Genomic DNA, 54,376 nt, shown 5'->3' with positions numbered 1-54,376 from the left:
GACGGGCACGAGCAGCGCGAGGAACACGAGCGGCACGGCGAATTCGAGCCGCCAGGCGTCGGGGACGCCGGCGCCGAAGACGACTCCGACGACAGTGCCCGCCTGCCAGACGACCCAGAGGGTCGCGCCGACGCCGAGGTAGTAGAACGGCTTGCGAACGTCCTCGTCCTCGTCGGTGTAGCGCGCGATGGCGAGCGCGTACGCCTGGTCGGTGAGCAGGTACGCACAGCCCGCCCGGACCCGCGTCGAGAGGGCCCGGAAGTGGGGGGCGATGGACGCCGAGTACATCATCATCCGGAGGTTGATGACGACGGCCGTGAGCACGACTACCCCGAGCGCGGCGTCGCGGCCGAGCAGGTCCATCGCGGCGAGCTGGGACGCCCCGGCGAAGATGAAGACGGACATCCCGACGGTCTGGAGCGGCGTCAACCCGGACTCGACGCCCGCGACGCCGGCGACGAGCGCGAAGGGAACGATGCCGAGCAGCAGTGGGAGGGTGTCCCTGACGCCCGCGCTGAAGTCGGCGAGTCGCGTGTCCATACCGGCGAGGCGTCCCCGGACGTGAAACCGCCGTCGGTTCCGGCCCGCCCCAGGCCGGGACCAAAGGGGAGACCACCGCAGGACCTCCGTCGGTTCTCAGAACCGATACCCCGGACCGACCGTTCTTTACGGGTGTCCGCGTCCTCCGATCCGTGTCCTTCCCGCGGGAACTCCGGTCGGAGTGTCGGGTCGGGGACCTGCTGCTCGTCGCCGCGGTCCCCCTCGCCCTCCTCGCGGTGTACGCCCTTCCGGAGGCGACGAGGCGCTCGCTCGTGTTCGCCTACGAGGAGCCGACGCTCCTGACGGCCTACGCCTCCCACTCCGTCCACCTCGGCCCGGAACACCTGCTCGTGAACCTCGCGAGCTACCTGCTGCTCGTCCCGACCGCCTACGCGCTCGCGGTGCTCGGTGGACGGCGGACCCGGTTCCGGATCGGCTTCATCGCGGTGCTCGTCGCGGTCCCGTTCTCCCTCTCCTGGCTGAACCTCCTGTTCGTCCGCCCGCGGGTCGGCTTCGGCTTCTCGGGCGTCGCCATGGGCTGTCTCGGCCTGCTCGCGCTCGAACTGTTCAACTACGGACGGACCTCCCTCTCGCTACCGCTCTCGTGGGACGACGCCGCTATGCTGTTCTTCGTCGAACTCGCGCTCATCTCGCTCGCGGTGGCCCCCCGAACGGCGACGACGCTCGCCGTGGCGGGCGTCTCCGCCGTGATCGCCGTCGCTTACGGCTGGCATCTCCTTCGGACGATCGATCGGGACGCGGGCAGCGAGGTGGGCACCCGCCTCGGTCGACTCCGCGAACCCGGGTTCGCGGAACTCGCCGTTGTCGGGGTCGTGCTCGTCGTGGCGTTCCCGTTCGTCGCGTTCCCCCCCCGCCCCGACCGGGGACGGCGCGGTGGTGAACCTCTACACCCACCTGCTCGGCTTCTGTCTCGCGTTCGTGTCCGGCTACGTCCACCCGTCCGTGGAGCGGGGCGTCACGGCCGTCGTCGGGTGAGGTGATGGGTAGGAAGAAGAGGGGAGGAACGAGACGGGAACAGTGGTAGTCAGTCGGTCGTGATGACGACGGCTTCGCGGATTCCGAGCGCGTGCTCGAACTCCTCGCGTCGGTCGTGGACGGAGCCGAGTCGACGGAGGTGTTCCTCGTGTGCCCGCCGGAGCGCGTCCGCCTCGCGGTCCGTGGTTCCCAGTTCCGCGCCGAGGTCGGCCCAGTGGCCCTCGGGTACGAGAAACACGAGCGTCTCGTCGTCATCGTGGACGACCTCGTAGCGTCGCCGGTACGCCTCGCGCCGGTCGGCGAGGTGGCTCGCGGCCGCGACGAGCAGGTCACGCATTCGCCCCGGGCCGACGCTCGCCTTGGCGGTCGCGAGCACGACCGCGTTCCCGTCGATTGGGTGCTCGACCGGTTCGTCGTCGGTCGATCCTCCCCCGTCGTTCGACTCCTCCCGTTCGTCCGAAGCCCCTCCATGGTTGCTCATCTCACCCGCCGGCGCGCATCGCCTTCTGGTCGAACGCCGGCACGAGGTCCTCGAGCGCGGCCGCGTCGCCGGAGAAGCGCACCGTCACCTCGGTGAGGGTGAGGCTCCCTCCGGCCTTCACCTTCTCCGCGCTGAGTTCGGCCCGCCAGCCGTCGCCCGTCACCGTGGTGGCCTCCTCGTCCGGGCGGTCCGTCTCGCCGCCGAGGTTGCGGAGGTAGCGGACGGCGAGGCGGCGGGAGATCCCCCGATAGGACTCGACGCGCTCGGCGGAACCCGTGTTCGAACCGTCGCGATCCGCGGTCGGCTCGTCGGATCCCGCGTTCGTGCAGTCGGCGCCGCCGGCGACGGGCGGGAAGATGGCGAGCGTGTCGCCGTCGGAGAGCGTCGTGTCGATGCCCTCCATGTGGAGCACCTCGCGCCCGTCAAGCAGGACGTTGATCTGCGGGCGCAGGTCACCGTCCTCGATGAGTTCGCCGGCGAGCCCCTCGTACTCGGCCTCCAGCTCGGTGAGCACGTCACCCACGGTCGCCCCCTCGGGGACCTCGCGCTCGGCGAACTTCGAGCCGACGGCCTCCCGGAAGGTGGCGAAGAACTTCAGCGTGAGTTGCATTCGATTGTGGGTGGGTGCGGGCGGCTAAAAAGATGTACTGCGTCTATGTGTTGGATTCCGCTGTTTAGTCGGCACGGGTATCTTTCAGGTCGCGCCATCGAACGCCCTGGAAGCCCCCGCGGCTGTCGACTTGCGCGAAGCGGGCCCACAAACCGGGGTTCGTCCTAATCGTCGGCGGTCGCCTCCACGTCGGGGTCGGCCTCCGACTCCTCGCCGTGCAATTTCTCGCCCCGGAGCAACCGCGCCGCGATGCTGAACGTCTGCTCGCGCTCGCGGCGTGTCGGGAAGTGGGCGGCCATGTAGCGCGCGGCGGCGACGAGCACGTCGCGGGCCTCCGGGGACACCGCACCGGCACCGTCGTCGTATCGGTGGTCGAACTGCCGACACGCCGCCTCGTACGCCTGGAACGTGTGAAAGCCCGCGTCCTCGCGCAGCAACGCATGTCCCAGTTCGGCTTTCAGCTCCGTCGGGTCGCCGCCGCCGTCGAGGAAGTGCGCGGCGTGGGCGCCCGCGGCGTTCACCTCGCCCTGCTGCTCGAAGCAGAGCAACAGCTGTTCGAGCGCCTCCTCGGGGTCCGCGTCGGGTTCGACCGACGGCTCGGGCGCCGGCGGGGTGTTGAGGAACCGGTCGAGATAGACGTTCACGGCGGCGTCGAACACTCCCCGGTAGAGTTCCGTCGCGTCGGTCCGCTCCGCGGCGCGGTGGACCGCGTTCGCGAACGTGAACGTGTGGTGGACCGTGTTCCAGTCGTTGAACTCGTTGCCCGTCGAGAACTGCGCGACGCGCTTGCCCGCCGCGTGGGTCACGGCGCCGGCCAGTTCCTCGACGGTGGCCCCCTCGCGGATCGCCGATTCGAGCGCGTCGAAGACGACCTCCGGGTCCGCCGAGTGGAGGCGCTCGGTGAGGTCGTCGGGGGCGTCCCACGACTCCCCCTCCCCCTCCGCGACGAGGTCGTCGAGGCGGCCGAACGAGTCCTCGCACATCGCCGCGAGGTCCACCGGCTGGCGCCACGAGGAGCGCTCCTCTGCCCGGTTCGCGTTCGCCAGCCCGCGGACCAGGGAGGCGAGCACGTCGTCGGCGTGCTCGTGGTTCCAGCCGATCAGGTCGAGCGCCTCGGTCGCCTTGTTCAGGAAGTCGAAGGCGTGCCCGGTGTCGAGGTAGCGGTGGTCGGTCGCGGCCGAGACGAGCAGTTCCGTGAGCTGGGCCTCGTCACAGCCCTCGGCGACCGCAGTGCGGAGGACGCGCTCGGCGCCGTCGGCGTCGCGGACCTCGACGTTCTCGCGGAACCAGGACTTCAGCCGCGAGAACGGGACGTCACGGGCCTCGAACTCCTCCTGGTCGAACTTCGGGGGCTCGTTCGCGCAGTCGTTCGCCACCTCCGTGAGCCCGTGGAACAGCGCGCGCTTGCGGTCATCGTCGGCGAGGTCCGGGAGCCGGTTCGCCAGCGCGACGAGGATGGTGAGCCCCGGTCCCCACCCGCCCTCGCGGTAGCGCGTGCCGAACAACACGCCGGTCTCGACGCTCTCGGCCGGGTCGACGCCGGCGTCCTGGAGCGCGACGGCCGACTTGGCGAGCACGAGGCTCAGGTTCTGTTCGAGTCCGTCCTCCAGTCGTCCGCGCCAGTGGACCGCCGGCGGCTCAGATCGCGTCGGTTCGGGGTTCACGTACACCACCCCGTCCCGGATCTCGGTCGGGTAGGTGTCGACGTCGTCGGCCCACGGGTCGAACGTGTCGCCACAGGAGAGTTCGAACCGGGCGTGGTGCCAGTGGCACGTCAGCACGCCCTCGTCGACGCTCCCTTCGGTGAGCGGGAACCCCATGTGGGGACAGCGGTTGTTGACCGCGCGGACCTCGCCCTCGTGGTAGAACAGCGCGATGGGCGTGCCCTCGGCCTGCATCAGCGCCCGTCCGTCCTCCTTCAGTTCGTCGAGCGGTACGGCCTCGTGGAAGGCGTCTGCCATGGAGTACCATACGACAGGCCGACCCATGAACGTTCCCGGAAGGTCACTTCTGTAATTTTATAGAGGCGTTTGCGCCGCTGTTGCACCGGGGTTCCGACCGCGAGCGAGGAAGGCGTGGCGAAGCCACGCCGACCGTGGCTCGCGGCATTGTGGCATGAACGGGTTTTGTGGGGGTTCGACGAACGCGGGCGGCCTCCCGCCGCCCGCGTGAGGAGGACCCCCGCAAAAGAGGTTCTTAGTCAGCCACGACCGGCGAGCGCGACGAGTTCGCCAGCGCGATCACCTCGTCGAAGAAGTCGAGCGAGTCGTGCGGGCCGGGGTTCGCCTCGGGGTGGTACTGCCGGGTGACCACGTCGTACTCCTCGCTCGCGAGACCCTCGGCGGTGTCGTCGTTGACGTTCACCTGGGTGACCTCCAGCATGCCGGGGTCGGCGACCGAGTAGCCGTGGTTCTGTGTCGTCATCACGACCTTCCCTGAGTCGAGGTCCCGCACCGGCTGGTTCACGCCGCGGTGGCCGAACGGCATCTTCTCCGTGTCGCCGTCGAACGCGCGGGCGATGATCTGCTGGCCGAGACAGATGCCGGCCAGCGGCACCTCGCCCGTGAACTCCTCGACGAGCGCCTGCGTCTCGCCGAAGTTCGCCGGGTCGCCCGGCCCGTTCGAGACGAATAGCACGTCCGGGTCGAGGTCGGCCACGTCCGCCGGGTCGGCGTCGTACGGGAGGACGTGCACGTCGGCGCCGCGCTCCGCGAGCGAGGAGGCGATGGAGCCCTTCGCGCCGCAGTCCAGCAGCGCGACGTCGTACTCGCCGCCGCCCGTGACGGTGTAGGGCTCGGTCGTCGAGACCTGCGCGCCGATCTCCGTGTGCTCGCTCATCCCCTTGCACTCGGCGAGTTCCTCGCGGGCGTCCTCGGGGGTCGCGTCCGGGCCGGCCGCGATGCCGCACTTCATCGCGCCCTCCTCGCGGACGGACGTGACGAGTTCGCGGGTATCGAGGTGGTCCACCGCCGGGACGTCCTCCGCGTCGAGCCACTCGGCGACGTTGTCGGTCAGCTCGCGGGCGATTGCCGCACGCGGGTGGACGCGATCGGACTCGAATCGCTCGTCTCGGACGCCGTAGTTCCCGATCAGGGGGTAGGAGAACGTGAGGACCTGCTCCTCGTAGGAGGGGTCCGTCAGCGACTCCTCGTACCCCGTGTACGCGGTCGTGAACACCAGTTCACCACGTGTGCGGCCGGACGAACGGGCGCGTGCTTCGAACACACGTCCGTCCTCCAGCGCGACGTAGGCGTCCGCCATTACGAGATGCGTATGGATTCCGCCACAATAAGTGCGTCGTTCGAAGCTCAATTACGAATTTCGTAATCGGTAAGGTCCCGGAGCGTCACGCCCGTGTATGGACGACCTCGATCGCCGCATCCTGAACATCCTCCGACGGGACGCACGGACCCCCTACACCGAGATCGCCGACCGCGTGGGCACCAGCGAGGGGACCGTGCGCAACCGGGTCGACCGGATGAGCGCGGACGGCATCATCGAGCGGTTCACCGTCACCACGCGCACGGGGAACGTGAAGGCGATGGTCGAGATCAGCGTCGACATGAACGTCAACACCAGCGAGGTGTCCGAGACGCTCGCCGACTGGGAGGAGGTCGACTTCGTCTGGCAGGTGTCCGGCGAGGAGGACATCGTGCTCATCGTGGACTGCGTGGACACCCGCGCGGTGAACGAACTCATCACCCGCTCGCGCGAACTGCCGGAGGTCGAGGGGACGAAGACCCGACTGATCCTGGACGAACGGCTCGGCTGACGGGACCCGGACGTCGCGGCGCCCGACGCGCACGTCACTCCATAGCGTCGGTCCGGCGGGATCGGAGCCACCGCCGCCCCCGGTGGACTGCGTTGTACCCGTAATCGATGACCTGGTGGAACCTGCCCAGGTTCGAGACGGGCGAGACGCGGCCCGCGCGGATGGCGTCGGCCACGTCGGCCGGCGCGAGGCTGTCCGCCTCGACGGTCGTGTACGCCCGCCCGACCTCGATCGGGTAGTGGGCGTCGCTCCCGCCGACGACGGGGAGCCCCCGCCGGTCGGCCAGCTGCATCGTCCTGACGTCGTGTTCGGGGTTCTTCCCGTTCAGTTCCACCGCGTCGAAGTCGGCGTCCGAGTCGCGCGCGGTGCCCTTCCGGAACGGATGCGCGAGGATGGCCGCACAGCCGCGCTCGTGGGCGCGGTCGACGAGTTCCACGGGCGTCAGCTCCCCCGGGGTCGTCCGTCTGGGCGGGTCCGGTCCGACCACGACGACGTGCCCCCGGGTCGTCGACACCTCGATCCCCGGGACGGCGGGCAGGCCGACGTTCCCGGTGTACGCGTAGTCGTGGTTCGTCACGGCGAGCCCGTCGAGTCCCCGCGCCCGGGCGGCGAGCGCGTGGAGCCGAAGTCCGACCGGGTCGTATGGCGTCGGGCGTCCCGTGAAGCCGTGGAAGAAGCGACTGTGGTTGTGCAGGTCGACGGCGAACTCGGGCACGGGTGACACGTGGTGCCGACACGGCTTTGCAGTTGTGGGCGGCAAGGGGACGCATGGAGCGGCGTGTCCTCGTTCGGAATCCGGTGAGTGGAAACCAGAAGCGAAGCGTCCAGGCGGCCGGAATCGCCCGCGACCGTGGGTTCGAGATCCGTAACACGGAGGAGGAGGGGGACGATATCAGGCTCGCGCGCGAGGCGGCCGCCGACGGCGCCGAGGTCATCGTGGCCTGCGGGGGCGACGGCACGCTCAACGGCGTGGTCCGGGGTGTCGACCGGGCGGGACGGCTGGGGGAGGTCACTCTCGGGGTCGTCCCCGCCGGCACCGGGAACGGCTTCGCCGACAACGTCGGCATTCGCGACGTCCCGCACGCCTTCGACGTGCTCGAGGACGGCGAGGCCAGACGACTCGACGTCGGGATGGTCGACGATCCCCGTGACGGGGACGACGCCGTCGACGGGGGCGGGTCCACACCGACCGATGGGTCCGACGATGACGACCCCTTCGCGGACGGCCCCCGCCCGTTCCTGAACTCCTGCGTCTGCGGGCTGACGGCTGAGGCCAGCGCGGAGACCGAGCCGGAACTGAAGAAGCGCGTCGGCGCCCTCGCCTACGTCCTCACCACGCTCCAGCAGACGCGGGAGTTCGACGGCGTGGAACTCGACATCCGTGCCGGACCCCAGGGCGACCCGATCTGGTCGGGCGAGGCCGTCGTGCTGCTGGCGGGGAACGCCCGGCGGTTCCCCGGCCAGCAGGCGCACATGGAGGACGGGAAACTGGACGTCCTCGTCGTCGAACACGCGCCCGCGATCGACTACCTGGCGAACGGGGCGATCGAACGTCTCCTCGGGGGGGACACCCCGTATCTCACCCGCCTGACGGTCCCGTCGCTGGTCGTCGACGCGACCGAGTCCCGCCAGTTCTCCCTCGACGGCGAGATGGTCGAGCGCCGGCGCGTCGAGATCAGCACGCGCGAGCGGGCGATGACGTTCGCTGTCGGCGAGGAGTACGAACCGAACCCGACCTTCGAGGAGGAGGACTCCGAGGGCGTACTGGGACCCTGAGAACGGGACTGCGTGTAGCCTAGCCTCGGCCCGGCGACCTGGGCAGGATTACGACCCCAGATCGCCCGCCTCGAGGCCGGTCGTGCCGGACGAGTCCACCCGCACGTCCCAGTCGACGTCGCTCCCACGCGGGAGTTCGTCGAAGCTCGTCACCCGGTGGTCCGCGCGGACGCAGCGCCCGCGCCGGGTGTAGCCGTGGCGCTCGACGTGGATCGCGTCGAGGCCGGCGTTCCAGGCCGCGCCGACGTCGCTCGCGCCGTCGCCGAGCAGGACGCCGCGCTGGGTGGTCGGGTCGACGCCGAGCGCCGACATCGTCTGCTCGACGGGTGCCGGGTCGGGTTTCCAGCCCGTGTCCTCCGAGCAGGCGAGGAAGACGTCAAACCAGTCTGTCAGGTCGAGGTGCTCGACGACCGGCTGGGCGAGGAACTCGGCGCAGTGGGTGACGACGCCGACCGGGATCTCGCGCTCGTGGAGCGAGCCCAGCAGGCGTGCGGCGTCCTCGTGGAGGTACGTCGCCTCGGCACGGGTCCGGGGGTCCTCGACGGCGTGGAACGCGGGCCAGAACTCCGCAGGGTCGATTCCCCACTCGCGGAGTTTCACGTCGCGCGACCCTTCGAGGCCGTGCCAGAGCACCTCGGCCTGGCGGTCGGTGAACTCGAGGCCGAGGCTATCGCCGACCCGGTCGAACACCTCGCGGGTGTACGCCCAGTCGGCGTCGACCACGGTTCCGTCCAGGTCGAACAGCCAGAAGTCGTACGCGTCAGGGACCATCGGGGAGGGATGAGTAGGGCGTTCTCCACTAAGTACCTTGTCGTGACTTCATCAGGGATGCAGCTGGGCGGAACTCGCCGCGGTCTCCGGAGTTCGAGCGACTACGGCCCACCGGGCGTTCACCGAACGTGGATCGAGGAGCCGAAGTACTTGTGCAGCGCCTCGGTGACGGACTCCGCCCGAAACGCGGCCAGGTCCCGCCCCATCTCCTCCTTCAGCGCGTCCAGGTACGCCTCGTCGGTCTCGAACTCGCGGAACGTCGCGGACAGCACCTCCACGCCCCCGGAGAGCCGATCCTCGACGAGGTTCCGCGCGTGGTCCGCGTCGTTGGCCTCGCCCCGCCAGAGGGAATCGCGGAACAGCAGCCAGCCCTCCTCGCCGGGCGTCGGCGCCGGCACCCTGGCCGTGGTCTCGAACTCGTCGGGGTCGAGCCGGATGCTGCGCGGCGAGAGGGTGAACCGGACCCGGAACACGTACGCCGCCTCCATCAGCCGGCCCCCGCCGCGTCGCCTCCGGGCGCCCGTCGACGACGCGTCATCGCTCCCCCGCCATCAGTCCGCGAGTTCGTTGAACCGTTCCGCGAGGTCGACGTCCTGATCGGTGATGCCGCCCTCCTCGTGGGAGGTCAGGCGTACCTCGACCTCCTGCCAGCTGATGGTCAGCTCCGGGTGGTGGAACGCCTCCTCGGCCAGCCCGCCCGCGCCGGCGGCGAAGCCCACCCCCTCGAGGTAGGAGTCGAACTCGAAGGTGCGAACGATCTCGTCTCCCTCCCGCTCCCAGCCGGCGGGCAGCCGGTCCGATATCTCGTCGTCGTCGAGCAGGTCTGCCATGCGAGGAGGTGTCGGGCGCGACCGGGAAAAGCGCTTCCCGGCTCAGCGGTTGCTCGCCGCGCCGGCCAGGTCGTCCTTCGCTTCCGCGAGCGCCGCCAGCGTGTTGGTTCCCGCAGCGAGCACGGGGTACGGCGACGGGAGGCTTCCGTACAGGTATTCGTACCAGTACGGGCGCTCGGACTCCCGCTCGTGGACGGCCGTCTGCCGGTCCGCGAGCAGCGACTCCACCTCCCGTTCGTGCCACTCCGCGCGCTCGAAGTCCGCGATGAGGTCGGCGTAGGTCGACCGGTCGAGGTCCGACTCTCGGATCCCCTCCGCGGCCGACGCGGCGGGTTCGAGCGCCTCAGTCGCCGCCTCGAGCGTCGCCTCCTCGCGGTCGAGGGCGGCGAGGAGCTCGTCCCGTTCGCTCCGCGCGCGGTCGGCGCCGGTTGCGAGCGCCGAGTGTAGCTGCGGCGTGAGCGTCTCGCCGTTCGCGAGCGCGCTGGCGACGGTCTCGGAGAACTCCTCGGCCACGTTCTCCCCGAGCGTCTCGTCGTACTCCTCCTCGTAGTGGGCCGTCGACATCACCGTCTCGCGGTAGGCGCGCCGGGCGTCCGTCAGGGCCGTGTCGTCGGCGACCGAGCCGCCGGCCAGGGCCATCACCCCCCCTCCGCCGGGCGTCGGGTCGGGCGGGCGCGGCTCGGTCGAGTCGAGTTTCGCGACGCGCTGTCGGAACTGGTCGAAGGCGTCCCGCTCGGCGCGCGTCCGGGTTCGCTCCGTCTCGACGGCCTCGCGTGCGTCCATCAGCCTGTCGAGGACGACGCCCGAGAGCAGGAGGAAGACGGCAGTGAGACACAGCACCGCCACTGCCGCGGCGAGGTCGGGGTTCCCACACTGGGCGGCGAAACAGGCGGACTCCACGCTCTCCTCGACGGAGGAGGTGGAGAGCCTGCCGACGCCGCCACCCGCGTTGTTCATGCACAGACGTGCGACGGCATCACACATCACTGTTTTCCCCGCGCGGGAGAACAGGTCAAAAATCCGAGCGCAGACCGATCGTCGCCGACGGGTCGACGGGAGGATCCGGGGAGCTCAGTCGTCCGAGAGCCGTTCGCGGACGCGCTCCGGCGGGCCGCTCGCGTCCTCGCTCGGCTCCACTCCGACCGCGTCGAACTGGGGGTCGAACAGGCGCATCGCGGTGTGGATGGTGTCCCAGTCGTCCTCGAGCGCGGCCTCGCGGAGGCTCTTCGTGGGGGCGGCGAGGAGTTGACCGACGAGCGCGTCCGCGAGGGCCCTGACGGTGTCGCGCTGCTCGTCCGTGAGTTCTCCCTGGGCCTCGAGTTTCGTGAGCGCCCGTTCCAGTTCGCGCTCCTTCGTGCGCTCGGCACCCTCGTACATCGCCGAGATGGCCTCGTCGGCGCGCTTGCGCTTGAACGACGCGAGCAGCCGGTCGAGTTCGGCGTCGATCATCGCCTCAACCTCCTGGGCCTCGGCGCGGCGGTACGCGCGCGTCTCGGCAGTCACGGCCTCGAGGTCGTCGAGGTCGTGGACCGCCACGTCGTCGGTCGCCGCCGCGGGGTTGATGTCGCGCGGCTGGCCGAGGTCGATACACACCGTCTCCCCCGCTGCGGCCAGTTCCGCCGCGCCGAGGACCGGGCCGTCCGCGCCCGTGGCCGCGATGAGTACATCCGCCTCGCGGGCCGCCTCGGGGGCGTCGTCCAACCCCACGGCCTCGGCCGGCACGTCGAGTTCGGCCGCGACGTGGGTCGCGTGCGGGACGGTCCGGTTGGCGACGACGACCTTCTCGACGCCGCCGTCGGCGAGCGCGCGCGCCGCGAGCGTCCCCATCTCGCCGGCGCCGAGCACGGCCGCGGTGGCGCCCGCGAGGTCGGTCTCCCGCGCCGCGAGGTCGACCGCCGCCGAGCCGAGCGACAGCGAGCCCTCGTTGATCGCCGTCTCGGTGCGGGCGCGCTCGCCGACGTGGATCGCCTTCGTGAGCACGTCGTCGAGCATCGATCCGACGCCGCCCGCCCGGCGGGACTCGGCGACGGAACGCTTCAGCTGCCCGAGGATCTGGTCCTCGCCGAGCACGAGCGACTCCAGTCCGGCGGCGACGCGCATCAGGTGCCGGAGCGCCGCCTCGTGGTCGAGGTGGACGACCGCATCGTCGCGGATCTCCGGCGCGAAGTCCTCCAGGACGCGGCCGCCGGTCGACGCGTCGTTGGCGACGACGTACGCCTCCACCCGGTTGCAGGTCCGGATGGCGAACGCCTCCGAGACCCCGTCGCGGCCGAGCAGGTCCGAGACGACCTCGCGGACGGGGCCGCCGCCGACCGACTCGATCTCATCGATGTCGGCGTTCGAGTGGCTGACGCTGATACCGCGAATGACGCCGGCCTCAGTCATCGAGTACCTCCTGCATTACCCGTTCTGCCTCTTGAAGAGCGTTGGCGGTGCCATCTTGTAAACCCTTCCAAACCTTCGGCGACTCCACGACCGCCCGAATCGCCTCGTGGCGGTCCGCTTCCGGCACGTCCGTCGCCTTCAGTTCGGCCCGGAGTTCGGCCACCAGCTCCGCCATCGCCCCGGCGTCCGCCAGTTCGTCTTCGAGCCGCTCCCGGAGGTACCGCGAGAGCGCCGGTGCGGTGCCGCCGGTCGCGAGCGCGGCGACGACGGGATCCTCACGGACGGTCGCCGGCACCACGACGCTGCCCGCGTCCCGGCCGCCGGCCCGGTCCGCCCGGTTCACCAGCGAGCCCACCTCCCTGGCCGCGGATTCGGCGGCGTCGTTGACGGCCGGGTCGTCGGTCGCGGCGACGACGAGCGCCGGGCGGAGGTCCGCGACGAACTCGCCCGCGTCTCCGGGCGTCGGCGCCGCGCGCACCAGTTCCGCGTCGCCGAAGTCCGCGTCGGCGAACTCGGGGCTCACGACCACGGTCCGCGCCTCGCGTGCGAACCGGCGGGCCTTCCGGGCGCCGACCCGGCCGCCGCCGAAGACGAGGACGGTCTCGTCCGTGAAGTCGTGGAACAGGGGGATCATCGGTATCGCCTCGTCTGGAGACCAGCCGGTGTGGCGCGCGGCGGCCGCGCCTCGTGCGCGGCCGACGTCGCGCGAGGGATGAGTGAGAGAGGCGACCCGAGGGAGCCGACCGAGCGAATCGGCTGGGGAGGTCGTGGCCGGGTGGGACTTTCGAGCCGTTCCACTCGTTGGAGGCGGCGAACCTCACTGAACCGACGGTTCGCCGAACCCATCGAAATCACTCGCGTGTGTGGGCGTCCGCGCGCTCTTCCAGCCGGATTCCGGTCTTCTTCAGGATGCGCGTCGAGAACAGCGTGTCCCAGTCGTCCTCGTCCACGTCCCAGTGGTCGGTCATCGTCTCGCGTACCTGCTCGACCCGGCGCTCGCTCTCGGCCTCGTCCCTGCCGTGGGTCATCGCGAAGAAGTTGTACGGCCAGACGCCCTCGTGGCGCGGTCGGTGGTAGCAGTGGGTGACGAAGCCGAGCGAGGCGACCGCCTCGCCGACGTCCGCCAGCACGTCGTCGGGCACGTCCCAAACGGTCATGCCGTTCTCGGTGTAGCCGAGCGCGTAGTGGTTCGGGATGACGCCGACGCGGCGCACCTTCCCCTCCCGCTCGAACCGCTTGATCGTCCCGACGACCCACTCGGTCGGCTGGCCGAGTTCGGCGGCGACGTCGGCGTAGGGCGTCTCGGTGATCGGCAGGCCGCCCTGGATCTCCACGACGAGGTCGCGCTCGTCGGGAGTGATCGTTCGGCTGTCCGTGGGCGCCACGTCCGGCCCGAGGTCGGAGAGGTCGAGGTCGCCGTCCGAAACGGGGCCGTCGAGCAGGAACTTCGCGCCGACGTGGAACTCACGGATCTTGGGGAGGTTGTACGTCTCCTGGCCGGTGTCGGCCTCGATGTCGGCGAGCACCTCCTCCACCCGGGACTCCTCGGCCACGCTGAGCACGAACCACATGTTGAGATGCGGGTGCTTGCGCTCGTAGTTGTGTGCGACCTCGCGGTAGCCGTTCACGATCTCGGCGACCTCATCGAACCGCTCTGGGGGCGCGTGCATGGCGACGAGCGTCGCGGTGCCGCCGATCTCCTCGGCGTTCACGAGCGCGCCGAACCGGGAGAGGACGCCGCGCTCGTCGAGGTCCTGCACGGCCGCCAGCAGCTCCGGACCGGTCACGTCGACGCCGCGGTCCCGCAGCGCCGCGGCGGCGGGCTCCCACGGCCGTTCGACGACCGGGAAGCCGCCCTGGAAGGCGTTGACGACGGCGCGGTCGAGCGTCGAGAGGTCGGCGTCGGACTCGACCTGGTTCATGTCCACGATTCGGAACGGGCGGGGGATAAGCGTCGCGCTCCCGGTCGTCCACGCCAGGGAGTTGGGAACACGTCGGGCGTTGGCTCAGCGAACGACCGTCGCGCGGTGGCCGAGCTCCTCGACGTCGGCCGCGATGGCGTCGGTGTCGGCCGAGGCTTCGAAGTAGAACACGATGTCGAAGGTGCCCTCGCGGAGCAGTTGCTGGCACTCCCAGACGAACTCCTCGTCCTCCAGGGTGAGCCCCTGGAACTGGTTCGAGGAGAAGTCAGTGTCGTCGTTGCCGGCGTAGATGTACGTCTCGCCCTTCCCGGCGTGCTCCGCGATGACCTCGTTGAGGTCGACGGTGAGTTCGTGCATCTCGAGGTCGTCCTCGCTCCCCAGGTCGGTGTGGACGATGACGCCCTCGAGTTCAATGTCGCCGGGTTCGAGGAGCGCCTTCGTCCGCTCGTACAGGTCGTGATCGAGCGTCTCGGTCATTGTCCCGTTCTTCTGGGCGTTGAGGATTTACGGCTGGCGATTCCCCGATTCGGGGTTTCGTTCGGTATCCGGACCAGCCGTTGAGTTCACCCCGCTGGCAACGCTGACAGCTCGAAATCCCCTGACGGGTACGCCAAGAACGCGACGCTCTAGTGCTTGAGTTCCCGAGCTTCGCGTGCCAACGGCTCCTTCCAGTCCCTCCCCGTTGGACGGTCGGTCGTGCGTCGTGGTGGTCCCCACGCCTCCCCGGCGGGCGCGGCTCGCTCCCTCCGGTCGCTCGCGTGGCGCCCGCCGCATCCCCCTGACCGTCGGCCGGCGAATAGTGGGATGGACTACCCACGGCGTACATGTTCGGTAGTCGGACCGTGTAGCTCGGCCAGCTTCCGACTGGTGGGGGCGTTCCGAGTGGCCGTCGTACCTGACAGGGGGCCGATCAATCCGACGTCACCCTACGCCGAAAACAATTACCCATCGAACCAGCAGTAAGAACTGTCCGTGGGCGACGCTTTATGCGGGTCCGTCCCAACGAGACCTCATGAGCAACCAGCAACGCCGGAATCGCGACGCGGACGCAGCGGACGAAGAGCGGTTCGCGGGCGAGAAGTCCGAGGACCTCCCGAGCCACGACGTCACGGCCGGGGCCGAGCGCGCCCCGCACCGCGCGATGTTCCGCGCGATGGGCTACGACGACCGGGACCTCTCCTCGCCGATGATCGGCATCCCGAACCCCGCCGCCGACATCACGCCGTGCAACGTCCACCTCGACGACGTCGCGGAGTCCGCGCGCGAGGGCATCGAGAACGCCGGCGGGATGCCTATCGAGTTCGGCACCGTCACCATCTCGGACGCCATCTCGATGGGGACCGAGGGGATGAAGGCCAGCCTCATCTCGCGCGAGGTCATCGCCGACTCCGTCGAACTCGTCTCCTTCGGCGAGCGCATGGACGCCCTCGTGACGATCGCCGGCTGTGACAAGAACCTCCCCGGGATGATGATGGCCTCGATCCGTACCGACCTCCCCTCGGTCTTCCTCTACGGCGGCTCCATCATGCCCGGCGAACACGAGGGCCGGGACGTCACCGTCCAGAACGTCTTCGAGGGCGTCGGCACCTACGCGGAGGGCGAGATGAGCGCCGACGAACTCGACGACCTGGAGCGCCACGCCTGCCCCGGCGCGGGCTCCTGTGGCGGGATGTTCACCGCGAACACGATGGCCTCCATCTCCGAGGCCCTGGGACTGGCGCCGCTCGGTTCGGCCTCGCCGCCGGCCGAGTCGGACGAACGGCTCGACGTGGCCCGCCGCGCCGGCGAACTGGCGCTGGAGTGCGTCGAGGCCGACCGGCGGCCGTCCGACATCATCTCCCGCGAGTCGTTCGAGAACGCCATCGCCGTGCAGGTGGCGATGGGCGGCTCGACCAACGCCGTGCTCCACCTGCTCGCGCTGGCAGCCGAGGCGGACGTGGACCTCTCCATCGAGGAGTTTGACGAGATCTCCCGGCGCACCCCCAAGATCGCGAACCTCCAGCCCGGCGGCACGCGCGTCATGCTCGACCTCCACGAGGTCGGCGGCGTCCCGGTCGTCATGCGCCGCCTGCTCGCGGGCGGCTACCTCCACGGCGACGCGATGACCGTGACCGGCCGCACGATCGCCGAGGAACTGGCCCACCTCGAGGAGCGCGGGACGCTCCCCGACGACGACTCCATCGAGGCGGACTTCCTCTACACCGTCGACGAGCCGTACCAGGAGGAGGGCGCCATCAAGGTGCTCACGGGTAACCTCGCGCCCGACGGCGCGGTGCTGAAGGTCACGGGCGACGACGCGTTCCACCACGAGGGGCCGGCCCGCGTGTTCGAGGACGAGGAGTCCGCGATGGAGTACGTCCAGTCGGGCGACATCGAGTCGGGCGACGTGCTCGTCATCCGCAACGAGGGTCCGCGCGGCGGCCCGGGGATGCGCGAGATGCTCGGCGTGACGGCGGCGGTCGTCGGCGCGGGTCACGAGGACGACGTGGCGCTGCTCACCGACGGTCGCTTCTCCGGCGCGACGCGGGGGCCGATGGTCGGCCACGTCGCGCCCGAGGCGGCCGACGGCGGTCCGATCGCCCTGGTGGAGGACGGCGACGAGGTGACCGTGGACATCCCGAACCGGGAGCTCTCGGTGGACGTGGACGACGACGAACTCGAGCGCCGCGGGGACGCGTGGGAGCCCCGCGAGCCGGCCTATACGGGCGGCGTGCTGGCGAAGTACGCCCGTGACTTCGGCAGCGCGGCCAACGGCGCGGTGACGAACCCGAAGGCGAAGCTAGACTGATTCGGGAGGTCGTTGACCCGGTTCGTTCGGGGTTCTCCGGATACCTCGAACTCTTCCGCAATTGTCGGCGTCTGTGTCAGTTCGGTCGTAGCTTCGACCGCCTCGAAAGCCCCCGCGTCGCTGGACTCGGTGCGGCTGCCGCGCTCCTCGTCGCTCTCTGTGCTCGCTCCTGCGGTGCTTGTCGGTCCGCGCTTACGGAAGACTCGCTCCGCTCGACTTCCGAACTCTCGTTCGCTGCGCTCACGAGAGCTTCCCCGAGAGCCGCGGCCCCTTTGAGTCCCACCCGACCGTAACCGCACAGTCCCTCACCATCCCCAGCCTCCTGCGCTCCTTGACCTTTGGCCTGCGGTGCTCGTCCCTCGCGCGCGTCTGCTCGCTTCGCTCGCCGTCACGCGCGCCAGCCGGCTGACTCACCTTCGCGACGTCTCGGAAGTCCCGTGCAGCGTCTCGTGGATCCCCAGCACCAGCGCCGGCACCACCACCATGAAGATGTGCTCCTCCAGCGGAATCCCCAGGAGTTCGACGCCGGTTCGCATCGGGATGGCGAACACGCCCACCTCCAGCGTGTACCAGTCCCAGACGTACGCAATGGGGTAGAGAACCGCGACGGTCCGGGCCGCGCGCCACATCGCCTCCCTCCCCTGCCGGGCGAGCAGCGCGAGCGCGGCCGTGCCGAAGACGACCTCGGTCGCGAGGTAGGTGTACGGCCCGAGGACGGTGATGTCGGGGAGTCCCACGCCAGCGAGCGGGCGGAAGAAGGTCGCGACGAGGAGGCCGGCGAGGAAGAGGTACGCGCCCCGGATGAGGAGCATCGTCGCCGTCTCCGCGTCGGCGGGGTAGGCGGCCGCGACTACGGCGGCGTAGACGAGGCTCGCCGCGGGTGCGCTCGGCGGGACGATCCCCACGACGGCGAGCGGGACGACCGCGAAGAGGCCGGCCGCGAGGAGCGCGTACGCGAGCGTCCTGGCGCGCGAACGGCCGAGCACGACGGCGACGGTGCGCTTGTCGATGGAGGCGTCGTACTCGAAGTCCTGGGAGTCGTCGATCACCTTCACGCCGGCGAGGGTGAGCAGGAACACGCCGGCGAGCGCGAGCGGGCGGAGTGCGAGGGCGTCGGTCTGGGCGACGTAGCCGCCGAGGATACACAGCGCGATGCCGGTCGGGTAGCCCAGCGTGGTGGTCAGGGGGTTGGTGTCGAGCTGGGGGGCGTGGAAGTAGCCGATGAACCACGTCGGGAGCGTGACGAGCGCGACCAGCGGGCCGGCCGCGAGGAACAGCCAGGAGAGGCAGGCGAGGAAGCCGACGCCGGCGCCGACGAGTCCGAGCCGACAGCCGCGCTCGGTCATCGGGTGATCGTCGTCCTCGCCGCGGCCGTAGAAGTCGACGTAGCCGTCCTTCACGTGGGCGGTGTAGACGGCGAAGAACATCGCCCCGGCGTGGACGAGCGCGATGACGGGGTCGAAGCCGCCCGCGAGCGCAGCGCCGAATAGCGACGACGCGACCGGAGGGAGCATGAACACGGGATGGACCTGGGAGGCGAACGCGCGGACGGTCGCCGTCGGCCCGCTCCCGTGACGGGCGACTGCCATAGGGGGAAATTCGCGCGCATAGCGAATAAATCGGTTGCCCGTCGGGTGAAGGCATCCGCGCGACCGGGAACCGGTCGAGGTGCCCGGTTGTTATACTTCCCGAGGTCGATTCGTTAGACGTGACCATCTACGAAACCGAGGTGCCCGGCGTCGGTCACAAGTTCGAGCTCGAACTTGACGGCGACGAGCGGCTCATCGTGCTCATCCACCACGACGGCAAGCGCGAGGTGTATCTCCGGCCGGGCGAGAACGAGGACAGCGAGAAGCTGTTCGGCCTCACCGGGAAGCGGGCCCGACAGCTCGGTTCGATCCTGGAGGGCGCGTACTTCCAGCCGGTCGAGATGGACGACATCCAGGTGCCGCTCGGCGAGTCGATCATCGAGTGGGTCGAGATCGGCGCGGACTCGCCCGTCGTCGGCGACACGCTCCAAGAGGCGAGCATCAGGAACCGGACGGGCGTCTCGGTCGTCGCGATCCAGCGGGGCGAGGAGACGATCGCGAACCCGAGGCCGGACGTCACCATCGAGGCGGGGGACATGCTCGTCTCGCTCGGCACGCGGGAGGAGCAGCAGGCGTTCGAGGAGCTGCTGGGGGAGGAGGGGACTGCGGGGGGCGGCGGGGTGGAGGGCGGTGACGCGGGGGACGCCTAGCGCGAGATGGCGGGCGAGCTACTCCTCGAGATCGGCATCGCGCTGACGGGCATCGCGCTCGCGGGCGCGCTCGCCTACCGCGTCGGGCTCTCGGTCATCCCCGCGTACATCCTCGCCGGCATCCTCATCGGCCCGAACGAACCGACCTCGGTCGCGGGAATCCCGCTGACGCTCGTCGACTACGGCGAGTTCATCGACGTCGTCGCCGAACTGGGCATCGTCTTCCTCCTGTTCTTCCTCGGACTGGAGTTCAGCGTCGGCCAGTTGCTCGGCGACCGGACGCGCATCGCGAAGATCGGGAGCGTCGACTTCGTCGTGAACTTCGGGCTCGGACTCGGCCTCGGGTTCGCGTTCAGCTTCACGGTCGTCCAGACGCTGTTCATCGCCGGCATCGTCTACATCTCCTCCAGCGCGGTCGTCACGAAGTCGCTCATCGACAACGGCTGGGTCGCCAACGCCGAGAGCGGGCCCATCCTCGGGACGCTGGTGTTCGAGGACATCCTCATCGCCGTCTACCTGGCAGTGCTCTCGGCGGTCGCGTTCGGCGGCGGGTCGGTGACCGAGGCCGCCGCGTCGGTCGGCGCCGCGTTCGCGTTCCTCGGCGCCCTCGCGCTCGTCGCGTGGTACGGCACGGCTCACATCGAGCGCCTGTTCGACGCCACCTCGGACGAACTGTTCCTGCTCCGGATCCTCGGGGTGACGACGCTCGTCGCCGGGGCGGCGCTGACGGCGGGCCTGAGCGAGGCGGTCGCGGCGTTCTTCGTCGGCACGGCGTTCAGCGCGACGAGCCACACCGAGCGCATCGAGCACGTCGTCTCCCCGGCGCGGGACTTCTTCGCGGCGGTGTTCTTTTTCGCAATCGGGCTGACGACCGACATCACGCTGCTGGCGGGCGTGGCGTGGTTGCTGGTCGCCGCGCTCGTCGCGACGACGGTCGGGAAGGTCGTGAGCGGGACGCTCTCGGGGCGGGTGTACGGGCTGGACGCGACGCGGTCGTTGCGCGTGGGGATCGGGCTGGTTCCGCGCGGGGAGTTCTCGCTGGTCCTGGCGGCGTTGGCTGCGGGGTCGGGGAGTGGCGTGCTTCAAAACGTGATTCCGGCTTTTGCGGTCGGGTACGTGCTGGTGATGAGTATTCTCGGGACGGTGTTGATGCAGAACTCCGAGGTGATTACTGATCGGATCGGGAACTGGTAAATTCGGTCCGATTCTGTCGGGGACTTCACCAGTTCTTGGACGTTCAACGGTCCACAGTCACGTGAGGGAAACTCGCAAAGTACAGACGACGGAGGTCGGAGAGTGATTTTGCTCGACTGATTCGACGCTCGCCAGACCTGAGTACCGGAGGTGTTTTGTAGCGATGGAAGAGAGGATCGGGTAGACGGCACGGTCAGCAGCACCTTTCGGCTCACGTGGTTTCCACGTGTGGTCACCGCTGACTGGCCTACCCCGTCACTCTACTACTCCCGAGCGACTGCTATTGTCTAGTCAGAAAACGCCGAGCAGACGACGGCAGTTATCTCGGTCTACGTAGCAGTGATTACGAACACTGGAGGTCATAAGTGAAATTTCATGAGGCCTATTCGCTGGAACGTCCTCCAATTCTCGGACATTCAGTGGTACACAGCCAGGCGAGGCGCGATCGCTAAATGCAGGAGATAACGTATCGCCCAGTTCGGTGAATTTGGTCCGTGACCACCCCTGAACTGGAAATTCATGGTGTTCTCCTTAGAAGACTACTTCTGACAGAGTGATATCATCCAATACGATGACCCTCTCGTCCAGCATACTCGAACCGTACAGGGAGTGGGAACCTCGACTCGTCGTGGTACTCACGGCGCTCCTTCTCTTTCTGGACGGTATCGTTACGCTCTATCATACGTTCCTCGCTCGTAAACTCAGCCACTGGATTGAACTTTCAGTCGTAGAGAGGGTCGCGTTCATCCCGAGTACGTTTATCGTCGAACCGGTGCTGCTGTTCGTGGCTCTGTACTACGTAAGTCGCCGATTCGACCAACAGGTACCGTTGGTCAAACTCCTCCCGGGACTGGTTGTCGCCGTCGTCGTCGGTAGTCTTCTCGGAGACGTTGTTGGAGTACGGATCTGGGGGTAGCAACTCCGCTGTCCGTTGCATTGGGGAGTAACATGTTCACTCCGTATCTGCAGACTCTGGATCACTGGCGGGAGATCGTCGGGCCGCTCGTTCGCCATCTACTCACGGCAGTGGCCGCCCTCGGTCTTGCCCGCTCGTGAAAGGCGAGACGACCTCGAGGCTGAGTTCGACAACCCTGGTCTACAGTACGCGGATGGTCGAAACGCTACGTGGGCAGCTCTACGTAGCGGCTATTTTGCGCTCTCTGCTAGAGAGGAACGTCGAGGTGATAGACCGGTCCCTCTCGACGGTTGGGACCACGACGTCCGGGACTACACTCCTTCCCGGACATCCAGTTGCTCACGGTCAGTGGCGTACAATCGCTAACTACGGAGGAGTTACTTTTCACGGGATGGAGCCGGGAGAAGCCGCCGGAACACGGGGAGAAACGGTTTCAGCAGGAGAAGCGCGGTGAGGAGGAACACGAGAACCGTTCCGCCAGCGGAGACACCGAACTCCCGGGCGCCGAGTGCGACAACCGTCGCGAGTGTGATGTAGACCCAGAAGGCGACGACGACGCGGAAGTAGCCGTGCGTTGGGGAGGGCGTTTCGAACATCGAGTAGGGATCTCCGCGCTTCATCATACCTCTTGTGATTGATTTTACTCCACTACGTACCCAAATTACCTTTGAGCTATAGAGGGCATTATCGTATTCAACCAGTCTATACTCGCGACGAAGGCGTACAGTACACCAACCGCGTAGACACAATCGACAACTGCGGGGTCTCTACCCTGCACCTTCCCTAGTTTAACTGCGAGCACGAGTACCGCGGCGCCGGCGAACCGAGCTCCATCGAAGAGCGCGACGAACCTCCCGAGACGGCCGTTGACGCATTTTTCAGAGGAGTCCGGCAATACGCTACTACGAGCAGGCCCACGAGCGAGATGAACTACACACTCGCTACTCTCCAAATGAGATGTAAGAGTGGGACCGCCGAGGTCGGGTATCTGTCGCTTTCGAGAGGACAGATAATGGGCTGATTGGCGATTCATCTTACAGGATGTGGTCATTGTCATCATCGGTGAAATCGAACTGATCGAGGTGTTCTCGACGGCTCTCCATCTGGTCGTGGTAGCGCCGCCATCGCTCTTCGGCCGTGGCGAAGTCATAGTGTGACTTGATCGTGCTGACGCTCGCGTTCACTCGCTCCGCGACGATCTCCGGCGGCACGCCACAGTTGAGCTGCCAGGTAATGCTTCCTGAGCGGATCTTGTGCGGCGACCGGCTTGACGGGCACTTGCTCGCGTGGGGATTCGTCGTCATCTCGCACGTCTCGCGCTCCTTCCCGTGGGGACACGGCGAATGGAGACACGGCTGAGTCGCGCGATAAGACCAGACGCGAATCGTATTCGGTTCGGGCCGACCCTGGGTACTCGCCAGGAGCGGCTGTCGGTCACCGAGGACGCGCCGGCCGACGCCGACGACGGCAACCAGTCGGGGAACGGCGCCGACGACCACGACGATGCGGGCGGCGACACGCCGGACCTGCCGGACTGGGATCCCGACTCACCAGACCCGTTCGGCGACCTGGACGACACCGCGAAGCTCGCCGTCGTCGCGGTCATCCTTCTGGCGCTGGCATGGATGGCGTCGAGTGCGAGCAACACGGCCGAGGTGACCGGGAGGTTCGCCCGATGATCAGCGCGAGCTTCGTGGAGGCCGCCGCGGCGGCCGTGACGGCCGGTGCGGCGCTCGGGCTGTATCGCGAGGGCCGACGTGCCTCTCGCTCCATCCGGACCAACGCGCGGCGCTCTGCGGACGCTGACGACCGCTCGACTGGCAACCGGCGGTTCCTCCGCTGGCTGGCCCCGCGAGCACTCGGCGTCGAGGACTCCCGTCAGCCGGCCGAGTTCGACCCGGACACGGACGCGGCGCGGACTGATGGAGGTTCAAACGATGCCTAAGCGACAGGGAGACGCGGACGTACAGCCGATGAGCGCGACCGAGCGGCGGAAGGCCGAGGGCCTGGCGACGGCGCCGGGCGGGCTGGCCGCGTTCGTCGACGTCGAGGCCGACCAGGCCGAGGAGGGCGACGGTGAATAGCATCGTCCCCGCCCCGGACCCGGAGGCCGTGCCGTTCAACGAGCCGTACACGTTCGACCTGGAGGACGGCCAGCGCGGCACGGTGACGTACACGCCCGAGCAGTCGGGCGCCGAGTTCATCCTGGCCGCGGTCGCGATCAGCAAGCACGCCGGATCGACCTACGAGCTGAAGGACGACGACACCACGATGTTCGGGCCGTGCGCCATCCCGCCGACCGACATTGGCGACATGGTGGTGTGTTGGACCCCAGCGCGGCGGTTCACCGAATCGCTCCAGGTGATCATTCGGAACGTCTCGGGCGGCCCGCAGACGTACCACGTCCAGCCCGTCGGCTACGAGCGGGCGGAGGGTGCGTAGATGGTGCTCGACACCACCGCGGAGGTGGGGAAGGTGCAGGCCGTCCGCGACCGGGACGGGAACGCTCGGCCGGCGGCGGACGCCGACAACCAGCGCGAGCTACAGGACCGCGTGGGCAATTTCGACGGACTGAAGCAGGTCGTTCACCAGACGAGCGGGGACACGGCCGAAATCCTCCCGTCGCACTCGGTCCCGCACGGGGTCGAGGTGCTGGTCGAGTATCGCCAGGGGAACAGCGGCGCGGTGTTCGTCGGTGACGCGGACACCCAGGCGGCGGCCCTCACGGCGGCCGGCCAGGGGCGCACGTTCCGCGTCACGGACACGTCGCTCATCCACGTCAGAACGCCGACCGCGGGCGACGAAGTGGTGGTGACGTTCGAGTCATGACCGGCATAGTCGGCGGCGGCGGCGGCGGCGGGTACGACTACGTGCAGAACCCCGAGCCGGTCGATCCCGAGGAGGGGGAAGAGTGGTACGAAACGGGCGCCAACAAGGCGTTCGTCTTCGACGGGGCGGCCTGGATAGAGCAAACCGTGACGTCGCACGGCGCCCTCTCGGATCTCGACCAGGACGACCACCCGCAGTATGCGACTGACAACAAGGTTGACAGCCACGCGGCGGATGCCGACGCGCACCACTCCCGGCCGACGGGGACGCAGACCGAGAGCAGAGACGTCAACGCCAATCAGGGGGGCTACGTCAGTCACCCGACGCACAACGGCAATTCGGGATTCTGCCGAAAGGCCGTCCTCGACATTGACGCCACGGGATGCGCCAGCGAACAGACGCAGACGTTCACGGTCAACTATGCCGACGGCACGTCAGACAGCAAGAGCGTGAGCGCACCGGGGGGCGGGACGGGCCAGGGAGAAATCATCATCGACCCGCCGAAGCAGGTGGTGGACGCGACAGCCGACGGCGCCGCAACGTGCCAGGACTCGGCCATCACGCTGTACCACGTCGACCTCCCGTCACACGCCCACGGTATCTGATGATGGGAGGATTCCCGCATCACTCGGTTCCGGACGGGGCGACGTGGGCGCCGCACCACTACTACCTCGGCGTCCTGCTCGCCGCGGTCGCGCTCCTGGTCGTGTGGGACGACCGGAGCCAGGTCGAGCCGTGGGCGCTCCTGGTCGCGCTCCTGGCCGGGTCGTTCGCGTTCGCCCTGGTCTGGCGGTACTACGCCGTCGCGGGGGCGGTGCTGACGCTGGCCGCGCTGGGGATCGGCCTCGCGCTCCCGATCGTCGGCCCGTTCTGGCAGTCCTACCCGTGGGTTGGCGCCCGCGGTGTCGCCATCCTTGGGGTTCTGGTCGCGGCTGACGACGCCCTCGAGCACGCATTCGGCATCTGGACACCTCTCGATTGGTTCTGGCGGGCGTGGCTCGTCGGAGCGATTCAACCATGAGCATGAGCATCCTCGGTACGGCGGTTCCGGCGGAGTGGGTCGCGGTCGTCGTCCTCGCGTTTACCGCGGGGATGTGCGTCCCGTTCCGCTACGGCATCGAGCGGCTGCGCGGCTTCGGCCGTGTCGTGATCGGCAAGCTTCCGTATGCGCCGCCACCCGGCAAGGAGGAGGGCGAGGCGATGGAGGCCGCGACGGAGGGTGACCACGGTTCTGGTAGCGAAGACCACCCGTCATGATGGTGCCCGGAGGCGCCTACGATACCGGGTTATTCGTTCGGGTAGTCAGGAGCGGGCGTCCACTAATCGGCGTCACACTTCATACAGCACCGTTCGAACGGCTTTGTTAAAGCCTCAGAAACTGATAATAATTGCCTGCTGCATACAGAGGATGCATTCAGCATACGACTGGCGTTCGTTCCAGCCGATTTCCGGTGAGCCGACCGCTCAGACGGATGGGAAATTTCTTTAGGGGCAGTCCCAAATTAATCAGATGGAACGGAGCCGGTTTCTCGGCCGCCTTTTCATGGCAAGCGGAGTTGTTATCGGGATAATAGCGGCGACACAGAACGCTGGTGCCTTCATAATTCTCGCTGCACTTGTCGCACTTCTCGGGGCAGGTCTCGTATTGTTTGGACAGTCCGAGTCATAGCTACGCCAAGAACATCCCCGGAGAGGGCCCGGATCAGACAGGAGGGGGCGGATACCGGCACGTAGCGTCTGACCTACCGGGAACAAGGCCAGACTGAATACGCGCTTTGATCTCGCAAGGAGGCCCTCAACCTACCTGCGCCCCGTCAGGACCGGCATGACCGACTCAGAGGGTGTATTCAGCAGCGCACCTCCGATATTTTCGGTGAGTGGATGCTGAAACAGCCGCGAAGAGGAACCTGCGAACCTTCCATGCGTCGTCGGTAATGGTTCCTCGTAGGTCAGGGAAAGTACAACACAAAGCACATTACGAACGTCCATATACTGGGGATATGACACCACACCCGTCCAGAAGACGTCTGTTGCGCTCCTTTGGGGCAATGTCTGTCGGTGTAACAGCGGGATGTGTGGGACTCAGGGGGTGGCCCGAGGTAGTGCTAATTAACTACTCAAATGAACTCGTTGAGGTGTCTCTCACCGTGAATCACATGACGACCGACGAGACGGTACTTTCAGAAACTGTTTCACTCGACGTTGAGGAGTCGCAGTCCTATCGGAATCTGCTTCAGGAGGGCGTGAAGTATGCGATTGAAGTTTCAGTAGATGAAGACCGAACCGACTCACATGAGTGGACCAATAGAGACGGACGGAAACTCAGCGTCAGTATCCGTGACGAAGAAGTTCGTATATCAACCATCGTTCGATAACACCATCCCCTGTTCTTAGCGATACAATCGACCGTCACTTCGGACTGCCCTCGTGTCCGATACGCGCCCTGTATTCAGCACGACCGCTGATTCCTCTCATCGAGTGAGGGTTTCAACAAGGTCGTTCTGGGACATTTCGCGTGAACACAACTGGCGTTCGGTATTAATCGACGAGTGCTGAAACGGAGTCGCTTCATGTCCCGATTGCTATGGGACGATCGTCACGGGAACGGCGGCTCGTTTCAGGACGCCCCGAGCCACACTCCCGAGGAGTTTTCCTTCGAGGCCATCTCGCCCACGACTCCCCATTACGATGTGATCCACGTCCCCGCGTTCGGCGTACGCGAGGATTTTTTCTGCGGGGACTCCTGCCTCGATGACCGTTTCGATTTGCCGATCGCGTGCCGGCTCCTTGGTCCGGTATCTCTCGAAAATCCCTTTGACGTCTTCACGTCTCTCCTGCTCGTTTTGCTGCGCTTTCCCGTAATCAAACCCCTCAGCAGTCGGATAGTTGAAGATGGTGACTGGATTCAGGACATGCAAGAGGGTTATCTTCGGGCCCGGAATTTCCTCCAAGACGTATTCGAAGGCGCTCTCAGAACTGGATGAGATGTCTACCGGGACGAGAATATGCTGTTCCATAGTCCCCGATTCGCGCCTGACAGTGAACAACCTTCCTTCCACTGCAACACGCCCGAACCGCTCGCACATGCTCCAGCACCTTATATTAGTGGAAATAATAACCGCTCGAGTAGACAAGCCGAGCGGTCCGCTCGCTGCTAACACGTCATGCTGACTTCGCGCCCTGTATTCAGCACGCCCGTCCGAACCCATCAATTGTTAGGTATTTAACAGAGCTATTCGAACGTCAATGTCTCATAGTTTCGTTCTGACCAGGTCGAAGCCTGCCGAATTTCCCCTTCGAGTCCGTCGCGCTCAGGACCCCACCTACTTCTGCTTCGGAGTCCTCTCACTCGGTATGGCGTCCCGACTCCCTCTCCACTGTCCGCTGTGCAACCGTGAGTTAGACGATGAAGAGCTCCGGACACATCTAGACCAAAGCCATTCGAAAGCTGAACTTGTCGATGCTGTTGTCGGGAAGCATGAAGATTCGGAGGAGGAGATAGCTGATTAGTGATTGTATCGTCCGTCACGCCCCTCCTTCCGGACCCCTCTCGTCCCGTGATTGCACAGTGATGACACCCCAACTCGCTTTGGTGAAGCCGCGGTTTTCCAACGGTTTCAGCACGCCACTCCGCACGGCGGTCTTCGGTCGGCTGAGTTTTTGAGCGAGTACTGACTCGGCAGCCTCGGTCTTCAGCCGAAGGTTGTCACCGGCCGACTCCAGTAGGATGAGGTAGGCCTCTCGCAGCGTTTCGTCAGTGGGCAGATCGGAGGTCTCGACGCCATCCGCCTCGGCCACCGCGCTGACGTACTCGCGGAGATCGCCGCTCATGCTATTGACGTTCTCCTTGTAGGCCTCCTTCGTCGCCTCGTCGACACGGAAGGTAATGGTGGCCCGCGAGTCCGAAGACTGCAGGCGGCTCACGCGCCCACCTCGCTGTTAGTACAGCGATTCGCGCCGTAATACACAGACGGAACCCCGAAAGTAAGTGGGTTAGTACGCCCCCACCGGGACGGCAGCGTGCGGGCCTCGCGCGCGCTCACGTGCGCGCGCATGAGTGCGCCACCCGACGACTTGCCTTCAACTGACGGAGGACGAGATTGAGTACTCGTTCACCGGCGGCCCTCCAATGCGTTAGTGTGCATCGCCCGGTCGATGTGCCCGCCGTCCGTGGCCGCGCGTTCGGGATCGTGCACGTTGTCGAGATCGATCCGGCGGATACGGACGGAGTCACCGTGCGTGTCTTTCGCGTCGATGAACGCGGCCTTCCTGACGGTACAGAGATGGGCACATGGCCCGTCGTGATACTCGAAGCCGCGACAGTCGCACGTTCCAACGTGCTCGTCATCATCGAGCGCGACCGCGACAATGTGGACGTCTGCACCGTCCTGAAGCGCGACCCGATAGCCGTAGCGACCGACGGACTCAATGAGCGCGCGCTGTGGGTCTGCGCGGCGCCACGAGGTCGTATCGGTGCCGGCGAGCGCGTCGAAGTCTAGCGCTTCGCCGGGGGCCGTCTCGTCGGTCGAGGGTGGCGTTGGCGTGTCGGCACTCATGGTCCGGCGAACGCCTCCCCGAGTCCGTGGGGTCCGTTCTCGCAGACGCGGCGCGGGATACCGCCGGGACTTGTCTCGACACGCATCCGGCCACAGCAGACGCGGCAATGCCGCCTCATGGGCGACACACTCCCTCGTCGAGCGCGGGACAGCGCTGGTGGGGCTCGGTAATCCAGCCGCCGCAGTAGTCGCAGATAGGCGTCTCGTCGCTGGAGTGGACGCTCACGCGAACCACCCCGGAGAGCGGCCGCTACCTATCAGAAAACCCTCCAAAAAGGGTTTATACGGAGTGGGACCGCCGAGATTCGAACTCAGGTCCTACCGACCCCATCGGCAGAGGATACCACTACCCTACGGTCCCGCAGGTACACAAAATCGAGGCCCGGGGTTAAGCGCTTCGTTTCAGTCGGCCCACCGTCGCCCGACGGGGCCGCCTCGTCCCCCGGTTCGGACCCTGCACCCCCGACTCACTCCTCGTCCTCCTCATCGCGCGGGACCACCAGCTCCCCGTCGTCACGAACGGCCATGCTCGCCACCGGCTGGCCCTCGTAGACGGACAGGCCCTCGCGCCGACCGATGACGTAGCCGTCGTGCTCGGACTCGACCGACTCCAGGGTCTCGCCGTGGGGCGACAGCACGTCCGCGACGACCTCGCCCTCCTCGACCGCGTCGCCGGCGTCAACCCGGTGACGGGCCAGCCCAGCCGTCTCGGCCCGCGGGCCGACAAAGCGCCGGACCGGGAAGTCGACCGGCGCGTCCGGCACGCCGGCGCCCGGTTCCCCGATCTCCTCGTCCGCACCCCCCACGTCCTCCGGAATCGAATCGACCAGGCCGAACTCCGCCGCGACGGCGAACGTGCCCGCGACGCCGGCCGCCCGGGCGTGCTCCTCGACGACGCTGTGGCCGCCGAGCTCGGCCGTGAACGCGGGGATCCCGGCGGTGTTCAGCGCCGCGCCGGCCGTCGAGCGCTGGAGCGACTGTTCGAGGTACTCCTCGGCGGGGTACTCCGTAAGGATCGGCAGGCCGAACGCCTCGACCATCCGGTCCAGGTCCGACGCCAGTTCCTCGGCCTCGTCCTCGGTTCGCTCCTCGCCGTACAGCACCCGGTCGCGGATGGCGAACGGAACCGACCCCGCCTGCGCCGTGTGGCAGTCGACGAGCAGGTCCGCGGAGTCCGCGACCGCCTCGAACAGCCTGGTGGCGACGCGTTCCTGCGTCTCGGGCGGGCGCGTGGACTCGCGCTCCACGTCGGGGAAGTAGCGGTTCGGGTCGTCGCCGCCGTAGTAGGTGGTGCGCTCGTTCCGCCGCAGGCCGGCCGGACTGACGAACGGGACGACGACGATGGCGCCGGCGAGTTCATCAGCGAGTTCCCGGGCCGTCCGTGCCGTATCCTGCGCGACGGCGACGCCGGTCGCCTCGTCGCCGTGGACGCCGCCCGTAACCCACAGCGTCGGCCCCTCGTCGGCGCCGTCGACGACCGTCACCGGGAGTCGCTCGTCGCCGCCGGTCGGGAGCCCCGTGACGGGGAGCCAGCCGTCGGCGACCTCGCCGGCCGCCGCGTTCGCGGTGCCGACCTCGATGGAGTTCGTCATACCACGGACTCACGAACGCCGGTGAAAAAGCCCCGCCAGCCGGCAGTCTCGCCGGACGGAACTGATCAGACGAGAACGCGCTCCAGCGAGACGACCTCGCCGCGCTCGGCGTCGGGGTCGCCGACGAGCGTGCCGAGACAGACCGCCGAGCCGTCCGCCGTGTAGCAGGCGACGAGGTCGCCCTCGGCGGGAGCCGCGTCGGGCGAGTCGGTCGGGCCCGACACCTCCAGCACGCCGGGGGCGTACGCCGGCGCGCCGTTGGCGATCTCGGCCGCGGCGCTGTCGGCGACGGTGACGCGCGGGATGTGGGTGAGCGCCCGCTCGGCGGGCGCGACGACCTCCCGGAGCAGGTCCTCGTCCCCGTCTTCGTCCGCCCACGTGAGCCCGTCCACGAAGTCGTGGAGCGTGTGGAGGTCGCGGTCGTCGAACGGGTCGGTCGCGGTCCGGCGGAGGTGGCCCATGTGCCCGCCCGTGCCGATGGCGAGGCCGATGTCGTGGCACAGTTTCCGGACGTACGTCCCCGACTCGCAGCGGATGCCGAGCAGCACCTGTCGTCCGTCCTGGTCCAGCACGTCGAGGTCGTACACCGTCCGGGTGCGGAGGCGACGCGAGACGGCCGACTTGCGGGGCGGCTTCTGGTAGAGCTCCCCCTCGAACTCCCCGACGATGGCCTCCAGGTCGCCCGGCACGCGGCCGTGGAGTTCGAGCACGGCGACGTACTCCTTCGTCCCCTCGAGGAACACCTGCGCGATCCTCGTGGCGTCCCCGAGCAGTGTCGGCAGACACCCCGTCACCTTCGGGTCGAGCGTGCCCGCGTGTGCCGCACGCTCCACGTCGGCGAGATCACGGACCCAGGCGCTCACCTGGTGGGCCGAGGGGCCGGCGGGCTTGTCGAGGTTCACGACGCCGAACTCGAGGAGTTCGTCGACTGTCCGGCTGCCGGGGGCGGCGCGCATGGTCAGAAGTCGTAGTCGACGCCCTCGACCGGCGCCTTCCCCTCGTCGGTGTCCGGGTCGTAGGAGTCAATGGCGGTCGTCAACATCCCCAGCACGCCCTCGGGCGACCACCGCGCGGTGTTGTAGGAGATATCGTAGATGGTGAGGTCGTCGATGCGGATGTTGTAGTACTCCTCGTAGCGCTTCGCCTCGCTCTTCTCGCGGCGCTTCGTCTCCTCGCGCACCCGATCGAGCGACTTGTCCTCCCGTTCGGCGATGCGCTCGCAGCGGATGTACAGCGGCGCGTCGAGCCAGATGCGGAGGTCGGCGTGCTCGGCGGCGAGCCACCCGGCGAGTCGGGACTCGAGCAGCACGTCGTCGCGCTCGATGGCGACCTGTCGGAGCCGGCGGTCGAGGTCGCGGTCGATCGCCTCGTCCTCCTCGGCGAGCTCGTTGAACTCGACTGGCGTCATGTCGTTCTCGGCGGCCAGTTCGCGGAAGATGTCGCCGCCTGAGACGTGATCGAGCTGGAACGCCTCCGCGAGCGCCGCGGCGGTCGTGCTCTTCCCGCTCCCCGGCGGGCCCGAGACGGTAATCAACATATCCCGTCTGCGCCCGTCGCGGTCAAAAAGGCGTCCATTGGTGCCGCGGACGCGGCGGGTGGGAATCGGACGTCCACGTCCGTTTCACGACTCCAGATTCCAGGGGAAAGCCGTCAGTTCGGACTGAGGTGGGTTGGGGTGTGAACACTTAACATGCTTGGCGGCGAACCGGAACGGGAAGGTGAGTTGCCGTCGTGACCCTGGCGACCGTTCCACGGTACGATCGGGACCTGCTCTCCCGGCGGAGTGGGCACGCCGTGGTGGTCGGGGCGAGCGTGGCAGGTCTGCTCGCGGCCCGCGTCCTCGCCGATCGGTTCGAGACCGTCACGGTCGTCGACCGTGACTCCCTCGAGGGCGATCCGGTCGCACGTCGCGGCGTACCGCAGGGTCGTCACCCCCACGCGCTCCTGAGGGCCGGGTCCGCGACGCTGGCCGACCTGTTCCCGGGGTACACCGAGGAACTCCTCTCTGCCGGCGGGCTGTTGATCGATTTCGCTGGCGACGTGAGGTTCTACGCAGAGGGGGGCTTCCTCGCCCACGGCCCGACGCGGATGGAGACGTGCTCCGCGACGCGACCGCTCATCGAGCAGGTCGCTCGACGGCGCGTGTCCGAACTCGACGGGGTCCGCGTGCGTCCGCGCTGCCAGTTCACCGGCTACCTCCTCGACGAGGCGGGAACGACCGTGGAGGGCGTGGCGATCCGCGCGGAGTCCGGATATGAGGAGATCGGCGCCGATCTGGTCGTCGACGCCACGGGTCGGACGAGTCGGACTCCGGCATGGCTGGCGGAGCACGGCTACGCGCCGCCCGAACTCGACGAGGTGCGCATCGATCTGGCCTACAGCACCACCTACGTCGAGCGACCGCCCGACGACCGTCGAACGTTCCTCGTACCGCCCGCCTCGCCCCGTACCCGCGGTGGCATGGCTGCGCCGGTCGAGGGGAACCGCTGGGTCGTGAACGTGCAGGGCGTCCACGGCGACGACCCCCCGACGGATTTCGCGGGCTTCTCCGAGTTCGTAGCGAGCCTCCCGACCCCCGAGTTGAAGCGACTGCTCGAGGACCATCCCAGGAGCTCCGAGGGCATCGAATGCTACCCATTTCCCGCCAACAGGCGGTACCGCTACGAGGATCTCGACCGGTTCCCCGACGGGCTGCTCGTCGTCGGCGACGCGATTGCGAGTTTCAACCCGGTCTACGCGCAAGGCATGTCGGTGGCCGCGCTCGAGGCTCTGATGCTCCACCGGGCGCTGGCGGAAGGCGGCACCGAGGACCTCGCGCGTCGGTTCTTCGACCGCGCCGAACCGGTCGTCGACGCCGCGTGGACGCTGGCGGTGGGAAGCGACTTCGGGTTCCCGCAGACGACCGGTCCCAGACCGCGCGGCACGGCTCTCACGAGTCGGTATCTCTCGCGACTGGCCCGAGCAGCCCACACCGACGGCGAGCTCTCGAGCGCGTTCGTCCGGGTGTTGATGATGGAGCGACCCCCCACCTCGCTCCTGCGCCCGGGCGTCGTCTGGCGCGTGCTCAAGTCGGCCGGCTGAACCGCCCGTTCACTCACGTCGCGCGAGGCCGGCGAGGTGGCCCGCCTGCTCGGTGATGATCTCCTCGGCGCCCAGGCGGGCGGCGTTCTCGCTCCCCGGGAGACAGAACACGGGGACGTCGCCGGCGACGCCGGCGGTCGCGCGGGTCGCGACGACCATCGTCCCGATCTCCTCCCGAGAGAGCGCCCGGAACAGTTCGCCGAAGCCCGGCAGCCTCTTGTCGAACAGCGGCTCGACCGCCTCGACGGTCACGTCGTCCGGGGTGACGCCGGTGCCGCCCGTGGTGACGACGCAGTCCACGTCGTCGCGGTCGACGAGGTTGTTGACGGAGCCCTGCACGCCGTCGTAGCTGTCCCGGACGACTTCGCGCGTCACGACCTCGCCGCCGGTGTCCTCGGCGGCCGTCGCGATCGCGTCCCCCGACGGGTCGTCCTCGATGCTGCGCGAGGAGGAGACCGTCACGATCGCGTAGCCGACGTCGCCGATGTCGTGGGCGTGGTGGTCGTCGTGGTGTTCGTGGTGGTCGTGATCGTGACTACCGTGGTCACGATCGTCTCCGCGGTGGTCGTCACTGCCCTCGTGGCCGTGGTCGCTCATGGCTCGCCGTTGGCGAGGGGCGCACAAAAAGCGACGCGTTGGTTCGTTACTCCGCGGCAGTGCCGTGCCGATCACCGTCGAGCATCTTCACGATCCCTTCGGGGGTGACGGCCTCGGCTTGCTCGGCGACACGGCCGTACTGCTCGCGGGCCCACGCGAGCGCCTCCTCGGTGTCGTTCACGGCGACGCCCCGGATCCCGGTGTCGGTGTAGACGACGACGCCGGCCTCCGCGTCGTCCACGAGCCAGAGCCCGAACCGAAACGGGACGGGACCGCTTCGGAGGTCGATCTCGCCGTCGCGGAGCGATTCGACGACGGCCCGGCCGCGCACCGCGACGACCTGGTCGAGGACCGCGGGCGTCACGAGCAGTTCGGGCACCGCCCCGCCCGAACTCGCGTGTTCCTGGAACGACGCCATGTGGCCGGTGAGCGCCGCCGGCGCGACGCCGCGGACCGAGTCGGCGCCGGCCACGGAGTCGAACAGGTCGGTGACGACCCGGTCCGGCGCCGGCGGGGCCGCGCGGCTGACGCTCGCGCCGCGGAGGAACGCGTCGCCCAGCGGGGTGGCGGCGGGGAGCGCGTCGAGGAGACACGACGCGTCCGCCAGCCCGTCGAGCGTCTCGCGGTAGCTGTCGGCCGCCGCGAGCGCCTCGCGGCCGAACCCGGTCGCGCGTACCCCGCCGGACGCGCACTCGACGAGTTCGACCTCCGCCAACTCGCGCACCGCGCGGTCGAGCGTCGTCCGCGGGATGTCGAGCGAGTCGACGAGGTCGCGCTTGCGGACCGGCCCGCCCGTCACCGCGCGGAGGCACTCGCGCCGTTTGGCGAGCACCGAGGCGACCTCGGTCGCGTCGAGGGACGACATTCTGGGGGTTCGTTCCGGCCCGTGGACCATTTGTGTTCCGTTCTATCCCCGCCGAAACGGTCGGTTCCCGCGATGTGGGAGATTCCCCGGTCGGTGAAGTGATGACGCCGCCAGGCGAGCGTTTGTTCGCCGGCCCGCGACCACGGCCCTCCAGTCCCCAGTCGATCAGGGTGCCCACCTCTCCCCGTCCGTTCCGCCGACTGGGGTCCCCGTTTTCCGGATGCGTTCGCACCGGTACCCGAGTATCGTTCCGTCTCGAATCGCGACCGCCCGTCGGCGCCGCCCGGCAGGTAGGGTTTTGGTCCCGGCCGTGTGAGGGCGATGCATGAAGGCCGTTCAGTTCTCCGAGCACGGCGACCGCGACGTGATCGAGTACGGCGACTTCCCTGACCCGGAACCCGGACGGGACGAGGTACTCGTGGACGTGAAGGCGGGCGCGCTGAACCACCTCGACGTCTGGACGCGGAAGGGGCTCCCGGGCATCGACCTCGACATGCCACACATCCCCGGCAGCGACGGCGCCGGCGTGGTCAGGGAGGCCGGCGCCGACGTCACCCGGTTCGAGGAGGGCGACCGCGTCACCGTCAGCGCGGGCGTCTCCTGTGGCGTCTGCGAGTTCTGCCGCGACGGCGAGGAGTCCGAGTGCGTTCGGTACAGCATCATCGGCGAGCACCAGCGCGGCGTCCACTCGGAACTCGCCGTGGTGCCCGAGGACAACCTCGTTCCGGTGCCGAGCCACGTCGACTGGGAGACGGCAGGGTCGGCGTCGCTCGTCTTCCAGACCGCCTGGCGGATGCTCCTCACGCGGGGGGAGCTCTCGCCGGGCGAGAAGGTCCTGGTCCTCGGCGCCTCCGGCGGCGTCGGCCACGCGGCGGTCCAGATCGCCGACTACGCCGGCGCAGAGGTGTACGCGACCGCCTCCAGCGAGGAGAAGCTCTCCTACGCGGAGGAGTGCGGCGCCGACCACGTCATCAACTACGAGGAGGACGACTTCGCCGACGAGATCCGCGAGCACACCGGCCGACGCGGCGTCGACATGGTGGTCGACCACATCGGGGCGGCGACGTGGCACGACTCCCTGAAGTCGCTCGCGAAGGGCGGCCGCGTCGTCACCTGCGGGGCGACCACCGGCGGGACCCCCGAGACGGACATCAACCGCATCTTCTGGAACCAGCTGTCGGTCATCGGCTCCACGATGGCGACGCCGGGCGAGGTGGACGACGTGCTCGAACTCGTCTGGGACGGCACGTTCGAGCCCCGCGTTCGCGAGGTGCTGCCGATGTCCGAGGCGGCCCGGGCCCACGAGATGCTGGAGAACCGCGAGGGTTTCGGCAAAGTGGTGGTGAGACCCGACAGTGAACTCTGAAGCCGACGCGGGAACCTCGGGGAGCGACGGCGGGTACGTCCACCGTCCCGACGACTGGGACGGCGAGTCCGGGGTCGCGGACGACCCCGGGGCGGACGGGTCCGACGAGGGCTTGGGCCGGACCGGCACGGTGCTCGTCGCGGTGGTCGTCCTGGCGTTCCTGGTGATCCCCGGCATCATCTACGTCCGGCCGGCGGCGCCTGGCGAACTCGGCCTGGGCTTCCTGACCGCGATGCTCGTCCTCCCGATGCTGCCCGCGGCGCTGCTGGGCGCGACCGCCGTGTGGAGTGCCGTCGCCGACCGACGGGACTGACCCGATCCGTCGCGCCACTCGCCGCCGCGACCGCCGGTACGTTTTCGCCGTCCGCGACTGTATCGTGGGGTATGACACCCGCGAGCGACGACGCTGGCGGCGCCGCACCCGCCGACGCTGCGACCGACTCGACGACCGCTGCCGGGACGACCGACGAGTTGCCGCCCGACGTCCCCGGCGAGGCCCGATTCGTCGAGGCGAACGGTCGACGGTTCCACGTCGTCGAGGCTGGCCCCGACGACGGCGACCTGCTGCTCCTGCTACACGGGTTCCCCGAGTTCTGGTACGGCTGGCACCACCAGATCAGGCCGCTCGCCAACGCGGGCTACCACGTCGTCGTTCCGGACCAGCGGGGGTACAACCGGAGCGAGAAGCCGGCCGAGGTGAGCAACTACCGGATGGAGTACCTGGCAGCCGACGTGCTCGGGTTCGTCGACGCCTACGGGGCCGAGACGGCCGCGCTGGTCGGCCACGACTGGGGCGGCGTCGTCGGCTGGTGGGTCGCCATCCACCACCCGGACCGGCTCTCCGAGTTCGTCGCCGTGAACGCGCCCCACCCGACGGTCACCCGCGACACGCTGCGGGGCGACCCGGAACAGCTCCTCCGCTCCTCGTACGCCATGTTCTTCCAGCTCCCGGTCCTCCCCGAGGCCGCGAGCAGGGCGCTGAACTGGCGCCTGCCGACCCGGATGATGCGCGAGTCCGCGATGCCGGGGACGTTCTCGGCCGCCGACTTCGACCGCTACCGCGCGGCCTGGTCCCGGCCGGGCGCGTTCACGGCGATGCTGAACTGGTATCGCGCCGCCGCCCGCGAGCGTGCCCGTCCGGAGACGCGGCGCGTGACGGTCCCGACGCGTGTCATCTGGGGCTCGGGCGACCAGTTCCTCAAGCGTCGGATGGCCCACGACAGCCTGGCGTACTGCGTCGACGGCCGCTTCTCGCTCGTCGACGAGGCGACCCACTGGGTCCAGCACGAACAGCCGGTGACGGTGACCGACCTGATCCTCGACGAACTCGACTGATCGCGACCCGTCGACCGACTCCGGTCCTGATCGACGTTCGAAATCCGGGACCCTACCGGCATCGCGTCACGGATGTCGTCCAACGCCCCGATCAGAGCTCGAACTCGAGTACGTCGCCCTCCTCGACCCCGTGGTCGGTCGTCCACTCGTAGTTGATCTCCAGGACGTACTGCCCGCGCCCGGGGTAGCGCTGATCCTCGCCGTCCTCGTTCGGACCGGGTTCCGGGGCGTGGTGGATCCGGGTGATCGTCCCGTCCGCGTCCGCGTAGACGATGTCGATCCCGAAGTCCATCCTCCGCATGACGAACGTGCGTTCATCGACGGACTCGTACACGAACAGCATCCCCCGATCCTCCGGGAGCGATTCGGTGTCGCTGAGCCCGCGATACCGCAGTTCCTGCGTGTCAGCGATGGCCGCCGTCACCGACCCCAACGTCTCCCCCTCCGACGTGACGCGGACCTCCGTGGTCTCGTATCCGGCGTGGACCGGAGTCGACCCCCGGTCGGTCGTCGCCTGTTCGGCCGTCGAACTGTCGGTCCGTGCGGTCGGTTCGTCGGCGGTCGCCGTCGGTTCGGCTGTCGTCCCGGCCGTCCCTTCGTCTGTCCCCGGAGTCTCCCCGGTCGTTCCACCCGGCTCGGCGGAGCACCCGGCCAGCCCGATGCCGAGGGCGGTGCCGACTCCTCGAAGGTATCGTCGCCGGGATGATGGTCGTCGTTCGCTCATCGAAGTGATACCGTTTCTACCCCTGCGACCGGCAAAAATCTGCCCGGTGAATCTCGCAGCCCCGAACGGGGACGGAAGACCCCCCGGGGGTGCGATCGCCGTCGTCACTCCAGCAGCGAGGGGTAGTCGGACGAGGTCGCGACCTCGTCCGAGATTCCCAGAAGCGAAGCGATCGTCGGCGCGACCGACCGGGCGTCGACTGCGTCGTCGTCGGTCGGGCCGTCTGGCGCCGCCGGGCCGCCGAGCCCGTAGACGCCCAACGCCTCGTCGTCGACGCGCCCGTGGGAGCCGCCGACCTTCGTCGGGTCGAGGGAGGCCAGCCCCTCGTCGCCGAAGAACAGTTCGCAGGGGTCGAAGCCCGGTTTGGCGTGGATGTCCATGTCGGTCGCGTAGTACGGCGCGTCCCCGCGGTCGAACCACCAGTAGTACTGGAACCACGCGGTCGGTTCGGCGACGAGCACGAGGTCGCCAGCGTTCGGGTGGTCGACGCCGCGTTCGGCCTTCCCATCCTCGTCGAGGACCTCGTCGACGCCATCGAGCCCCCGGAGGGCCTCCCGCGCTTCGTCGACGCCGTCGTCGAGGTAGACGTGGGCGACCTGGTGGTCGACCATCGCGAAGGCGTCGGAGTCGACCAGGTCGACCTCCTCGCCGCCCTCCCCGTCGTCCGTGACCGAGAGCAGCCCCGCCTCGCGGAGGGCGCGGTTGGGGAACACGGGCGTCTCGACGTCGTGGAAGCCGTACTCGCTGACGAGGTTCACGACCGTCTCGTCCCACCGGTCGTCCGCCCGCAGCGCGTCGAGGAACTCGCCGACGAGTCGGTCGACCTCGCCGACGGCCGAGCGCAGTTCCTCGCCGGGGCCGTGTCGGAGTCCGGCGTAGTCGAGGTGCGGGACGTACACCCAGAGGAGGTCCGGGTCGAACCGGTCGACCGCCGTCGCCGCCGCGTCGAGGATCCACTCGCTGCTCGCCTCGCCGGCCGCCGGCCCCCAGTAGTTGTGCAGGGGGAAGTGACCGAACTCCTCCCTGAGGTCGTCGTAGAACCCGTCCGGGTTGCTCCAGCAGTCCATCTCCAGCATGTTGTTGTCCTCGTCCTCGATGGGCGACGGCGTCACGGCCACGTCGGCGTCGGTGCCGATGAGGTGCTGGAAGAAGAGCGCACCCGTCGTCGTTCCGGCCTCCCGGGCCGTCTCCCAGAGCCGGTTCCGGCCGTCGCGGTCGCGCTCCCAGAACGCGACCTCGTCGGTGGCCCGGTCGTACTCGCCGCTGGCGACGTCGCCGTGCTCACCCGGCGACTGTCCCGTGGCGAGCGTCGTCTGCGCCGGGACCGTCAGCGCGGGGAACGCCGGGCGTAGTGCGGTCGTGCCGCCGAACAGGGAGGCGAGTTCGGGAGCGAGGTCGGCCGTCACGTGGTCCGGCTGGAGCCCGACCACGTCGAGGACGACTACTCGGCCGGCGGGCGACCCGGTCATCGCCGAACCCGACCGTCGTCGCCCTCGCCGGCGTGGCGGTCCACGTACCGTTCGAGCAGGTCGAACTGGTGTGCGAAGTCGTGGTCGTCGACGCCGAGGGGAGCCTTGAAGAACGACGCCAGCTGCGGCTGGAGGCCGCCCTCGTCGTACTCGTCGGCGTGGGCGACCAGCCGGACGAGGTCCAGCACGAGCGGCGCCGCCAGCGCCGAGTCCGAGCCCTCCCAGGTGAACTGGAGTTTCATTCGCGTGTCGAGGAACCCGTCGAACCGGATGTCGTCCCACGCCGTTTTCCAATCGCCCAGCGGCGGCGCGTAGTCGATTCGCACCCGGTTGTGCTCGATGTCCGGCAGGATCCCCTCCAGCACGTCGCCCTTGCTCGCCAGTTTGCCGGCCTTGTTGGCGTCGTTCTCCAGCACGAGGCCGTCGTCGTTGCCGAGGATGTTGTGACCCTCCCAGGAGCGCACCCGGAGGTTCCGGGCGGCGAACATCGGTGCGAGCGTGGACTTGAGCAGCGTCTCGCCGGTCTTCGCGTCCCGTCCCACGTTGGGGAGGTTCTCGCGCTCGGCGAGTTCGCGCAGGCCGCCCAGCGCCGCTCCAGTGCTGGGTGTGAAGTTCACGTACGGGTGTCCCTCGACGAGCGCGGCGTAGGCGTAGAGTGAACTGGCCGGCAGGTCGCGGTCGTTCGCCTCGACGGCCCGCTCGAACGCATCGAGGGTGTCGTACCGGTCGGGGTCGGCGACGCCCGGTTCCGTCGAGGCGACGTTGACGACGACCACCCTGTCGAGGTCGTGTTCGTCTGCGAAGGACCGGTAGTCGTCGCGGATCTGTCCGACGACGTCCCCGACGTCCGGAGCGTCCAGCGTCTCGTCCGCGAGGTCCGTCACCGCCCGTCCGCAGTTGACCGCGGTTCCGACCCGGACGTTCTCGTCGATCTCCGCGAGGTCGTCGGCGACCGTTTCGACGACGTCGGCCGTGGGAACACCACCGGCCGAGAGCCGCCTGGCCGTCTCGAGGAGGGACGTGTCGCGCACGTCGTGACCGCCGAACACCATGTCGCGGAGGTCGGGGAGGTCCAGTCGGGTACACGGCGGTCGAGCCGTCACCATGCCGGTCGTGTTCGCGACGTCGTGAGCGATCGCGCGCGCGCCGACGATCGCCGTGGTCGCCACGTTGCCGTACGCGCCGACGAGCCACACACCAGTTCGTTCCATGTAGCCCCACTGCCAAGTTAGTCGGATTGTTATAACGCTGCTACCGGTCGTCGACGGTCCACTTCGTACTCGTCGAATTCGCTTACTGGACGAACAGTCGGCCCTATCCCAGTTAGATGAATCCTACCCGATGCGCTCCCGATGGATAGCCGGTGTATACTGAAGCACACCTGGCGGTTCGCCCGACCTGTAATGCGAGTTATCGACCCCCACATGCACATGGTGTCCCGCTCGAGCGACGACTACGAGCGGGCCCGTCGGGCCGGCATCGAGTGCTGTATCGAGCCGGCGTTCTGGAGCGGGACGGACAAACAGCACCCCGGCTCGTTCTTCGACTACTTCGAGCAGATCATCGACTTCGAGACCGAGCGCGCCGAGCGGGCCGCCGGCGTCGACCACTACGTCACCATCGGGCTCGAGCCGAAGGAGGCGAACTACCCCGAGATGGCCGAGGCGGTGATGGACCGCCTCCCCGAGTACCTCGACCGCGAGAACGTCGTCGGCGTCGGCGAGATCGGGCTCGACCAGGACACGCAGGAGGAACGCGACGCCTTCCGCCGCCAGCTTCGGATGGCCGAGGAGCGCGAACTCCCGGTCATCGTCCACACGCCGCACACGAACAAACCGCAGGGGACCGAGCGAATCGTCGAGATGATCGAGGACGAGGGCGTGACCCAGGAGCGCATCGTCATCGACCACAACACCGAGAACACCATCGACACGGCCGTCGGGACCGATTGCTGGGTCGGGTTCACGCTCTACCCCGGGAAGATCGAGGCCTCGGCGGCCATCGACCTGCTGGAGGAGTACGGCACCGACGGGATGCTGTTCAACAGCGCCGCCGACTGGGACCCCTCCGATCCACTGGCGGTGCCGAAGGCCCGCGACGAGATGCTCGACCGGGGTTGGGACCGCGAGGAGGTGCGGAAGGTCGTGTTCGAGAACCCGTACGAGTTCTTCAGCCAGTCGCCGAACTTCGAGTACGAACCCTGACCATGCGGTTCGGGTTCTCCACCAACGCGTTCCGCGACTACGACCTGGACAGCACCGTCGAGGTGCTCGGCGACGCCGGCTACGACGGGATCGAGATCCTCCTCGACGACCCGCACCTGTACCCGGGGACGGCCGACGAGGACGAGGTCGAGCGCGTCGTGGGCCTGCTCGAGGAACACGGCCTCGAGGTGTGCAACTGCAACGCGTTCATGCTCAGCGCGATCGAGCCGAGCGCCGAGAGCGAGGAGGCGGAGTTCAGCCGCGACACGGAGGCATTCCACCACCCGTCGTTCGTCGAACTCGACGCGGACGACCGCCGGAAGCGGGTCGAGCACACGAAGGACGCCCTGGAGACGGCGGCCGCGCTCGGCGCCCCCCACATCTCCGTCCCGCCCGGCGGACCGGTGCCGAAGCGGAAGTCCGACGACGAGGCGCTGGACGAGTTCGTCGAGGGGCTGGAGGCGGTCGCGCCGACCGCCGAGGAGGTCGGCGTCGACGTGCTCGTGGAGCCCGAGCCGGAACTCCTGATCGAGACCTCCGACGACTTCCTCGACCTGATGGACCGGGTCGACTCCGACAGCGTCGGCTGCAACTTCGACGCGGGGCACTTTTTCTCGGTCGGCGAGGACCCCGCCGAACTTGTCGACGAACTGGCAGAGTACACGAGCCACTACCACATCGAGGACATTCCCGCGGACCGGCGACACGAGCACACCCAGCTCGGCGAGGGCGCGATGGACATCGACGGCTTCCTGAGCACCGTCGAGGGGAGCGGCTACGACGGCTTCGTCACCGTCGAACTGTACCCGTACGGGGAGACCGCCGAGGAGACCGCACACGACGCGATGCGGTACCTGCGGGAGCACGGTTGGGCCTGACATGACGGTCCCGTCCGAACACCACGAGGTGGACGCGGACGGGAACAGCCGGCGTCCGCTCGCCGCGTACGCCACGCTGGTTCGACTCCCCAACCTCTTCACCGCCCCGCCGGACGTCCTGCTCGGCGTCGCGCTCGTCGTCGCGGCCGGCCACGCCGTCTCGGTCGGGACCGTCGCCGGTCTGGCGGCCGCCTCGGTGCTGCTGTACGGCGCGGGGACGACGCTGAACGACTACTTCGACGCGCCGGAGGACGCCCGCGAGCGCCGGGAGCGACCAATCCCCTCCGGCGACGTCTCCCGACCGGCGGCGGTCGTGTTCGGCGGGAGCCTGCTGGCCGGCGGCGTCGCGGTCGCCGCGGTCGCCGGCGGCGCGACCGCCGGCCTCGTCGCCGGCGGTGTCGCCCTCGCCGTGCTGCTCTACGACGGCGCGTTCAAGGGGTCGACGCTCGGCTTCCTGACCATGGGCGCGTGCAGGGGGCTGAACGTCCTGCTGGGAACGACGGCGGCCGTCCGTCCGACGGAGCTTCCATCGTGGACGCTCGCCGTACCCGCGATCGTCCTCCTCTACATCGCCGGGGTCACGTCCATGGCCGAGAGCGAGACCGGCGACGCGGACCGGGGTGCGGTGTCGACTGGAGTGGCCGGGGTGGCCGTCGCCGTTCTCGGACTCGTCGGCCTCCTCTTCCTGCGCTCCCCCCCGCTGGTCGACGTCGCGCTCTCGGGAGCGCTTCTCGTCGGCTTCGTCGCGTGGACCGGCCGGGCGCTTCGGGCGGCGTACGCCGACCCGTCGCCGGGGACCATCGGACCCGCCGTCGGGACGTGCGTGCTGGGGCTGGTCGTGCTGGACGCGGCGTTCGCCGCGATCGCGGGATCTGCGTGGGCGCTCGCGGTGCTGGCGTTCCTCGTCCCGGCGGTCGTGCTCTCCGGCGTGTTCGACGTGACGTGAACCATTCCGATGCGGGCGATCTTCCGGGCGTCGGGAGAAACGATTTGAACCCCCGGCTAAGACCGTGTACCATGGTTAAACTCGCCTTCTCGACGAACGCCTACACCCGATTCGACCTCCCGGAGGCCGTCCGGCGGATCGGACGCCACGGCTACGACGGCGTCGAACTGCTCGGCGACGAGCCACACGCGTTCTTCCCCTGGTTCGGCGACGACGACCTCGCGGACGTGCGCGAGGCGCTCGACGAGACGGGACTGTCGGTCTCGAACGTCAACGCGAACACGGCGACCGGCTACTACGACGACGCGCCGCCGTCGTCGTTCTTCGACCCCACCATCGTCACCGGGGACGAGGACGACCGGGTCTGGCGGGTCGAGTACACGAAGAGGGCCATCGACCTCGCGTCGGCAGTCGGGGCGCCGGCCGTCTGCGTCGCGACCGGTCGACCGTTGCCGGGCACCCCACCCGAGCGCGCCCACGAGTACCTGCGGGAGTCGCTCGACGAGATCCTCGACTACGCCGAGTCCGAGGGCGTCGACGTGGGCATCGAGTACGAACCCGAACTGCTGGTCGAGTGCACCGACGAGGTGCTGGAACTCATCGACGACGTCGGACGCGACTCGCTCGGCGTCAACCTCGACGTCGGCCACGCGGCGGTGTACGGCGAGGACCCCGCGGAGGCGGTCCGCCGGTGTGCCGGCCACATCACGGGCGTCCACCTCGAGGACATCGTCGGGGGGCGGCGGGGCAAACACTACCACCGCATCCCCGGGGAGGGTGACCTCGACTTCGGGGCGATATTCGACGCGCTCGACGACGTCGGCTACGACGGGTTCGCCACCCTCGAACTGTACACGTACCCGGACGAACCGGACCGGGCGGCCGAGCGGTCCCGCGAGGTCCTCGAACGGTACGTCGACTGATAACGCGTCCTCGACTCCGCGTGGACTCCGGCTGAAGTCCCACGCGTCCGACAACGCCACTGCCCTAACTCTAGTGCGATGCCGGGACTGGCAGGAGCAGCACTTTCCATCGGATCGGGAGCAGGGAGACTCGTGCCCTCCGTGTTCTACGGATGGCCACGCCGACAGTCCGGACGAACGACATCGAGTCCCACTACTTGCGACGGGGGGACAGCCCACGAACCAGCGGCCGGCAGGGTCGCAGGATCGATCGAGCTCACCACGGGCAGCCGTGCAGGGCCGAGATCGACTTCCGTTTCCGATCGTTGGTGTACCGGTACTCGGTTCGGACACGCACTGCGGGACGTGTCCGTCGTGATAGTCCGTCCGGTTCGTCCCTACTTCCGACGCACGTCGCTCCCGTCCTCGCTCTCGGCGACGCCGGTCCGCGTCGTCGCCCCGGGGATCATCGCACCGTCACCCCCGCTCACGTCGGCACCCTCCGCGCCGCTCGTCCGCTGCCGCTCGCGCATGCTCTGTCGGGTGAACTGCGGGCTGGCCTGGATGCCGCGTCGCTTCGTGCGGAACGAGCGGTAGAGGAAGAACGCCATCGGGAGCGTCAGGACGACGATGGCGACAGCGAGGTACATCTCGACGTCCGTGTCGCCGAACGAGTAGACGATGGACGCCGACAGGAGGCCGACTGCGGTCAGGATGGAGTAGGCGAGCCGCTTGGCGAGCCTGTCGATGATGCGGCTCTCGTCGGTCAGGGTGACGTTCACCGTCAGGTCCTCGCGCTGGACCGAGTCGAGGACGGAGTCGAGTTTCGGCGGGACGGTGAAGATAGCCTCCGCGGTGTCGCGGGTCTGTCGGGCCGCGTCGCGAACGAGCCGTTCCGCGGTCTCCTCCAGGTAGCCCTCCTCCCGGAGGTAGTCGGTCGCCACCTCGATGAAGTCGAAGTTCGGGTCGAGGGTGACACACACCCCCTCTACGACGGTCGCGACGCGGAGGACGAGCGCCATGTTCTGCGGGAGTCGGAGCGGGAAGTCGTAGATGGTGGATTCGACCTGTTCGATCACCTGCTGGACCCGGTACTGCTCGATGTCCTCGCCGCGCACGTCGGCGATGGCGAGCTCCATCACGTCCGCCATCACGGCCCGGTCGGCCTCCGGCGAGAGCGTCCCCATCGCCACGAGCGCGTCCAGGATGCCGTCGATGTCCTGGTTCGCGATCGAGACGTAGAAGTCGACGATTCGGTCCTGGACGAACGGGTCGACGTGGCCCGACATGCCGAAGTCGTAGAAGATGATCCGGCCGTCGTCGGTGACCGAGAGGTTCCCCGGGTGGGGGTCCGCGTGGAAGGTGCCGTCGTCGATGATCATCTTGAGATACGCCTCCTGGAGCGTCCGCGCGAGCTCCGTCCGGTCGATGCCCGCCCGGTCGAGGGCGGCCGTGTCGCTGATCTTCGTCCCCGGGCGGTACTCCATCGTGAGCACCCGCGGGCCGGAGGCGGCACCGACCGTGTGGGGGATGACGATGCGGTCCTCGTCCGCGAAGTTGTCGCGGATCTGCTCGAGCATCGCGCGCTCCCGCTCGTAGTCCATCTCCTGGGTGATGGTGCGGTCGAACTCCTCCGCGAGGTTCTCGAGCGAGAACGCCTGGCCCTGCCCGACGAACCGCGAGAGCACCGGGAGCGACCACTTGATGACCCGGAGGTCGGCGTTCACCAGGTCCTCGATCCCCGGTCGGCGAACCTTCACCGCCACGCGCTGGCCCTCGTAGGTGGCGACGTACACCTGCCCGAGGCTCGCCCCCGAGATGGGGTCGACGTCGAACTCGTCGAACACCTCCTCGACGGGGCCGAGTTCCGCCTCCAGCACCTCCCGGGACTCGGGCCAGGGTGCCGGCGGCACGTCGTCCTGGAGCGTGGACAGCACGTCGATGTACTCGGGCGGGAGGACGTCCGGCCGGGTGGAGAGGATCTGCCCGAGTTTGATGAACGTCGGCCCGAGCGTCAACAGCGTGTCGAGCAGCACCGACGCCCGCTCGCGACGGACGGCGGGCGAGACGGACCGGGACGGCCCGAACAGGAGGAAGCGTCGGCGGTCGCGGGCGTAGGCGACGATGAGCGGGAGAAAGCGGTACACCACGAGCGGGAACCGCCAGTAGGCGCGGGGAGAGACCAGCGTGACCACCCCGCCCTACGCGTCCGTGACGGGGATGGTTCGGTCCGCGGTGGCGGTCCGCTTGGGCAGGCGGACCTCCAGGACCCCCCTGTCCATCGACGCGTTCGCCTCCTCGTCGGTCGCGTCCGGCGGGAGCGGGAGGTCGGCGTCGAGGAAGAGGCGCCGTTCCTCCTCGACGTACTCGAAGTCGGCGGGCACGTCCTTCTCGCGCCGTGCCTCGACGTCGAGGCGGCCACCCTCGAAGGTCACCTCGGTCGTCTCGGCGGTGGCGCCGGGGAGGTCGATCACGAGGAGGTACTCGTCGTCGCTCTCCAGCAGGTCGGCGAACACCGCAGCAGGGAGTTCCCGGAGCGCCTCGCGCAGTGTCGACATGCCTCTGCGTATGTGTGGGTCGTCTAAAAGCGCCGCGGTCGATTACCGGTTCGACGGTGGGGATTCGGGGTGTTTCGTGTTCGTGGGTGGGTTGATGCACTCGTGGCCGTACTCGCTCCGGTTTACTTTGGCACTGGGACAGCCTGGAAAGCCCCCACGGCTCTGGACGAAGGCGGGCGCCTCAAGCACCACAGGCGAGCGAACGGAGTGAGCGAGCCGAGGACCGCAGAGTTGTGCCCCCCGAGTCCAGAGTCCCGGGGGCTTTCGCGGTCGTCGCTATCTTGCTCCCCTTTGCTGAGCACCGGTCGACGCTCCGCCCAGCTACTGACGAGTGAGCCTTTTACAACGACACGACACCAACCCCGACCTATGAGTCACGATCGCACGAGCGCCGGGTTCAAGGACCGGACTCGGGTTGCGGACGCCCGCGAGCGCCTGCTCACGCACGCCTCGCGTCACGGCCGGACGGAGCGGATCCCCCTCGTCGAGGCCGACGGGCGCGCCGTCGCCGGGCCGCTGACGGCGCCGAACCCGGTGCCGGGGTACGACCGCGCCGCGATGGACGGCTACGCCGTCCGAGCGGCCGACACCTTCGGCGCGTCCGGCCGCTCGCCGGCCGTCCTGTTCGCCGGCGAAGACGAGGTCGGACCGGAGGAGGCGGTCCGGGTCCACACCGGGAGCGAACTCCCCGCGGGCGCCGACGCCGTCGTCATGGTCGAGGAGACCGAGGACCTGGGGCGCGAGGTGGAGGTGTTCGACGCCGTCGCCGAGGGCGAGAACGTCGGCCCGACCGGCGAGGACGTCGCCCAGGGACATACGCTGTACGAGCCGCCACACCGGCTCCGCCCCTCGGACCTGGGGCTGCTGAAGTCCGTCGGCCTGGCCGACGTGGAGGTGTTCGAGCGCCCCCGCGTCTCCGTCGTTCCGACCGGCGAGGAGCTGGTGCAGGCCGACCCCGACCCCGGCGAGGTCATCGAGACGAACGGCCTGACGGTCTCCCGGCTGGCCGAGCGCTGGGGCGCGGACGCGACGTACCGGGAGATCGTCACGGACGACGAGGATGCCCTCGCCGCTGCGATCGAGCGCGACCTCGACCACGACGTCGTCGTCACCACCGGCGGCTCCTCGGTCGGCGAACGGGACCTCGTCCCGGAGGTCGTCGCTGACCTCGGCGAGGTGCTGGTCCACGGCGTCGCCCTCAAGCCCGGCCACCCGGTCGCGCTCGGGGTCGCGGAGGGGACGCCGGTCCTGATGCTCCCCGGCTACCCGGTCGCCTGCATCGTCAACGCGGTCCAGTTCCTCCGACCCGTGCTGAAGGAGATCGGCGGGCTCCCCGCCGACCCGCACCCGACCCGCCGGGCGACGCTGACGCGGAAGCTCTCCTCGGAGCCGGGGACCCGGACGTTCGCGCGGGTTCGACTCGCGGAGGGGAAGGACGGACTCGCAGCCGAGCCGACCCGCGCGTCCGGGTCGGGCGTGCTCTCGTCGGTCGCGCTCGCCGACGGTTGGGCGGTGGTGCCCGAATCCCGGGAGGGGATCGACGCCGGCGAGACGATCGACGTGGAGCTGTGGGAGGTGGACGAATGAGCGACGACGGCCCGGAGCGCAAGGAGTTCCGCGACCTCGCCACCCCCGACGCGGCCCGCGAGGCAATCGCGTCGCTTGACCTCGAACCGGAACCCGAGCGCGTCCCGCTCGCAGAAGCGCGGGGACGTGTGCTCGCCGAACGGATCGACGCCGCACTCGACGTGCCGGGGTTCGACCGGGCGTCGATGGACGGCTACGCGGTCCGGGCGCGGGACACCTTCGGCGCCGACGAGGCCGACCCCGCGACGCTCGAACTCGTCGGGGAGGTCCACGCCGGGGTCGAACCCGAACTCGCGGTCGAACCGGGGACGTGCGCGGAGATCTCCACGGGCGCGGTGATGCCCGACGGCGCCGACGCCGTGGTGATGGTCGAGCGGACGAGCCAGTCGGGCGACGTCGTCGAGATCCGCACCTCCGTCGCCCCGGGCGACCACGTGATGTTCGCGGGCGCGGACATCGCCGCCGGCGCGCGGGCGCTCGGCCCGGGGACCGAACTGACGCCCCGCGAGATCGGCCTGCTCTCGGCGCTCGGGGCCGACGAGGTCCCCGTCCGGGGGAGGCCGACGGTGGGCGTCATCTCCACCGGCGACGAACTCGTCCGTCCCGGCGAGGACCTGCATAGCGAGCGCGGGCAGATATACGACGTGAACAGCTACACCGTCGCGGCCGGCGTCGAGGAGGCGGGCGGCGAGGCGCGCCTCTACCCCCACGCGGGCGACGACTACGACGAGATGGAGCGCCTGCTCGTCGAGGCCAGCGAGGAGTGCGACCTGGTGCTCTCCTCGGGCTCGACATCCGCCTCGGCGGTGGACGTCATCTACCGCGTCATCGAGGAGCGCGGCGACCTGCTCCTCCACGGCGTCGCGGTGAAGCCCGGCAAGCCGATGCTCGTCGGCCGGGTCGGGGAGTCGGCCTACGTCGGCCTCCCGGGCTACCCGGTGTCGGCGCTCACCATCTTCCGGACGTTCGTCGCGCCCGCGATCCGCGAGGCGGCCGGGAAGCCAGAGCCGCGGACCGCGACCGTCGAGGGGAACATGGCCGTCCGCGAGCGATACGCGGAGGGACGGATGCGGCTGATGCCCGCCGGGCTGGTGGACGACGCCGAGAGAAACACGCTCGTTTACCCGGTCGACAAGGGGTCGGGCGCGACGACGAGCCTCGTGGAGGCCGACGGCGTCGTCGTCGTCGGTCCCGACACGGACTACCTCGCGGAGGGCGAGCGGGTGGAGGTACAGCTGTTCTCCCCGGAGGTCAGGCCGCCGTCGGCGTTCGGCGCCGGCGAGGACGACCCGGCGCTCTCGCGCCTGCTCGACCGGCTGGAGCGCCCGCGCTACCTCCCGGTCGGGAGCCGGGAGGGGCTTCGACGGCTCCGCGACGGCGTGCCCGACTTCGCCGTGACGGCGGGGTCGGCAGCGCGGGAGGTGGACGCCGTGGACCTCGGCGGCTGGACGCGCGAGTGGGGCCTCGTCGTCCCCGCGGACGACCCCGAGGGGATCGAGGGGGTCGCGGACCTCGTCGACCGCGACCTCCGGTTCGTCAACCGGGACGCGAACTCGGGGCTCCGCACGAGTCTGGGAGAGGTCGTCGCCGACCTGGCGGCCGAACGCGGCGTCGAGCGCCGCGAACTGGTCGAGTCCATCGACGGCTTCGACCGCTCCGTCCGCGCCCACGAGTCGCCCGCCCGTCGGGTGCTCGCGGGCGACGCGGACGCGGGACTGGGCCTGCGCGCGACCGCGGAGAAACTCGGGACGGGGTTCGTCCCGCTCGGGGAGCAGGAGGTCCGGGTTCGCGCGAACCCGGACCGCGTCGGGAAGCCCGGGGTGGCGGAACTCCGCGAGCGGGTCGGCGAACTGGACGACGTGCTCGAGGGGCTGGCCGGCTACGGCGCGACGTAGGCCTTCGGCGTCACTCGGACGGGTCCTCCAGGACGACGGTGTCCTCCCGTCCGGGTCCGACGCCCACGGCGTAGATCGGCGCGTCGAGTTCCGCCGAGACGTACTCGAGGTAGGTGCGGGCGTTCCCGGGAATCGCCTCGTAGCCCTCGCGGGCGACGGTGTCCCAGTCGACGTCGGGCCAGCCGTCGAATCGCCGGTAGTCGACCGTACAGCGGTCCCAACCGGCGGCCGTCGTCGGGACGGTCGTCGACTCCTCGCCCTCGACGTCGTAGCTGTGGCCCACGAGCACCTCGTCGAGGCCGGCGAGCACGTCGACGTGGCCGACCACGATGCCGGTGAAACCGTTCGCGCGGGCGGCGTGCCGGAGCATCGGCACGTCGAGCCACCCGACGCGGCGCGGTCGGCCGGTGACGGTGCCGTACTCGCCGCCCTCGTCGCGGATGTACGTCGCGACCTCCTCCTCCGCCTCGTCGACGTCCGAACCGTCGGCGTAGCCGGGCGTCTGCCCCTCGACCCCGCCGAGTTCGGTCGGCATCGGGCCGTTCCCGACGCGCGTGAGGTACGCCTTCACGACGCCGACGACCTCGCCCCGGCCGACGACGCCGGGACCGAGTCCGCTTCCCGTGCAGGCTGCGCCGACCGTCGGGTTCGAGGAGGTGACGTAGGGGTAGGTGCCGTGGTCGACGTCGATCAGCGTCCCCTGCGCGCCCTCGAGCATCACCTCGTCGCCGGCGTCGATCCGTCGCTGGAGGTAGGTGCCGCAGTCGACGGTCGCGTTCTCCTCCCGGAGTCGCTCGCCGTAGCCGCCGTAGACGTCGTGGAGGTGGTCGACGTCGCACTCTTCACCCGCCTCGAGGCCGAACACGTCCTCGACGAGGGCCCGATTCCAGGGGACGACGTACTCCAGCCGGTCGCGAAGCACGTCGGGGTCGAGGAGGTCGCCGACGCGGACGCCGCGTCGGCCCGCCTTGTCCTCGTAGGCCGGGCCGATGCCGCGACCGGTCGTGCCCACCGCGTCGTCGTCACGGGCCTCCTCCTCGATGCCGTCGAGCCGACGGTGGTACGGGAGGATGACGTGCGCGCGTTCGGCGACGCGGACGTCGGGGTCGAGCCCGCGCTCGCGAAGCGCGTCCAGTTCGTCGAACAGCGTCTCCGGGTTGACGACGCAGCCGTTGCCGAGTACGCCGACGGTCCCGCGGACGACGCCCGACGGGAGGAGCGAGAGCTTGTACTCGCTGTCCCCGAACACGACTGTGTGGCCGGCGTTGTCGCCGCCCTGGTACCGGACGACGACGTCGGCGGGCTCGCCGAACAGGTCGACGGCGCCGCCCTTGCCTTCGTCGCCGAGCTGGGACCCGACGATGGTGACGGTCATACGGGAAGTCCGGACTCGATGTACAAATTAGTGGCTATTCTGTGGGTTCAGAGGGCCGTACTTATGCACATACGAGCATAAAATGGCTTGCGGCCCCAAGGTGGCGAGGTACGTCGACAACAGGGTGCGTCGGCGACGGTCGGCGGCACTGGCGGTCGGTAGAACGGTCGGGGTGGTCGCGGGGAAGGGGCGCGAGAAGTGTTCGACCGCAGTTCGGATCGTCTACGGCGTCGGCGCCGCCTTCTGGAGCGCGGTCTCGGCGATGTTCCCGCCGTAGTCGGCCGAGCGCGACACCGAGTCCACGATGAGCCCGAGCAACTGCGCCCGCGCCGGCTCCTGGTCCCGGAGGAGTTCGTCGATGCTGCGCGCGCGCTCGTCGATGTCGAGGACGGAGCCCCGGGCGTCGTTCGCGAGCCGCGCGGCCTCGGCGTTCTCGTCGGCGAACAGCGCGTCCATCGCGCGGTCGACCACGTCGCGGGCGTCGGCTTCGAGTTCCTCGAGGGCCTCGATGACCTCGGCGGGGACCTCGACGTCCCCCTCCTCGTGGAGCTGGAGCGTCAGGTGGGCGATCTTCGTGGCGTGGTCGCCGACCCGTTCGAGCTGTCGGGCGCTCGCGTGGTAGTCGAAGCAGGTCTCGCGGCCGACCCCCAGCTCCTCGGCGGCCTTCGGGGTGCGGAGGGTCGAGCGGAAGATGCGGGAGACGACCATGTGGAGCCGGTCCACGTCGTCGTCGCGCTGGATGACGTCCTTCGCCATGTCCTCGTCGCCCTCGGCGAGGGCGGCGACGGCGTCCTCCAGCATCGAGAGCGCGATGAGCCGCATCCGGGTGACGGCGTTGTGGATCGACAGCTCCGAGGAGTCGAGCAGGTCGCGGATGACGACGCGGTCGCGCGTCTCCTCCAGCACCTCGAGGCCGACGAGGCTCTGGGTGGAGTCGCGGATGGTCCGGCGCTGGTCGTTCGAGATGCGCGAGGTCTCTAGCGCGATGATGTCGAACCCGGAGACGTACATCGTCATCACCGCCCGCGTGAGTTCGTCGCCCTCGAGGTCGGCGATGTCGAGCGTCCCCTCCGTGCGCTCCTCGTCCGTCTGTGGGGTGAGGAACAGCGAGTCCTCCTCCGGGTAGAACTCCACGGTGCTGCCGGCGCTCACGTCGTTCTCGGTCGCCCAGTCCTTGGGGATCGACACGGTGTACGTGGAGCCGCCCGTCACCTGCACCTTCCGTGTTTCGACCATGTACTCCGTAGTCGGCGGTTACAGCATAACTTTATCGGAATTCTATATATTGTGGGCGGGGAGTATGGGCCGACGGCCGAACCCGGACTCCACTCGGCGTGCTGGCCGACCGTACTCCGACAGGTGGGGGCGGTAGGTTCAACCATTTCGACGTGAGCGGGCGATACCACGACGCAGGACGCGACTCGGGGATCTCACCACCGGCCGACGTATCCGTGTCACTGGACCTCTCCCCAGGGATATATAGATGACATAGTAGGGTATTTATGTATATCTCGGCTTCGTTCGTGTGATGGCCGACAAGACCGGTCCCGATGGCCTCTCCCGGCGCCGATTCATCGCGGCGGCCGGGGCGGCCGGGACCGTCGGCATCGCGGGTTGTACCGGCGAAGATAATCCCGATAACTCGTTCGGTCCCGGGGGTTCGGGAGGCGCGGAGGGCGAGGGGCTGGTGGGGAACATCTCGCTCGCCGGTTCCTCGACCGTGTTCCCCATCGCCAGCGCCGTCGCAGAGGAGTTCCAGCGCAAGCACGCGGGCGTGGACATCACCGTCCAGTCGACCGGTTCGGGCGGCGGCTTCGCGAACTTCTTCTGCAAGGGCAGGACCGACTTCAACAACGCCTCCCGTTCCATCGCCGAGGAGGAGAAACGGAACTGCAGCGAGAACGGCGTCGAGTGGCACAAGATCAACGTCGCCACCGACGCGCTGACGGTCATCGTCAACAACGAGACCGACTTCGTCGACCACCTGACCGTCGAGGAACTCCGGAGCATCTGGAAGCCCGACCCGGTCGAGACCTGGTCGGAGGTCCGGGACGGCTTCCCCGACGAGACCATCGAGCGCTACGGCGCCGCCGAGACGTCGGGCACGTTCGACTACTTCACGGAGGCCGTCGTGGGCGAGGAGGGCGCCCACACGCAGGCGTATCAGGCCACCGAGGACGACAACCAGATCGTCACGGGCGTCTCGGGCAGCCAGTACGCCATCGGCTACTTCGGCTTCGCGTTCTACCAGGGCAACACCGATCGGGTGAAGGCGCTCGGCATCGACAACGGCGACGGGCCGGTGAAGCCCTCGCTCGAAACCGCTCAGAGCGGCGAGTACGCGCCGCTCTCGCGCCCGCTGTTCACCTACGCCGCCCAGGACTCGATGACGAAAAA

58 protein-coding genes, 1 tRNA gene and 1 pseudogene (2 of these 60 running past the window's edge) are annotated in these 54,376 nt (G+C 68.7%); 27 read left to right on the top strand and 33 right to left on the bottom strand.

Annotated elements, in window-relative coordinates:
- Positions 1-540, bottom strand: the 5' portion of a protein-coding gene (locus HUG10_RS09335) for an AzlC family ABC transporter permease (protein ID WP_179169318.1). 165 nt of this gene lie to the left of the window's left edge; 540 of the gene's 705 nt are visible here — the first part of the coding sequence; its start codon is at positions 538-540; its stop codon lies beyond the left edge, outside the window.
- 152 nt (positions 541-692) lie between these two features.
- Here HUG10_RS09335 and HUG10_RS09330 point away from each other — a divergent pair, with 152 nt between their 5' ends.
- Positions 693-1,541: a hypothetical protein gene (locus HUG10_RS09330; protein WP_179169317.1), complete on the top strand. Its 849-nt coding sequence runs from the start codon at positions 693-695 to the stop codon at positions 1,539-1,541.
- A gap of 44 nt (positions 1,542-1,585) precedes the next feature.
- On the opposite strand, the gene HUG10_RS09325 is transcribed toward HUG10_RS09330, so the two are convergent.
- The 4 genes and pseudogenes from HUG10_RS09325 to carA form a co-directional block, all read right to left on the bottom strand.
- Positions 1,586-2,017: a hypothetical protein gene (locus tag HUG10_RS09325; RefSeq protein ID WP_246310244.1), complete on the bottom strand. Its 432-nt coding sequence runs from the start codon at positions 2,015-2,017 to the stop codon at positions 1,586-1,588.
- Between the two features lie 334 nt (positions 2,018-2,351).
- Positions 2,352-2,627, bottom strand: a pseudogene (locus tag HUG10_RS21765) (ubiquitin-like small modifier protein 1); the annotation flags it as partial.
- A 164-nt stretch (positions 2,628-2,791) separates the two neighbouring features.
- The gene (locus HUG10_RS09315; RefSeq protein ID WP_179169315.1) at positions 2,792-4,588 is read right to left on the bottom strand and encodes a Rieske (2Fe-2S) protein; all 1,797 of its coding nucleotides are present in this window, start codon (positions 4,586-4,588) and stop codon (positions 2,792-2,794) included.
- Positions 4,589-4,823: 235 nt separating this feature from the next.
- Positions 4,824-5,888, bottom strand: a complete 1,065-nt coding sequence (gene carA / locus HUG10_RS09310) for a glutamine-hydrolyzing carbamoyl-phosphate synthase small subunit (RefSeq protein WP_179169314.1) — start codon at positions 5,886-5,888, stop codon at positions 4,824-4,826.
- Positions 5,889-5,985: 97 nt separating this feature from the next.
- Here carA and HUG10_RS09305 point away from each other — a divergent pair, with 97 nt between their 5' ends.
- Complete coding sequence (locus tag HUG10_RS09305) at positions 5,986-6,399, top strand: Lrp/AsnC family transcriptional regulator (protein ID WP_179169313.1); 414 nt, start codon at positions 5,986-5,988, stop codon at positions 6,397-6,399.
- 34 nt (positions 6,400-6,433) lie between these two features.
- On the opposite strand, the gene HUG10_RS09300 is transcribed toward HUG10_RS09305, so the two are convergent.
- The gene (locus HUG10_RS09300) at positions 6,434-7,114 is read right to left on the bottom strand and encodes a PHP domain-containing protein (protein ID WP_179169312.1); all 681 of its coding nucleotides are present in this window, start codon (positions 7,112-7,114) and stop codon (positions 6,434-6,436) included.
- 53 nt (positions 7,115-7,167) lie between these two features.
- Here HUG10_RS09300 and HUG10_RS09295 point away from each other — a divergent pair, with 53 nt between their 5' ends.
- Positions 7,168-8,175, top strand: a complete 1,008-nt coding sequence (locus HUG10_RS09295; protein ID WP_179169311.1) for a diacylglycerol/lipid kinase family protein — start codon at positions 7,168-7,170, stop codon at positions 8,173-8,175.
- A gap of 48 nt (positions 8,176-8,223) precedes the next feature.
- Here HUG10_RS09295 and HUG10_RS09290 read toward each other — a convergent pair whose 3' ends face one another.
- The 8 genes from HUG10_RS09290 to HUG10_RS09255 form a co-directional block, all read right to left on the bottom strand.
- Positions 8,224-8,946, bottom strand: a complete 723-nt coding sequence (locus HUG10_RS09290) for an HAD family hydrolase (RefSeq protein WP_179169310.1) — start codon at positions 8,944-8,946, stop codon at positions 8,224-8,226.
- Between the two features lie 119 nt (positions 8,947-9,065).
- Positions 9,066-9,434, bottom strand: a complete 369-nt coding sequence (lwrS, locus tag HUG10_RS09285) for an LWR-salt protein (RefSeq protein ID WP_179169309.1) — start codon at positions 9,432-9,434, stop codon at positions 9,066-9,068.
- Positions 9,435-9,497: 63 nt separating this feature from the next.
- Entirely contained in the window at positions 9,498-9,776 is a 279-nt protein-coding gene (locus HUG10_RS09280; RefSeq protein WP_179169308.1) for a 4a-hydroxytetrahydrobiopterin dehydratase, read from the bottom strand.
- A gap of 42 nt (positions 9,777-9,818) precedes the next feature.
- Positions 9,819-10,733 carry a DUF7260 family protein gene (locus tag HUG10_RS09275; protein ID WP_179169307.1) on the bottom strand — a complete coding sequence of 305 codons (915 nt, stop codon included), beginning with the start codon at positions 10,731-10,733 and terminating at the stop codon, positions 9,819-9,821.
- A 114-nt stretch (positions 10,734-10,847) separates the two neighbouring features.
- Entirely contained in the window at positions 10,848-12,161 is a 1,314-nt protein-coding gene (gene hemA, locus HUG10_RS09270) for a glutamyl-tRNA reductase (RefSeq protein ID WP_179169306.1), read from the bottom strand.
- A complete protein-coding gene (locus tag HUG10_RS09265; RefSeq protein WP_179169305.1) occupies positions 12,154-12,795 on the bottom strand; it encodes a precorrin-2 dehydrogenase/sirohydrochlorin ferrochelatase family protein in 642 nt (213 codons plus the stop codon). Before HUG10_RS09265 ends, hemA begins: the two co-directional genes overlap by 8 nt.
- Before the next feature lie 217 nt (positions 12,796-13,012).
- On the bottom strand, positions 13,013-14,083 hold the full coding sequence (gene ahbB, locus HUG10_RS09260; protein WP_179169304.1) for a siroheme decarboxylase subunit beta: 1,071 nt from the start codon (positions 14,081-14,083) through the stop codon (positions 13,013-13,015).
- A gap of 84 nt (positions 14,084-14,167) precedes the next feature.
- Positions 14,168-14,560, bottom strand: a complete 393-nt coding sequence (locus HUG10_RS09255) for a DUF5778 family protein (RefSeq protein WP_179169303.1) — start codon at positions 14,558-14,560, stop codon at positions 14,168-14,170.
- Positions 14,561-15,095: 535 nt separating this feature from the next.
- Here HUG10_RS09255 and ilvD point away from each other — a divergent pair.
- Positions 15,096-16,871 carry a dihydroxy-acid dehydratase gene (ilvD, locus tag HUG10_RS09250; protein WP_179169302.1) on the top strand — a complete coding sequence of 592 codons (1,776 nt, stop codon included), beginning with the start codon at positions 15,096-15,098 and terminating at the stop codon, positions 16,869-16,871.
- A gap of 410 nt (positions 16,872-17,281) precedes the next feature.
- Here the strand turns inward: ilvD and HUG10_RS09245 are convergent, their stop codons facing one another.
- Complete coding sequence (locus HUG10_RS09245; RefSeq protein WP_179169301.1) at positions 17,282-18,460, bottom strand: lycopene cyclase domain-containing protein; 1,179 nt, start codon at positions 18,458-18,460, stop codon at positions 17,282-17,284.
- A gap of 119 nt (positions 18,461-18,579) precedes the next feature.
- Here HUG10_RS09245 and HUG10_RS09240 point away from each other — a divergent pair, with 119 nt between their 5' ends.
- From HUG10_RS09240 to HUG10_RS09230, 3 genes are all read left to right on the top strand, one after another.
- Positions 18,580-19,110, top strand: a complete 531-nt coding sequence (locus HUG10_RS09240) for a cation:proton antiporter regulatory subunit (RefSeq protein ID WP_179169300.1) — start codon at positions 18,580-18,582, stop codon at positions 19,108-19,110.
- 6 nt (positions 19,111-19,116) lie between these two features.
- Complete coding sequence (locus tag HUG10_RS09235; RefSeq protein WP_179169299.1) at positions 19,117-20,304, top strand: cation:proton antiporter; 1,188 nt, start codon at positions 19,117-19,119, stop codon at positions 20,302-20,304.
- A 571-nt stretch (positions 20,305-20,875) separates the two neighbouring features.
- Positions 20,876-21,220, top strand: a complete 345-nt coding sequence (locus HUG10_RS09230) for a hypothetical protein (RefSeq protein WP_179169298.1) — start codon at positions 20,876-20,878, stop codon at positions 21,218-21,220.
- 377 nt (positions 21,221-21,597) lie between these two features.
- On the opposite strand, the gene HUG10_RS09225 is transcribed toward HUG10_RS09230, so the two are convergent.
- Both HUG10_RS09225 and HUG10_RS09220 read right to left on the bottom strand, forming a co-directional pair.
- Positions 21,598-21,816: a hypothetical protein gene (locus tag HUG10_RS09225; RefSeq protein ID WP_179169297.1), complete on the bottom strand. Its 219-nt coding sequence runs from the start codon at positions 21,814-21,816 to the stop codon at positions 21,598-21,600.
- A gap of 438 nt (positions 21,817-22,254) precedes the next feature.
- A complete protein-coding gene (locus HUG10_RS09220; protein ID WP_179169296.1) occupies positions 22,255-22,524 on the bottom strand; it encodes a site-specific integrase in 270 nt (89 codons plus the stop codon).
- A gap of 39 nt (positions 22,525-22,563) precedes the next feature.
- Between HUG10_RS09220 and HUG10_RS09215 the strand changes: the two genes are divergently transcribed.
- The 9 genes from HUG10_RS09215 (at position 22,564) to HUG10_RS09175 (ending at position 26,424) form a co-directional block, all read left to right on the top strand.
- Positions 22,564-22,899 (top strand): hypothetical protein, encoded by a 336-nt coding sequence (locus HUG10_RS09215; protein WP_179169295.1) that lies wholly within the window; start codon positions 22,564-22,566, stop codon positions 22,897-22,899.
- Entirely contained in the window at positions 22,896-23,165 is a 270-nt protein-coding gene (locus HUG10_RS09210) for a hypothetical protein (RefSeq protein ID WP_179169294.1), read from the top strand. Before HUG10_RS09215 ends, HUG10_RS09210 begins: the two co-directional genes overlap by 4 nt.
- Positions 23,158-23,304, top strand: a complete 147-nt coding sequence (locus HUG10_RS09205) for a hypothetical protein (RefSeq protein ID WP_179169293.1) — start codon at positions 23,158-23,160, stop codon at positions 23,302-23,304. Before HUG10_RS09210 ends, HUG10_RS09205 begins: the two co-directional genes overlap by 8 nt.
- Positions 23,297-23,662: a hypothetical protein gene (locus tag HUG10_RS09200; RefSeq protein WP_179169292.1), complete on the top strand. Its 366-nt coding sequence runs from the start codon at positions 23,297-23,299 to the stop codon at positions 23,660-23,662. Before HUG10_RS09205 ends, HUG10_RS09200 begins: the two co-directional genes overlap by 8 nt.
- On the top strand, positions 23,663-24,049 hold the full coding sequence (locus HUG10_RS09195; RefSeq protein ID WP_179169291.1) for a hypothetical protein: 387 nt from the start codon (positions 23,663-23,665) through the stop codon (positions 24,047-24,049).
- Entirely contained in the window at positions 24,046-24,654 is a 609-nt protein-coding gene (locus tag HUG10_RS09190; protein WP_179169290.1) for a hypothetical protein, read from the top strand. The genes HUG10_RS09195 and HUG10_RS09190 overlap by 4 nt, the downstream gene beginning before the upstream one ends.
- Positions 24,654-25,070, top strand: coding sequence for a hypothetical protein (locus tag HUG10_RS09185; protein WP_179169289.1), 417 nt, complete (start codon positions 24,654-24,656; stop codon positions 25,068-25,070). Before HUG10_RS09190 ends, HUG10_RS09185 begins: the two co-directional genes overlap by 1 nt.
- Positions 25,067-25,306 carry a hypothetical protein gene (locus HUG10_RS09180; RefSeq protein ID WP_218780671.1) on the top strand — a complete coding sequence of 80 codons (240 nt, stop codon included), beginning with the start codon at positions 25,067-25,069 and terminating at the stop codon, positions 25,304-25,306. Before HUG10_RS09185 ends, HUG10_RS09180 begins: the two co-directional genes overlap by 4 nt.
- An 818-nt stretch (positions 25,307-26,124) precedes the next feature.
- Positions 26,125-26,424 (top strand): hypothetical protein, encoded by a 300-nt coding sequence (locus HUG10_RS09175; protein WP_179169288.1) that lies wholly within the window; start codon positions 26,125-26,127, stop codon positions 26,422-26,424.
- Between the two features lie 207 nt (positions 26,425-26,631).
- Here HUG10_RS09175 and HUG10_RS09170 read toward each other — a convergent pair whose 3' ends face one another.
- From HUG10_RS09170 to cmk, 7 genes are all read right to left on the bottom strand, one after another.
- Positions 26,632-27,066 carry a universal stress protein gene (locus HUG10_RS09170; RefSeq protein WP_179169287.1) on the bottom strand — a complete coding sequence of 145 codons (435 nt, stop codon included), beginning with the start codon at positions 27,064-27,066 and terminating at the stop codon, positions 26,632-26,634.
- Between the two features lie 508 nt (positions 27,067-27,574).
- On the bottom strand, positions 27,575-27,973 hold the full coding sequence (locus tag HUG10_RS09165) for a hypothetical protein (RefSeq protein WP_179169286.1): 399 nt from the start codon (positions 27,971-27,973) through the stop codon (positions 27,575-27,577).
- A 188-nt stretch (positions 27,974-28,161) separates the two neighbouring features.
- Positions 28,162-28,605 carry an SWIM zinc finger family protein gene (locus HUG10_RS09160; RefSeq protein ID WP_179169285.1) on the bottom strand — a complete coding sequence of 148 codons (444 nt, stop codon included), beginning with the start codon at positions 28,603-28,605 and terminating at the stop codon, positions 28,162-28,164.
- 290 nt (positions 28,606-28,895) lie between these two features.
- Positions 28,896-28,966, bottom strand: a tRNA-Pro gene (locus tag HUG10_RS09155).
- A 106-nt stretch (positions 28,967-29,072) separates the two neighbouring features.
- Positions 29,073-30,197, bottom strand: coding sequence for a succinylglutamate desuccinylase/aspartoacylase family protein (locus tag HUG10_RS09150; RefSeq protein WP_179169284.1), 1,125 nt, complete (start codon positions 30,195-30,197; stop codon positions 29,073-29,075).
- A 65-nt stretch (positions 30,198-30,262) separates the two neighbouring features.
- Complete coding sequence (locus tag HUG10_RS09145; RefSeq protein ID WP_179169283.1) at positions 30,263-31,153, bottom strand: RNA-guided pseudouridylation complex pseudouridine synthase subunit Cbf5; 891 nt, start codon at positions 31,151-31,153, stop codon at positions 30,263-30,265.
- A 2-nt stretch (positions 31,154-31,155) separates the two neighbouring features.
- Positions 31,156-31,734, bottom strand: coding sequence for a (d)CMP kinase (gene cmk / locus HUG10_RS09140; protein WP_179169282.1), 579 nt, complete (start codon positions 31,732-31,734; stop codon positions 31,156-31,158).
- A gap of 194 nt (positions 31,735-31,928) precedes the next feature.
- Here cmk and HUG10_RS09135 point away from each other — a divergent pair, with 194 nt between their 5' ends.
- Positions 31,929-33,278 carry an FAD-dependent oxidoreductase gene (locus HUG10_RS09135; protein WP_179169281.1) on the top strand — a complete coding sequence of 450 codons (1,350 nt, stop codon included), beginning with the start codon at positions 31,929-31,931 and terminating at the stop codon, positions 33,276-33,278.
- A gap of 9 nt (positions 33,279-33,287) precedes the next feature.
- On the opposite strand, the gene HUG10_RS09130 is transcribed toward HUG10_RS09135, so the two are convergent.
- Positions 33,288-33,875 (bottom strand): MogA/MoaB family molybdenum cofactor biosynthesis protein, encoded by a 588-nt coding sequence (locus HUG10_RS09130; RefSeq protein ID WP_179169280.1) that lies wholly within the window; start codon positions 33,873-33,875, stop codon positions 33,288-33,290.
- A gap of 46 nt (positions 33,876-33,921) precedes the next feature.
- Positions 33,922-34,740 carry a helix-turn-helix transcriptional regulator gene (locus HUG10_RS09125; RefSeq protein WP_179169279.1) on the bottom strand — a complete coding sequence of 273 codons (819 nt, stop codon included), beginning with the start codon at positions 34,738-34,740 and terminating at the stop codon, positions 33,922-33,924.
- 325 nt (positions 34,741-35,065) lie between these two features.
- On the opposite strand from HUG10_RS09125, the gene HUG10_RS09120 reads away from it, so the two are divergent.
- The 3 genes from HUG10_RS09120 (at position 35,066) to HUG10_RS09110 (ending at position 37,441) form a co-directional block, all read left to right on the top strand.
- Entirely contained in the window at positions 35,066-36,106 is a 1,041-nt protein-coding gene (locus HUG10_RS09120) for a zinc-binding dehydrogenase (RefSeq protein ID WP_179169278.1), read from the top strand.
- Positions 36,096-36,419 (top strand): hypothetical protein, encoded by a 324-nt coding sequence (locus HUG10_RS09115; protein ID WP_179169277.1) that lies wholly within the window; start codon positions 36,096-36,098, stop codon positions 36,417-36,419. Before HUG10_RS09120 ends, HUG10_RS09115 begins: the two co-directional genes overlap by 11 nt.
- A gap of 71 nt (positions 36,420-36,490) precedes the next feature.
- Complete coding sequence (locus tag HUG10_RS09110; protein ID WP_179169276.1) at positions 36,491-37,441, top strand: alpha/beta fold hydrolase; 951 nt, start codon at positions 36,491-36,493, stop codon at positions 37,439-37,441.
- 91 nt (positions 37,442-37,532) lie between these two features.
- Here HUG10_RS09110 and HUG10_RS09105 read toward each other — a convergent pair whose 3' ends face one another.
- The 3 genes from HUG10_RS09105 to HUG10_RS09095 form a co-directional block, all read right to left on the bottom strand.
- A complete protein-coding gene (locus HUG10_RS09105) occupies positions 37,533-38,165 on the bottom strand; it encodes a DUF192 domain-containing protein (protein ID WP_179169275.1) in 633 nt (210 codons plus the stop codon).
- A 104-nt stretch (positions 38,166-38,269) separates the two neighbouring features.
- Positions 38,270-39,634, bottom strand: a complete 1,365-nt coding sequence (locus HUG10_RS09100; protein WP_179169274.1) for an alkaline phosphatase family protein — start codon at positions 39,632-39,634, stop codon at positions 38,270-38,272.
- A complete protein-coding gene (locus HUG10_RS09095; protein ID WP_179169273.1) occupies positions 39,631-40,845 on the bottom strand; it encodes an inositol-3-phosphate synthase in 1,215 nt (404 codons plus the stop codon). The genes HUG10_RS09100 and HUG10_RS09095 overlap by 4 nt, the downstream gene beginning before the upstream one ends.
- A gap of 192 nt (positions 40,846-41,037) precedes the next feature.
- Between HUG10_RS09095 and HUG10_RS09090 the strand changes: the two genes are divergently transcribed.
- The 4 genes from HUG10_RS09090 to HUG10_RS09075 all read left to right on the top strand — a co-directional run bounded on the left by HUG10_RS09090 (position 41,038) and on the right by HUG10_RS09075 (position 44,585).
- Entirely contained in the window at positions 41,038-41,838 is an 801-nt protein-coding gene (locus tag HUG10_RS09090) for a TatD family hydrolase (RefSeq protein WP_179169272.1), read from the top strand.
- Positions 41,839-41,840: 2 nt separating this feature from the next.
- Positions 41,841-42,716 (top strand): sugar phosphate isomerase/epimerase family protein, encoded by an 876-nt coding sequence (locus HUG10_RS09085; RefSeq protein ID WP_179169271.1) that lies wholly within the window; start codon positions 41,841-41,843, stop codon positions 42,714-42,716.
- Position 42,717: 1 nt separating this feature from the next.
- A complete protein-coding gene (locus HUG10_RS09080) occupies positions 42,718-43,662 on the top strand; it encodes a UbiA family prenyltransferase (protein WP_179169270.1) in 945 nt (314 codons plus the stop codon).
- A 71-nt stretch (positions 43,663-43,733) separates the two neighbouring features.
- A complete protein-coding gene (locus HUG10_RS09075) occupies positions 43,734-44,585 on the top strand; it encodes a sugar phosphate isomerase/epimerase family protein (protein WP_179169269.1) in 852 nt (283 codons plus the stop codon).
- A 377-nt stretch (positions 44,586-44,962) separates the two neighbouring features.
- Here HUG10_RS09075 and HUG10_RS09070 read toward each other — a convergent pair whose 3' ends face one another.
- Both HUG10_RS09070 and HUG10_RS09065 read right to left on the bottom strand, forming a co-directional pair.
- Complete coding sequence (locus HUG10_RS09070) at positions 44,963-46,759, bottom strand: ABC1 kinase family protein (RefSeq protein ID WP_179169268.1); 1,797 nt, start codon at positions 46,757-46,759, stop codon at positions 44,963-44,965.
- 6 nt (positions 46,760-46,765) lie between these two features.
- The gene (locus HUG10_RS09065; RefSeq protein WP_179169267.1) at positions 46,766-47,122 is read right to left on the bottom strand and encodes an Hsp20/alpha crystallin family protein; all 357 of its coding nucleotides are present in this window, start codon (positions 47,120-47,122) and stop codon (positions 46,766-46,768) included.
- Between the two features lie 369 nt (positions 47,123-47,491).
- On the opposite strand from HUG10_RS09065, the gene HUG10_RS09060 reads away from it, so the two are divergent.
- Both HUG10_RS09060 and HUG10_RS09055 read left to right on the top strand, forming a co-directional pair.
- Entirely contained in the window at positions 47,492-48,709 is a 1,218-nt protein-coding gene (locus HUG10_RS09060; RefSeq protein ID WP_179169266.1) for a molybdopterin molybdotransferase MoeA, read from the top strand.
- Complete coding sequence (locus tag HUG10_RS09055) at positions 48,706-50,604, top strand: molybdopterin biosynthesis protein (protein WP_179169265.1); 1,899 nt, start codon at positions 48,706-48,708, stop codon at positions 50,602-50,604. The genes HUG10_RS09060 and HUG10_RS09055 overlap by 4 nt, the downstream gene beginning before the upstream one ends.
- A 10-nt stretch (positions 50,605-50,614) precedes the next feature.
- On the opposite strand, the gene HUG10_RS09050 is transcribed toward HUG10_RS09055, so the two are convergent.
- Both HUG10_RS09050 and HUG10_RS09045 read right to left on the bottom strand, forming a co-directional pair.
- Positions 50,615-51,979 carry an adenylosuccinate synthase gene (locus tag HUG10_RS09050; protein WP_179169264.1) on the bottom strand — a complete coding sequence of 455 codons (1,365 nt, stop codon included), beginning with the start codon at positions 51,977-51,979 and terminating at the stop codon, positions 50,615-50,617.
- 222 nt (positions 51,980-52,201) lie between these two features.
- Positions 52,202-53,215 carry a phosphate signaling complex PhoU family protein gene (locus HUG10_RS09045; protein WP_179169263.1) on the bottom strand — a complete coding sequence of 338 codons (1,014 nt, stop codon included), beginning with the start codon at positions 53,213-53,215 and terminating at the stop codon, positions 52,202-52,204.
- 292 nt (positions 53,216-53,507) lie between these two features.
- Here HUG10_RS09045 and HUG10_RS09040 point away from each other — a divergent pair, with 292 nt between their 5' ends.
- On the top strand, positions 53,508-54,376 hold the 5' portion of the coding sequence (locus tag HUG10_RS09040; RefSeq protein ID WP_179169262.1) for a PstS family phosphate ABC transporter substrate-binding protein. 145 nt of this gene lie beyond the right edge of the window; 869 of the gene's 1,014 nt are visible here — the first part of the coding sequence; the start codon lies at positions 53,508-53,510; its stop codon lies beyond the right edge, outside the window.

The organism is Halorarum halophilum (genome assembly GCF_013401515.1).
Taxonomy (GTDB): Archaea; Halobacteriota; Halobacteria; order Halobacteriales; family Haloferacaceae; genus Halorarum; species Halorarum halophilum.
This window is presented reverse-complemented; position numbering and strand designations above follow the sequence as displayed.

Excerpts from the sequence above, each read along its gene's own strand:
- HUG10_RS09325 (WP_246310244.1), bottom strand. The coding sequence starts at position 2,017 with ATGAGCAACCATGGAGGGGCTTCGGACGAACGGGAGGAGTCGAACGAC.
- HUG10_RS09315 (WP_179169315.1), bottom strand. The coding sequence starts at position 4,588 with ATGGCAGACGCCTTCCACGAGGCCGTACCGCTCGACGAACTGAAGGAG.
- carA (WP_179169314.1), bottom strand. The coding sequence starts at position 5,888 with ATGGCGGACGCCTACGTCGCGCTGGAGGACGGACGTGTGTTCGAAGCA.
- HUG10_RS09305 (WP_179169313.1), top strand. The coding sequence starts at position 5,986 with ATGGACGACCTCGATCGCCGCATCCTGAACATCCTCCGACGGGACGCA.
- HUG10_RS09295 (WP_179169311.1), top strand. The coding sequence starts at position 7,168 with ATGGAGCGGCGTGTCCTCGTTCGGAATCCGGTGAGTGGAAACCAGAAG.
- HUG10_RS09290 (WP_179169310.1), bottom strand. The coding sequence starts at position 8,946 with ATGGTCCCTGACGCGTACGACTTCTGGCTGTTCGACCTGGACGGAACC.
- lwrS (WP_179169309.1), bottom strand. The coding sequence starts at position 9,434 with ATGGAGGCGGCGTACGTGTTCCGGGTCCGGTTCACCCTCTCGCCGCGC.
- HUG10_RS09280 (WP_179169308.1), bottom strand. The coding sequence starts at position 9,776 with ATGGCAGACCTGCTCGACGACGACGAGATATCGGACCGGCTGCCCGCC.
- HUG10_RS09275 (WP_179169307.1), bottom strand. The coding sequence starts at position 10,733 with ATGAACAACGCGGGTGGCGGCGTCGGCAGGCTCTCCACCTCCTCCGTC.
- hemA (WP_179169306.1), bottom strand. The coding sequence starts at position 12,161 with ATGACTGAGGCCGGCGTCATTCGCGGTATCAGCGTCAGCCACTCGAAC.
- HUG10_RS09265 (WP_179169305.1), bottom strand. The coding sequence starts at position 12,795 with ATGATCCCCCTGTTCCACGACTTCACGGACGAGACCGTCCTCGTCTTC.
- ahbB (WP_179169304.1), bottom strand. The coding sequence starts at position 14,083 with ATGAACCAGGTCGAGTCCGACGCCGACCTCTCGACGCTCGACCGCGCC.
- HUG10_RS09255 (WP_179169303.1), bottom strand. The coding sequence starts at position 14,560 with ATGACCGAGACGCTCGATCACGACCTGTACGAGCGGACGAAGGCGCTC.
- ilvD (WP_179169302.1), top strand. The coding sequence starts at position 15,096 with ATGAGCAACCAGCAACGCCGGAATCGCGACGCGGACGCAGCGGACGAA.
- HUG10_RS09245 (WP_179169301.1), bottom strand. The coding sequence starts at position 18,460 with ATGGCAGTCGCCCGTCACGGGAGCGGGCCGACGGCGACCGTCCGCGCG.
- HUG10_RS09235 (WP_179169299.1), top strand. The coding sequence starts at position 19,117 with ATGGCGGGCGAGCTACTCCTCGAGATCGGCATCGCGCTGACGGGCATC.
- HUG10_RS09230 (WP_179169298.1), top strand. The coding sequence starts at position 20,876 with ATGACCCTCTCGTCCAGCATACTCGAACCGTACAGGGAGTGGGAACCT.
- HUG10_RS09225 (WP_179169297.1), bottom strand. The coding sequence starts at position 21,816 with ATGTTCGAAACGCCCTCCCCAACGCACGGCTACTTCCGCGTCGTCGTC.
- HUG10_RS09220 (WP_179169296.1), bottom strand. The coding sequence starts at position 22,524 with ATGACGACGAATCCCCACGCGAGCAAGTGCCCGTCAAGCCGGTCGCCG.
- HUG10_RS09215 (WP_179169295.1), top strand. The coding sequence starts at position 22,564 with ATGGAGACACGGCTGAGTCGCGCGATAAGACCAGACGCGAATCGTATT.
- HUG10_RS09210 (WP_179169294.1), top strand. The coding sequence starts at position 22,896 with ATGATCAGCGCGAGCTTCGTGGAGGCCGCCGCGGCGGCCGTGACGGCC.
- HUG10_RS09205 (WP_179169293.1), top strand. The coding sequence starts at position 23,158 with ATGCCTAAGCGACAGGGAGACGCGGACGTACAGCCGATGAGCGCGACC.
- HUG10_RS09195 (WP_179169291.1), top strand. The coding sequence starts at position 23,663 with ATGGTGCTCGACACCACCGCGGAGGTGGGGAAGGTGCAGGCCGTCCGC.
- HUG10_RS09190 (WP_179169290.1), top strand. The coding sequence starts at position 24,046 with ATGACCGGCATAGTCGGCGGCGGCGGCGGCGGCGGGTACGACTACGTG.
- HUG10_RS09185 (WP_179169289.1), top strand. The coding sequence starts at position 24,654 with ATGATGGGAGGATTCCCGCATCACTCGGTTCCGGACGGGGCGACGTGG.
- HUG10_RS09180 (WP_218780671.1), top strand. The coding sequence starts at position 25,067 with ATGAGCATGAGCATCCTCGGTACGGCGGTTCCGGCGGAGTGGGTCGCG.
- HUG10_RS09170 (WP_179169287.1), bottom strand. The coding sequence starts at position 27,066 with ATGGAACAGCATATTCTCGTCCCGGTAGACATCTCATCCAGTTCTGAG.
- HUG10_RS09160 (WP_179169285.1), bottom strand. The coding sequence starts at position 28,605 with ATGAGTGCCGACACGCCAACGCCACCCTCGACCGACGAGACGGCCCCC.
- HUG10_RS09150 (WP_179169284.1), bottom strand. The coding sequence starts at position 30,197 with ATGACGAACTCCATCGAGGTCGGCACCGCGAACGCGGCGGCCGGCGAG.
- HUG10_RS09145 (WP_179169283.1), bottom strand. The coding sequence starts at position 31,153 with ATGCGCGCCGCCCCCGGCAGCCGGACAGTCGACGAACTCCTCGAGTTC.
- cmk (WP_179169282.1), bottom strand. The coding sequence starts at position 31,734 with ATGTTGATTACCGTCTCGGGCCCGCCGGGGAGCGGGAAGAGCACGACC.
- HUG10_RS09130 (WP_179169280.1), bottom strand. The coding sequence starts at position 33,875 with ATGAGCGACCACGGCCACGAGGGCAGTGACGACCACCGCGGAGACGAT.
- HUG10_RS09125 (WP_179169279.1), bottom strand. The coding sequence starts at position 34,740 with ATGTCGTCCCTCGACGCGACCGAGGTCGCCTCGGTGCTCGCCAAACGG.
- HUG10_RS09120 (WP_179169278.1), top strand. The coding sequence starts at position 35,066 with ATGAAGGCCGTTCAGTTCTCCGAGCACGGCGACCGCGACGTGATCGAG.
- HUG10_RS09110 (WP_179169276.1), top strand. The coding sequence starts at position 36,491 with ATGACACCCGCGAGCGACGACGCTGGCGGCGCCGCACCCGCCGACGCT.
- HUG10_RS09105 (WP_179169275.1), bottom strand. The coding sequence starts at position 38,165 with ATGAGCGAACGACGACCATCATCCCGGCGACGATACCTTCGAGGAGTC.
- HUG10_RS09100 (WP_179169274.1), bottom strand. The coding sequence starts at position 39,634 with ATGACCGGGTCGCCCGCCGGCCGAGTAGTCGTCCTCGACGTGGTCGGG.
- HUG10_RS09095 (WP_179169273.1), bottom strand. The coding sequence starts at position 40,845 with ATGGAACGAACTGGTGTGTGGCTCGTCGGCGCGTACGGCAACGTGGCG.
- HUG10_RS09090 (WP_179169272.1), top strand. The coding sequence starts at position 41,038 with ATGCGAGTTATCGACCCCCACATGCACATGGTGTCCCGCTCGAGCGAC.
- HUG10_RS09085 (WP_179169271.1), top strand. The coding sequence starts at position 41,841 with ATGCGGTTCGGGTTCTCCACCAACGCGTTCCGCGACTACGACCTGGAC.
- HUG10_RS09080 (WP_179169270.1), top strand. The coding sequence starts at position 42,718 with ATGACGGTCCCGTCCGAACACCACGAGGTGGACGCGGACGGGAACAGC.
- HUG10_RS09075 (WP_179169269.1), top strand. The coding sequence starts at position 43,734 with ATGGTTAAACTCGCCTTCTCGACGAACGCCTACACCCGATTCGACCTC.
- HUG10_RS09065 (WP_179169267.1), bottom strand. The coding sequence starts at position 47,122 with ATGTCGACACTGCGCGAGGCGCTCCGGGAACTCCCTGCTGCGGTGTTC.
- HUG10_RS09060 (WP_179169266.1), top strand. The coding sequence starts at position 47,492 with ATGAGTCACGATCGCACGAGCGCCGGGTTCAAGGACCGGACTCGGGTT.
- HUG10_RS09055 (WP_179169265.1), top strand. The coding sequence starts at position 48,706 with ATGAGCGACGACGGCCCGGAGCGCAAGGAGTTCCGCGACCTCGCCACC.
- HUG10_RS09050 (WP_179169264.1), bottom strand. The coding sequence starts at position 51,979 with ATGACCGTCACCATCGTCGGGTCCCAGCTCGGCGACGAAGGCAAGGGC.
- HUG10_RS09045 (WP_179169263.1), bottom strand. The coding sequence starts at position 53,215 with ATGGTCGAAACACGGAAGGTGCAGGTGACGGGCGGCTCCACGTACACC.